Source organism: Streptomyces sp. NPDC053673, assembly GCF_055585225.1.
Genome location: NZ_JBVJKN010000019.1, coordinates 1 through 57671 on the forward strand (window position 1 = coordinate 1; position 57671 = coordinate 57671).

Below are 57671 nucleotides of genomic sequence, written 5' to 3' on the forward strand. Positions count from 1 at the left end.
GGCGGGTTTCCCCGCTCTCGGAAGGACGTCTGGGACGGTGATTCATGGCCATCGGCACCGAGTGTGTCACCGGCGAGACGGACAATGGTCCTAAGGCGTCGTGCATGGCTGCTGGTAAGTGATTGAATGCCATCGCGGCTGGCGATCCGTCCCCTGGCTCCGTCGGGGAGACCCGAGGGGCGACCGCTCGATAGCAAGGTGCTGGAGGATCCGTGGACCTGTCCCTGTCGACTCGCAATGTGTCCGGCCCTGGCGGCGACCGCACGGTCGTCGAGGTCGGTGGCGAGATTGATGTGTATACCGCGCCCAAGCTGCGCGAGCAGTTGGTCGAGTTGGTGAACGACGGCAGCTACCACCTGGTTGTCGACATGGAGGGTGTGGACTTCCTCGACTCGACCGGCCTCGGCGTGCTTGTGGGCGGTCTCAAGCGTGTGCGTGCGCACGAAGGCTCGCTGCGCCTGGTCTGCAACCAGGAGCGCATTCTCAAGATCTTCCGGATCACTGGTCTGACCAAGGTGTTCCCCATTCACACCACGGTCGACGAGGCCGTCGCGGCGACCGACTGAGTCGTCCGGCGGTTCTCCGGAGGCTCCGGGTGATTCCGGAGACCTCCGGGGGTTCCGGAGGAAGCAAGGGTTCCGGGCGAAAGCCCGGGCCCCTGAGAAGCACGCTCGCACGCTCGTACGTCCGAGGGGGACCGCATGGCCACCGTTGAACTCCGCTTCAGCGCACAGCCCGAACACGTCAGGACCGCCCGCCTGGTGGCCGCTGCCGTGGCGCGCCGTGCCGGGGTCGACGAGGCCGTCCTGGACGAGGTCCGCCTCGCCGTGGGTGAGGCGTGCAGCCGGGCCGTCGGGCTGCACCGCAGCAGTGGCATCACCGCTCCCGTCCGGGTCGTCCTGACCGAGGAGGAGAAGACCTTCTCCATCGAGGTCGGCGACGAGGTCCCCACTGAGGGAAACACCGGCGCGGCCGGTCCGGGCACCGGTGCCGCAGAGCAGGCCCGAGACACGGAGAGTGACGGCGATGACCAGATGGGCCTCGCGGTGATCAGTGGGCTCGTCGACGACGTCGAGGTGACGTCCGGGGAGCACGGCGGTGTCATCCGTATGAGCTGGCCCAAGAATCCGGCCACGATCGTGCCATGACGGTGTGACCGTCCGGCCGCGCCACGCTGACGGTGGCGTGTTCGCCTGCTCCTCCGAGAGGCCCTGCTGAGCAGGGCCTTTTTCATTTCCCTAGATCATGGATCAAGCGTCAATGCCTTTGTCCCATTACCGCTTTCGGGGGGATTCCTGAGGCGCGATAGTTTGCTGAGTAGCAACTGAAGGTCAATTCCATTTGTCGCGCCCTGTTTTGATCAGGATCCGCTCCCTACAATCCGTCCACATCTTGAGCTCTGAACGTCAAGGAGGACGAATGGCGGGGCTCTTCAACCCACACCTGCCCGACTACCCCACTTCTCTCGCAGCCGCGGTACTCACCGATGACAATCGGATGATCGTTATTGTCATCGCGGCCGTGGCGCTGGCGGCGCTGATCGTCGCCCAGCTGCTGGTACGCCAGGTACTGGCGGCCGGTGAAGGCACCGATTCCATGAAGAAGATCGCAGCAGCCGTACAGGAAGGCGCGAATGCCTATCTGACACGGCAGTTGCGCACGCTCGGCATCTTCGCCGTCGTGGTCTTCTTCCTGCTGATGTTGCTGCCGGCCGACAACTGGTCGCAGCGAGCCGGACGTTCGGTATTTTTCCTGGTGGGCGCGCTGTTCTCGGCGGCCACCGGTTACATCGGCATGCGTCTTGCCGTACGAGCCAATGTCCGTGTGGCCGCGGCCGCGCGTGAAGCGACACCGGCGGAGGGCGAGCCGGAAAAGGATCTGACGGCCGTTTCGCACAAGGCCATGAAGATCGCTTTCCGGACGGGCGGTGTGGTCGGCATGTTCACGGTGGGCCTCGGCCTGCTCGGTGCCTCCTGCGTGGTTCTCGTCTACGCCGCGGACGCCCCCAAGGTGCTCGAGGGCTTCGGACTCGGCGCTGCGCTCATCGCCATGTTCATGCGTGTCGGCGGCGGCATCTTCACGAAGGCCGCGGACGTCGGCGCCGACCTCGTCGGCAAGGTCGAGCAGGGCATCCCCGAGGACGACCCGCGCAACGCCGCCACCATCGCCGACAACGTCGGTGACAACGTCGGCGACTGCGCGGGCATGGCCGCCGACCTCTTCGAGTCGTACGCCGTGACGCTCGTCGCCGCACTCATCCTCGGCAAGGCAGCCTTCGGTGATCTGGGCCTGGCCTTTCCGCTGATCGTCCCGGCGATCGGCGTGGTCACCGCGATGATCGGTATCTTCGCGGTCGCCCCGCGGCGCGCCGACCGCAGCGGGATGACGGCCATCAACCGCGGATTCTTCATCTCCGCGGTGATCTCGCTCGTCCTGGTGGCCGCGGCCGTGTTCGTGTATCTGCCGTCGTCGTACGCGGAACTGAACGGTGTCACCGACGTGGCGATCAAGGCCCACGCCGGCGACCCGCGCATCCTCGCGCTCGTGGCCGTCGCCATCGGCATCGTGCTGGCCGCCCTGATCCAGCAGCTGACGGGGTACTTCACCGAGACGAACCGTCGTCCCGTCCGTGACATCGGCAAGTCCTCGCTCACCGGCGCGGCCACCGTCGTCCTCGCCGGTATCTCCATCGGCCTCGAATCGGCCGTCTACACCGCGCTGTTGATCGGTCTCGGCGTCTACGGGGCGTTCCTGCTCGGCGGTGCGTCGATCATGCTCGCGCTGTTCGCGGTGGCGCTGGCCGGTACCGGGCTGCTCACCACGGTCGGTGTCATCGTCGCCATGGACACCTTCGGCCCGGTCTCCGACAACGCCCAGGGCATCGCCGAGATGTCGGGCGACGTCACGGGCGCGGGCGCGCAGGTCCTGACCGACCTCGACGCCGTCGGCAACACCACCAAGGCCATCACCAAGGGCATCGCCATCGCGACCGCCGTTCTCGCCGCGGCCGCGCTCTTCGGCTCGTACCGCGACGCGATCGCCACCTCCGTCGCGGAGGTGGGTGCCAAGGCCGCGGAGATGAACCTGAGTCTGGACGTCTCGCAGCCCAACAACCTGGTGGGCCTGGTCCTCGGTGCGGCCGTCGTGTTCCTCTTCTCCGGGCTGGCGATCAACGCGGTCTCCCGGTCGGCCGGTTCGGTGGTCTACGAGGTGCGGCGGCAGTTCCGCGAGCATCCCGGGATCATGGACTACAGCGAGAAGCCGGAGTACGGACGCGTCGTCGACATCTGCACCAAGGACGCGCTGCGCGAACTGGCCACGCCCGGCCTGCTCGCCGTGCTGGCGCCGATCGCGGTCGGCTTCACCTTCGGTGTCGGCGCTCTGGGCTCGTACCTCGCGGGTGCCATCGCCACCGGCACGCTCATGGCCGTGTTCCTCGCCAACTCCGGTGGCGCGTGGGACAACGCCAAGAAGCTCGTCGAGGACGGCCGCCACGGCGGCAAGGGCAGCGAGGCGCATGCCGCGACGGTCATCGGCGACACGGTCGGCGATCCGTTCAAGGACACCGCGGGCCCCGCGATCAACCCGCTGCTCAAGGTGATGAACCTGGTGGCACTGCTGATCGCGCCCGCGGTGGTGCAGTTCAGCTACGGGGACGACTCCAACGCGGGCGTACGGGCCGCGGTCGCGGCTCTGGCGATCGCGATCATCATCGGTGCCGTGTACGTGTCCAAGCGGCGTTCCGTCGCCATGGGTGACGAAGACAACGCCGCCGAACGGTCGGCGAAGTCACCGGACCCTGCGGTCGTTTCGTAGCAAACCTCACATCGCAACAGGATCACCTGCTCAAGACGTGGGCGGGCGGCGCGGATTGACGCGCCGTCCGCCCATTTCCGTGCGCCGGGTGAGCCTTGTCTCTCTTGGTGCAAATGGGCGCAATAGTCTAAATACCGGACGTTCAGCATGCGGCTGTCGCCCACTTGGCGTGTATGTTCCGGGGCCGAGAGCCTTGGAAGGGACCGATGCGGTGAAGGTGAACAAGAAGCTTGCGACCGCGCTGTCCGGCGGCGCGGTACTGGTGCTCGCGCTGTCGGGTTGCACGAGCGACGACGGCGACGGCAAGGTGAATGCCTGGGCCAAGACGGTCTGCGACCAGGCACAGCCGCAGATCCAGAAGAGGGCCGACGCCCAGCAGACGATCATCTCGACCGCCGCGGACGGCAAGCCCGCCGACATTCAGACCGCCGACTCGAAGGCCTTCCAGGACATCGCCGAGGCGAACAAGGCTCTGGCCACGGCCGTGCAGGCGGCCGGAGTGCCGCCGGTCGACAACGGCGAGAAGCTGCAAGAGGACGCCGTCAAGGAACTCAACGCCACGTCGACGGCCTACCTCAACCTCAAGAAGCAGGTGGACGCGCTCGACCCGGAGGACCAGCAGAAGTTCGCCGACGGACTGCAGGGCATCGCGGACGGTCTCAAGAAGATCGAGAAGATGGACCAGGACGCCCTGGCCAAGCTGCAGTCCGGTGACTTGGGCAAGGCGATGGGGCAGCAGCCGGGCTGCCAGAAGGTCAAGCCCTCGGTGAAGCCGACCGGCGCGACGAGCGAGCCCACGAAGCCGGGATCCGGTTCGTCGAAGCCGGCCGCCAAGCCGTCGAACGCCGCGGGTCCGTCGAAGTCCGCCGACGCCTCGAAGTCGTCCTAGGAAGTGCCTTCGTCCTGGGAAGTGTCTTCGAAGTAGCCACCGGACCGGACCGGGAGCACGTGTACGACTGATCCCGGCCGGTCCCGGGGTTTGCACCGGGGTGGCCCTGGCCGCCCAGCCGCCTGGTCGCCCACCCGTCGCCTCGCCCACCCGTCGCCTCGCCCACCCGTCGCCTCGCCCGCCCGGCGGCCGGCCCGCCCGCCGCCCGCCCGCCGCCCGCCCGGCGGCCGGCCCGCGGCCGGATCCCGGGGCTCCGGATGCGCGCGGCTGGGGCGGGCGGCGTGGCCCGCGGGTGAGAATGGGCGCGTGAGTACGACCAGCCTTGCCTCAGGCCTCCCCGTGCCCGACCAGTCCGCCCGGCTCCGCGACGCCCTGCTCGCCGCCGACTTCACCGCCGACGGGCTGCTCGACCTGCTCGGCGCGCCCGCGTACGCGGCGCTCGCCCGCAGCGAGACCGTGCCTGCGGTCCGCGCCACCCGAGGCGACTCGCCGCTGGAAACCCTCGTACGGCTCTTCCTGCTGCAACGGACGGTGGCGCCCGAGCGGGCGCGGGCCGCGCTGCCGCTGGACGAGGCGCTCGCTGACGGCTGGGTGGTCAAGGACGGCGACGGTATCCGGGCGACGGTGGATGTGCGCCCGTACGGCGGCCCCGAAGGGCAGGACTGGTTCATCGTCTCCGACCTGGGCTGCGCGGTGGGCGGGGCCGGCGGGGCAGGCGGCCAGGGCGAGGGCGTCGTGCTCGGCGTCGGTGGGGCGTCCACCACGCTCGCCGGGATCACGGTCCGTAGGCCCGTGACCTCCGCCCTCGACGTCGGTACGGGCTCCGGCATCCAGACTCTGCACGCCACCCGGCACGCCACCCGCGTCACGGCCACCGATCTGAACCCCCGGGCGCTGGCGTTCACCCGGCTCACCCTCGCGCTGTCCGGGGCACCCGAGGCCGATCTGCGGGAGGGCTCGCTCTTCGCGCCGGTCGAGTCGGAGACGTACGACCTGATCGTGTCGAATCCGCCCTTCGTCATCTCTCCCGGCGCCCGGCTCACGTACCGGGACGGCGGGATGGGCGGGGACGATCTCTGCCGCTCGCTCGTTCAGCAGTCGGGGGAGCGGCTGAACCAAGGGGGGTTCGCGCAGTTCCTCGCCAACTGGCAGCACGTGGAAGGGGAGGACTGGCAGGAGCGGGTGCGCTCCTGGGTGCCGCGCGGGTGCGATGCCTGGATCGTGCAGCGCGAGGTGCAGGACGTGACGCAGTACGCCGAGCTGTGGCTGCGGGACAGCGGTGACCACCGCACCGCTCCCGAGGAGTACACGGCGCGGTACGACGCGTGGCTGGACGAGTTCGAGGCGCGCAGGACCAAGGCGGTCGGCTTCGGCTGGATCACGCTCCGGAAGTCCGGGGCGGAGCAGCCGTCGATCGTCGTCGAGGAGTGGCCGCACCCCGTCGAGCAGCCCCTCGGCGAGACCGTACTGGCCCACTTCGCGCGGCAGGACTATCTCCGGACGCACGACGACGCGGCGCTGCTCGCCGACCATTTCGTGCTGGCGGGCGAAGTGGTGCAGGAGCAGGTCGGGCTGCCCGGAGCCGAGGACCCCGAGCATGTCGTGCTGCGGCAGAACCGGGGCATGCGGCGTGCCACGAAGGTGGACACGGTAGGCGCGGGTTTCGCGGGCGTCTGCGACGGCACGCTGAGCGCCGGGCGGATCCTCGACGCCATCGCGCAGCTCGTCGGCGAGGACCCGGTGATGCTGCGGGACCGTACGCCGGAGGCGATCAGACTGCTGGTCCAGGAAGGCTTCCTGGAGCCCGCACGCTCCGGCGGCGAGTCTTCACGCGCCGACGACTGAGCGGGGCGCTGGCAGCCCGAGCAGTGCGTCCCGGCCGCCGCAAGGTCCTGTCCGGGCGATCTTCGAGGAACTGGCCGCGGCGTCGGATGCATGGGGTCTCCCCAGGCCCGGAGGGCCGAGGGGACGCATCGCAAGGCGGTGGGGCACCTCCCAGCGGTAGCTGGGGGAGATCGCCCTCGTACTGGGTGTACTTGGGTGACTCCGACAACGCAGCGAGGTGCAGTAGCTGGGGGTACTCCCCCTGGCTGCGCCGGGGGCACCCCCACCCAGGCGAAGCTCTGGGGGAGCGTCGCGGGCCCGACAAGATCGCCCGGACAGGGCCTGGGGCGTGTTGCGAAAGTCCCGCCTGGCCCGCGACGCCTGCCCTGGGCGGTCCCGCACTCCACCAGCCAACGTTTCCCGTACGAAATCGGCCATTGTTCGCGTGGCGGGCAACACGTGGCGGGCAATGGCTGCAGTGCTCCGGCGGGGAACCGCCATGGGACCCGACCCGGCTCCGGCCCGGTTCGGCGTCGGCGCGGAACCGGCCCGGAAGGGCGGGCTCCGGAAAACGTCCTGTCTGGGCGGGCAGTCTGCCGAAGGCGTTCTTCCGGGGTGGGCTCGGGGCGACGCCGGCCGGGTGAACCCGTACTGCGTTCACCCGGAATTCGCGTGGGCGACGCCCGGAGGTGCCAGTCTCGGCCCCGGCGTCCCGGGATCAGGCCGAGGAGTGGGAGACGCATATGGAGAGCGGTCCGGCGATCTTCGCGGGAACGGCGTTCGCGCTGTTCGGAGCCGCACTGCTGGTGTGGACCGGAGCACGCGTCCTGCACCGCGCACCGGTTGCGCACGGCGTGAATCCCGCCACGGCGGCCACCCTCGCAGCGATCTTCGGGGCCCTGTTCCTCGTCGCCGGCGTCTGGTGTTTCAGCCGAGCCTGAACGCCTTCCGGGCCGGACCCCGCCCGGCATGCCCTGACGCACACAGTGGGAGTCCGGGCGGCAGGAATGCCTGGAGTCGGGTTACCGTTCGAGTGGCCGTTGCGAGCTTTTGCCGTTTGACACGGGGGCGGGTTGTACCGTCACACTCCGCAGCGACAGCAGTGCAGTGCGGCCGTACGTCGTGCCTTGTACGCCGTACGTGACCACCGAGCGTCGACCGGAGAGAAGAGCGAAGTTGTCCCCGACCAGCGAGACCGCACAGGGCGGCCGCCGACTCGTCATCGTCGAGTCGCCTGCCAAGGCGAAGACGATCAAGGGCTACCTCGGCCCCGGCTATGTCGTCGAGGCAAGCGTCGGGCACATCCGCGACCTCCCGAACGGCGCGGCCGAGGTCCCCGAGAAGTACACCGGCGAGGTCCGCCGGCTCGGCGTGGACGTCGAGCGTGACTTCCAGCCGATCTATGTCGTCAATGCCGACAAGAAAGCACAGGTCAGGAAGCTCAAGGAGCAGCTCGCCGAGTCCGACGAGCTCTACCTCGCCACCGATGAGGACCGCGAGGGCGAGGCCATCGCCTGGCACCTCCTCGAAGTCCTCAAGCCCAAGGTCCCCGTCCACCGGATGGTCTTCCACGAGATCACCAAGGACGCGATCCGCGAGGCCGTCGCCAACCCGCGCGAGCTCAACAAGCGCATGGTCGACGCCCAGGAGACCCGCCGTATCCTCGACCGCCTCTACGGCTACGAGGTCTCGCCGGTCCTCTGGAAGAAGGTCATGCCGCGGCTGTCGGCGGGACGCGTCCAGTCCGTCGCGACCCGCCTCGTCGTCGAGCGCGAGCGCGAGCGCATCGCCTTCCGCTCCGCCGAGTACTGGGACCTGACCGGCACGTTCTCCACCGGCCGCGCCGGATGGGGGTCCCCCCGGCCGGAGGCTGGGGGAGCGTCCGACCCGTCGGCCTTCACGGCCCGTCTGAGCAGTGTCGACGGGCAGCGTGTCGCCCAGGGCCGGGACTTCGGCCCGGACGGCAAGCTCAAGTCCGGCCAGGTGCTGCACCTCGACGAGGCGAACGCGCGCGCCCTCAGGGCCGCGCTGGAGAACGCCTCGTTCTCGGTCCGCTCGGTCGAGTCGAAGCCGTACCGCCGCTCGCCGTACGCCCCGTTCCGTACGACCACCCTTCAGCAGGAGGCGTCGCGCAAGCTGGGCTTCGGGGCGAAGGCCACGATGCAGATCGCACAGAAGCTGTACGAGAACGGCTTCATCACCTATATGCGTACAGACTCGACCACGCTGTCCGACACCGCTGTCACGGCGGCCCGGGCGCAGGTCACGCAGCTGTACGGCGGCGACTACCTGCCGGAGAAGCCGCGCACGTACGCCGGAAAGGTCAAGAACGCGCAGGAGGCGCACGAGGCGATCCGTCCGTCGGGCGATCGTTTCCGCACTCCGGCCGAGACCGGACTGACCGGCGACCAGTTCCGGCTCTACGAGCTCATCTGGAAGCGGACCGTTGCCTCCCAGATGAAGGACGCGGTCGGCAACTCCGTCACCGTCAAGATCGGTGGCGTCGGCTCCGACGGCCGGGACGCCGAGTTCTCGGCCTCCGGCAAGACGATCACGTTCCACGGCTTCATGAAGGCGTACGTCGAGGGCGCGGACGACCCCAACGCCGAACTGGACGACCGCGAGCGCCGGCTGCCGCAGGTCGCCGAGGGCGACGCGCTGACCGCCGAGGAGATCACGGCGGACGGCCACGCGACCAAGCCGCCGGCCCGCTACACCGAGGCCAGCCTGGTCAAGGAGCTGGAAGAGCGCGAGATCGGCCGCCCGTCGACGTACGCGTCGATCATCGGCACGATCCTCGACCGCGGATACGTGTTCAAGAAGGGGACGGCGCTCGTGCCGTCGTTCCTCTCCTTCGCCGTGGTCAACCTGCTGGAGAAGCACTTCGGCCGACTGGTCGACTACGACTTCACCGCCAAGATGGAGGACGACCTCGACCGCATCGCGCGGGGCGAGGCCCAGGCGGTGCCGTGGCTGAAGCGGTTCTACTTCGGCGAGGGCACGGGAGGGGGCGGCGCCGCCGAGGCGGGGAACGGCGACGGCGACCACCTCGGTGGCCTCAAGGAGCTCGTCACCGACCTCGGTGCGATCGACGCACGTGAGATCTCGTCCTTCCCGGTCGGCAACGACATCGTGCTGCGCGTCGGCCGGTACGGCCCGTACGTGGAGCGCGGCGAGAAGGAGTCGGAGGGCCACCAGCGCGCCGACGTCCCCGCTGACCTCGCCCCCGACGAGCTGACCGTCGAGCTGGCGGAGGAGCTGCTGGCCAAGCCGAGCGGTGACTTCGAGCTGGGCAAGGACCCGGTCACCGGGAACGAGATCGTCGCGAAGGACGGCCGTTACGGCCCGTACGTCACGGAGATCCTGCCCGAGGGCACACCGAAGACCGGCAAGAACGCGGTGAAGCCGCGGACCGCCTCGCTCTTCAAGTCGATGTCTCTCGACACGGTGACGCTGGAGGACGCGCTCAGGCTGATGTCGCTGCCGCGCGTCGTCGGCAAGGACGCCGAAGGCGTCGAGATCACGGCCCAGAACGGCCGCTACGGCCCGTACCTGAAGAAGGGCACGGACTCGCGCTCCCTGGAGACCGAGGACCAGCTCTTCAGCATCACGCTGGACGAGGCCCTGGCGATCTACGCCCAGCCCAAGCAGCGGGGCCGGGCCGCGGCCAAGCCGCCGCTGAAGGAACTGGGCACGGACCCGGTGAGCGAGCGTCCTGTCGTGGTGAAGGACGGCCGCTTCGGTCCGTACGTCACCGACGGCGAGACCAACGCGACCCTGCGGACCGGCGACAGCGTGGACGAGATCACTCCGGAGCGCGGCTACGAGCTGCTCGCCGAGAAGCGCGCCAAGGGACCGGCGAAGAAGGCCGCCAAGAAGGCTCCCGCGAAGAAGGCGGCGGCCAAGAAGACGGCTGCGAAGAAGACGACGACGGCCAAGAAGACCGCCGCGAAGAAGACGACCGCAAAGACCACGACCGCCAAGAAGACGACGGCGAAGACGGCTGCGAAGAAGACGGCGGCCACGAACTCGTCCGCCTCGGAGGAGTAGCGGCGGGAGTCGTCCGCCTCGGGCGAGCGCGAGCAGTAGCGGAAGAGGGGGCACCCTGGGTGGCCCCTCTTCCGTTCTCTCCGTCAGATCGCCTCTTCCGTAAGATCACCGCCAGATCGCCGCCCATTTGTTCGGGCTGGGCCTCCGGGGAGCAATGTGCTCCGGATAGGCTGGGCGGATGACGCGAGCCGAGCAGCCAACGGCCCAGAGCCCCACCTCTGACCCCGGTGCACTTGCCGCAGACGCCCTAGCCGCGGATTCACGCGAGCGCGCCGTCAGGGCGCTGCTGCGCGTACCCGCGTTGCGGCGCCTGTGGGGTGCGCAGCTCGTCGGCGGCATCGGTGATGCCCTGGCGCTGCTGGTGCTGGTCCTGCTGGCGCTTCAGGCGGCGGTCTCCGAAGGCGCGTTCGGCGGTGGGTACCGGGGTGCCGCCTTCGCCGTCTCCGCCGTGTTCGGTGCCCGTATTCTCGCCACCCTGCTCTTCGGAGCGGTGCTGCTCGGTCCGCTCACGGCACTCACCGCGCCCAGCGGGCCGCTCGACCGCCGCTGGACGATGATCGGGGCCGACGGCCTCCGCATCGCTCTGCTCGTCATCGCCCCGCTGTGGATCGACTGGACCCCGGACAGCGCTCTCGCGTATCTCCTGGCGACGGTCTTCGTCGCCGGTGTCGCCGAGCGGTTCTGGACGGTGGCCCGGGAGAGCGCGGCGCCCGCCCTGCTGCCCGCGCCGCCCCTGGAGGGCGCCGCGGTACGGCCGCTTCCGGATCACCATGACGCGCTGCGCCGGCTCTCCCTCCGTACCGCCTTCGCGGTGATCCCTGCGGGGGCCGCCGTCCTGCTCGTCGCCACGCTGATGGGCAATCTGCTCGGCTCCGGCATCGAGTGGTTCTCGCTCCACCAGGCGGCCCTCGGGTCGTACGTCGCGGCGGGGCTCTTCGCCGCGTCGTTGTCCGTCCTGTCTGCCATCGAGCTTCCGGACGCGCAGACTCCGCGCCCCCGTTCCCCCCTGGAGGGCCTGCGCCGCCCGTCCACGGGCAGCGGACTCGACAAGGGCCGTACGGGCGCGGTGCCGCTGCTCGTCCTGGCCTGCGCATCGGTCGCCGGAGCCATCGCTTCCGCCGCGGCCGTCGCCGTACTGCACGCCCGTGATCTGGGCGGTGGCCCGGTTGCCTTCGCGCTGCTCGTCCTCGCGCTGACCGGCGGTACGGGCCTGGGCATCCGCGGCGCCAAGGCCGTGCTGCCCGCCCTGTCGCGCCGCCGGCTGCTGGCGCTTGCCATCGCCGTGACGGGCATCGCGCTGCTGACCCTCGGACTCGTACCGGACACGGCGACCGTGCTGTTCCTCGCCGTCCTCGCGGGCGGCGCGGCCGGAGTCGCCGCGGCCACCGGGCACGCACTCATCGACCTGGAGACCGAGGAGTACCGGCGCCCGCGGATCACCGAGCATCTGCAGCCCGTCGTCCGGGTCTCGATCGCTCTCGGCGCGATCGCCGCCCCGCTGCTCGCCGCCGCGATCGGACCGCACCGCCTCGCCAGCGGGGACTTCGTCTTCGCACACGGCGGCGCCGCCTTCACCCTGATGCTGGTCGGCGCGCTGCTGCTGCCGGTCGCCGTGATCGTCCTCGCCAAGACCGACGACCGCTCCGGCGTGCCGCTGCGCCGCGATCTGGCCGACGCGGTCCGGCGCGGCGCGGACCCGGCGCAGGCGCCCTCCGCGACCGGCTTCTTCATCGCCATCGAGGGCGGCGACGGCGCGGGCAAGTCCACGCAGGTGGAGGCGCTCGCGGAGTGGATCCGCGCCAAGGGCCACGAGGTCGTCGTCACCCGCGAACCGGGCGCGACGCCGGTCGGCAAGCGACTCCGCTCGATCCTGCTCGACGTCTCGTCGGCCGGTCTGTCGCACCGCGCGGAGGCGCTGCTGTACGCCGCCGACCGCGCCGAGCACGTCGACACGGTCGTCCGGCCGGCGCTGAAGCGCGGTGCGATCGTCATCTCCGACCGGTACATCGACTCGTCCGTCGCCTACCAGGGCGCGGGCCGCGATCTGTCCCCGACCGAGATCGCCCGGATCTCGCGCTGGGCGACGGACGGGCTCGTTCCGCATCTGACGGTGCTGCTCGACGTCTCCCCGGAGACCGCCCGAGAGCGGTTCACGGAGGCGCCGGACCGGCTCGAGTCCGAGCCCGCGGAGTTCCATCAGCGGGTACGGGCCGGATTCCTGACCCTGGCCGCGGCCGACCCGGGCCGCTACCTGGTGGTGGACGCGGGCCAGGAACCGGAGTCCGTGACCACGGTCGTACGGCACCGGCTCGACCAGATGCTGCCGCTCTCCGAAGCCGAGGTGAAGGCCCAGGAGGAGGCGCGGAAGGCCGCCGAGGAGGAGGTCCGTCGCAAGGCCGAGGAAGAGGCTGCCCGGAAGGCGGAGGAGGAGCGCCTGGAGCGCGAGCGCCAGGAGCAGCTCGCCAAGCTGCGTGCCGAGGAGGAGGAGCGCAAGCGCCGCGAGCTGGAGGAGGCGCGGCAGCGCGAGGCCGAACGGCAGGCGGAGGAGGCCAGGCAGCGCGCCGAGGAGGCGCGGCGGCTGGCCGAGGAGGAGCGGCGCCGGCGTGAGGCCGAGGAGAAGATCCGCCGGGAGGAGGCGGAGCGCCGTCGTCGGCAGGCGGAGGAAGAGGCCCGGCTGCGCGCGGAGGCGGAGGAGCGGCGCCGCGAGAAGCAGCGCAAGGCGGAGGAGGCCCTGCTGCGGGCGGAGGAGGCCCGCAGGGCCGCGGAGGCGGCGGCTGCCGCGACTGCGGCGACCGCTGCGGAGACCACTGTGCCCACGCCTGTGGTGGCGCCCGGAGCGAACGATGTGACGCAGACGGTGGAAACGCCGCTGCCGCCCGCCGCCGAGCCGCGCCCGCGCGTCGAGATGACGAAGCAGGACGAGGAGACGACGGTCCTGCCGCAGGTCCCGGATGCGGCTTCGGACGCGTCTTCGGGGGCGGTTTCGGGGGCTGAGGAGACGACGGTGCTTCCTCCGGTGCGGGACGGGGGTCCGACGGCCGCGGCCGATGAGACGGCGGTGCTTCCGCCCGTACGGGACGCCGGCACCTCCGGAGCCGGCGCCGCGGCGGACGAAACGGCGGTGCTTCCGCCCGTACGGGAGGCCGACCCGGCACATCGCGTGCCCCCGGGCATCTTCCGGGACGAGCAGCCGACGGGCGCGGCTGACCGCACCCGTGAGCTGCCGCAGGTCGACGACGAGGGACGGCCGCGCCGCCGCTCCGACTGGGCGGAGGAGACCCCGCTGGACGACCTCCCGACCCTGGCGGACGAGCTGCTGGGCCCGCACGACGACGAGAACGACCGGTACGGGCGGCGGGGCTAGGTCGTGTCTGACACATAGCGCCGTCCGCCCGCAGGGCGGGGCGCGCGGTGTCCGGTGCGTGCAATCGCAAGGCGGTGGGGGCACCTCCCAGGCGCAGCTCTGGGGGAGATCATCCGCGTACTGGACGTACGTGGATGACTCCGACAACGCAGCGTGGGGGCACCTCCCGTGCCCGAAGGGCTACGGGGGAGGGCGTGCCGGGCGTCGCGAGCCAGGCGGGATTTGTCAGACACGGCCTAGAGCCTGTCCGGTCCAGGGCCTGTCTTTCGGATCGTGCCTGCCCACGTCGAGGGCGTGCCCGGGTTGTCCACAGGCGGCGGGGGCTGTCGGACCCCTGCCCCACAATGGGAATCCGCAAGAGGAATCCGCAAGGGATCCGCAGCAACCCCTCGCACGACGTCGGAAGGCGGTGACGGCTGCATGGCCGTATGGGACGAGCTGGTCGGGCAGGAGCGTGTCCAGGCGCAGCTCGCCGCCGCTGCCCGGGACGCCGACGCGTTCGTCACGGCGCAGGCGGCGGGCGAGCAGCCGCCCGACGCGTCCAAGATGACCCATGCCTGGCTGTTCACCGGCCCGCCCGGCTCCGGCCGCTCCACCGCCGCGCGGGCGTTCGCTGCCGCTCTGCAGTGCACCAGCCCGGACCGCGCGCTGGGCGGCGCGCCAGGCTGTGGATTCTGCGACGGCTGCCACACCAGCCTGGTCGGTACGCACGCGGACGTCGAGGTGGTCCGCACCGATCTGCTGTCCATCGGTGTGAAGGAGACCCGTGACCTGGTCCGCCGGGCGCAGCTCTCGCCCGCGGTGGGCCGCTGGCAGGTCATCGTCCTGGAGGACGCCGACCGGCTCACGGAGGGCGCGGGCAATGTGCTGCTGAAAGCCGTCGAGGAGCCTGCCCCGCGCACGGTCTGGCTGCTCTGCGCGCCGTCCCTGGAGGATGTGCTGCCGACGATCCGGTCCCGCTGCCGCCACCTCACGCTCCGCACCCCGCCCGTCGCGGCCGTCGCGGACGTCCTCATGCGGCGGGACGGCATCGAACCCGAGGCGGCGACGGTCGCCGCCCGGGTGACCCAGGGCCACATCGGCCGGGCTCGCCGGCTCGCCACGGACGAGCGGGCCCGGGCCCGCCGCGCCGTCGTCCTCAAGCTCCCGCTGCGCATCGAGGACGTGGGCGGCTGTCTCAGGGCCGCGCAGGAGCTGGTCGACTCCGCCGCGGAGGACGCCAAGCAGGTCTCGGAGGAGATCGACGTCAAGGAGACCGAGGATCTCAAGGCAGCCCTGGGCGCGGCGGCGGGCGGCCGGATGCCGCGCGGCACGGCCGGGGCGATGAAGGAGCTGGAGGACAGGCAGAAGCGCCGCAAGACCCGAACCCAGCGCGACAGCCTCGACCTCGCGCTCACCGACCTGACCGGCTTCTACCGGGACGTGCTGGCACTTCAGCTGGGTTCCGCGGTCGCTCTCGCGAACGAGGACGTGCGGGACACGCTCGACCGTGTCGCCCGCGGCTCCAGCCCGGAGCGGACCCTGCGCCGGATAGAAGCGATCCTGGCCTGCCGTGAGGCCCTGGACGCGAATGTGTCGCCGCTGCTGGCGGTGGAGGCCATGACGATGGCACTCCGCGCAGGCTGACCTGTCCCCGCCGGTGCCCGTACCGGATTCCGCAGAATCACCCATATGGGAGCGAAGGGGTATGTTCCGGCATTCAGGCGGCTAGGCTCCGAGGATGAACAACAGGCAGTTCCTCCGGACCTCGGCCATCGCGCTCGCCACAGCCCTGGGGCTGCTTGTATCGGGGTGCAGCAGCGGTAGTTCCACCTCGCGAGGGTTCGAGCCGCCGGCGACAGGAGCGGCCGCGCCCTCGCCGGTGCCGACGGCCGCGCTGAAGCCGTTCTACGAGCAGCGGCTGAGCTGGCGGGACTGTGGTGTGCCCGGCTTCCAGTGCGCCACGCTCAAGGCCCCGCTGGACTACGCCGAGCCGAACGGCCCCACGATCAGGCTCGCCGTGTCCCGGGTGAAGGCCACCGGACCGGGCAAGCGCATCGGCTCTCTGCTGGTCAACCCAGGAGGGCCGGGCGGTTCGGCGATCGGCTACCTCCAGGGGTACGCGGGCATCGGCTACCCCGCCCCGGTCCGTGCCCGGTACGACATGGTGGCCATCGACCCGCGGGGCGTGGCCCGCAGTGAACCCGTCGAATGTCTCGCCGGCAAGGCGATGGACACGTACACGCAGAGCGACCAGACTCCCGACGACAAGGCCGAGATCAACAAGCTGAGCACGGCGTACAAGGGCTTCGCGGCAGGCTGCGAGTCGCGGTCCGCCACGGTCCTCCCGCATGTCTCGACGGTCGAGGCCGCCCGGGACATGGACGTCCTGCGCGCCGTGCTGGGCGACGAGAAGCTGTCGTACGTCGGGGCGTCGTACGGCACGTTCCTCGGCGCGACCTACGCCGAACTGTTCCCGGACCGGGTCGGCCGGCTCGTCCTCGACGGGGCCATGGACCCCTCCCTGCCGGCCCGCCGGATGAACCGCGACCAGACCGCGGGCTTCGAGACGGCGTTCCAGTCCTTCGCCGCCGACTGCATCCAGCGCACGGAGTGCCCGCTCGGCACCGCCTCCACAAAGGACGCGTCGGCCCGGCTGAAGGCCTTCTTCACCAAGGTCGACGCCGCCCCGCTCCGGACCGGGGAGCGCCGCGAGCTCACCGAGTCCCTTGCCACGACGGGGGTGATCGCCGCGATGTACGACGAGGCAGCCTGGTCGCAGCTCCGTGAGGGCCTCACCAAGGCCATGAACGGCGACGGCGCCGGACTGCTGGCACTGTCCGACACGTACTACGAGCGGTCGGGAGACGGCTCGTACTCGAACCTGATGTACGCCAACGCCGCCGTGAACTGTCTCGACCTGCCCCCCGCCTTCACCACCCCGGCCCAGGTCTCGTCCGCCGTCGCCGACTTCGAGAAGGCCTCCCCGGTCTTCGGCGAGGGCTTCGCCTGGGCTTCCCTGAACTGCGCCTACTGGCCCACCCCGGCCACCGGCTCCCCGCACCGCATCGAGGCGAAGGGAGCCGACCCGATCGTGGTCGTCGGCACGACCCGCGACCCGGCCACCCCGTACAAGTGGGCCCGGGCACTCGCCGACCAGCTTTCCTCCGGCACCCTGCTCACCTACGACGGCGACGGTCACACGGCGTACGGCCGCGGCAGCGACTGCGTCGACACGGCGATCAACACCTACTTGCTGGAGGGGACGCCGCCGCCGGCGGGCAAGAAGTGCTGACCGCGAAGGGTGCCCCCCTGACCGGCCCAGGGGCTGGTCAGGGGCACCCCGATTAACCCTGTAGACTTAGCGCCGCTGCTGATGCGAGCCTGCTCCTGCCGGGACGGGTATATCCGCAGCTTGCCGCCTTAGCTCAGTTGGCCAGAGCAACGCACTCGTAATGCGTAGGTCTCGGGTTCGAATCCCGAAGGCGGCTCATCGTGAAACCCCAGGTCGGAAGCGATTCCGACCTGGGGTTTCGTCTTTCAGCGGATGCGCCGACGGCGGCGGGAGCGGGCCGCGTACCTGTCAGCGGTCTCGGTTCTGGTCTCAGCCACGGATTCGGATGATCGCCGAAGCGCTTCCCGCCCTGGGGCAGCTGTGGACCAGAAGCGCATCTATCGGGCGGCGTTCCGCCGAACAGCAAGAGGAGCGCGCCTGGCCGGTGGTGCTTTTCTTGCTGGTCCGGGCGATCGCGTGGGTCGCGGGTCAGAACATCTGCTTCCGCTCGTGTGGGGGCGGGGTGGGCAGGCGAGCCGTTTCGAGGTAGCGGCCCTCGCTGGTGCGGCCCGAGTCGATGAGGACACCGCGAGCGGCGAGAGTCGGCTGGAGGCGCTTGAGACGGTCGGAGAGGACCTTGCCCGTGGTCGGCCAGCCTTGGGCAGGGGACGCAGTTCGTCGCCGCTGCAGAGGCAACTGAGGTGGTGCGGCCACTCGGTGGAGGAGGTGCCGGCGGCGAGGCGTGGTGGGCGTTCGATCACATGCTCGGGATGTCGCAAAGGATCATGCTAGCCTCCGGTGGTCGATGAGGTCTTCCTTTCAACGGGGGTTTGCAGTATGGGGATGCGGCGTATTTTCGGACGCACGGCTGCCATGGGTTCCACAGTGATCGCACTGGTTGGGATGGTGCTCGTTCCGCAGGCAAGCGCTGCGGAGACCTGCGTCAGTACCACCGGGGCCAAGATGTGCTGGCAGTCCACGGGTGATGACGTATACATCACCGACACCAAGGCCGATGGCCACCGAGCGGGCGGCTACTACGCCACGGACCGCGGAAGTTACGGATGGTGTGAGAACACCAAGGGCGCAAACACCAAGGTGAAGTGCAACCTTGAGCTGGAGGAGCCCGACATGATCAGTTTCTACGCTGCCAGGTGCGAAACCCCCTGTGGGCCCTTGGGGCATGGCGTTCTGAACAAGTCGGGCTGGAAGCGCGTAGCCGTGTGATTCGGGTGCCGTGCTGAGGTGTGGCTCTCCAGGAGCTCCTGGAGAGCCACACCTTTTGCGTGTCCGATATCGCTCGCCTCGATCTCCTCCGGTTCCTGCGCCGTGTCCAGGTGCAGCAGTTGCAGCAGACCGACCGGTGGATCGCCGCCGAGGAGCAGCGCGCCGCGGCCGCGGCCCGTGCCGAACGCCTGCTCCCGCCGAAGGATCCGGGCTACGTGGTCTCCCACGGCATCGGGCAGGGCCGCCGGCCGGTCGAGGTCCACGTCGGGGACTGCGGCATGGCGAAGCGGACGAACGCGTCACCGCGGACGAGGCGCGCCGGGCACTCGCCAACGGTGTGGAGGCGTGTCAGTTCTGCCGCCCGGACACTGTGCTCGGAGTGCTGTGACGCTGACCTGCACTGGGGCATGCGGAGCGGACCCTCGCGGATGCCCACAGACCAAGATCGGACAACTCGTCATGCGTAGGTCTCGGGTTCGAATCCCGAAGACTCTTTCGAAGTCCAGCTCAGACATCGTCTGAGCTGGGCTTTTTCGTTCAGCCGATGCCACGGCGACGCCGGGGGCCGATCCGACCCCCGTCGGCTCCGCATTGGGTCGCGGCCTGTTTGGGACACCCCGAAGTCATAGCTTCCGTATTGCGGGGCGAGCAGACTCATGGACATGCCCGGGCAAGCACGCCGGGGCGCCAATACCAGGGGGAATCCACGATGAAGCTCATCGTTCGAGTTGTCGCCGCTGCTGCTCTCGTTCTGCTCGGTGCCGTGCCGAGCGTGGCGCAGACCGCTGAGGGGGCCGCCCCCGTTGCCGAGGTGGCGAGCGACCAGGACGGGAACATCTGGGGCTGACCGGATTCCGCGCCGCATCGATCCGACGAGAGCCAGGCCGCATGTATGTCATCTCTGCACGGCTGCTGCATCCACGAGCAGAGGACGATGCCGCCGACCTGCGACGCATCGGTGAACTGCTCCGAAGCGCGACTGCGGGCCCGCAGGGCCGGCTGGAGCATCACTGGATTCAGCCGGCACCGGGCGGCTGCGCACTCGTCCTCTATCTTCTGGCACCGACGCTGGAGCAGGCGGAGCACACCGCAGGTGTGATCCTGCGCCGAGCCCTGGCCGGCGAACCCTCCCTCGACGACTGGGTGATCGACCAGTACGCCGCGGATCTTCCTGTCGAAATGCTCGACACCCTGTGGGCGCGGTACGCCACCGACGAACTCTGACAGCGCCTGTCCCGCGCTCCGTTTCTCCCTTTCTCCTGCCGATACGGCTGCTTCGGGCTGCCCTTATGCCCTTTTCCCGACCCCGAAGGCGGAACCACGTGTCATGAACGCCACCCATCGCACCCTTGTCGAGAGATTCGACGAAGTCGCCGCGGCGTACCCGGAATCGATCGCCGTCGTGTCCGGTGCGAACCGGACGACGTACGCCGAACTGGCCGCGGCCTCGCGCCGCCTGGCTGCCCGCCTCGTGGATTCCGCCGGGGTCCGCGCGGGTGACCACGTGGCCCTCTGCCTGGAGCCTTCGACCGAGGCGATCGCGTGTCTGATCGCCGTGCTGCGATGCGGGGCCTCGTACGTACCGCTCGACGCGCAGAACCCTGCCGAGCGCAACCGCCTCATCCTCGACGACTGCCGGCCTCGCGCCGTCATCGGTGACGCAGGGGTCGGGGCGCCCGGTGTGTACACGGTCACCGCCGACGACGTGAGCGGGACCGCCGGAGACGCGGACGCGCCGCAGTTCGACGCGGCGACCGGCCGGCCGGGAGACGACTGCTACGTCATCTACACCTCGGGGACCACGGGCCGGCCCAAGGGCGTTCCCATCACCCATCGCAACGTCCAGGCGCTGTTCGAGGCGGCGGACGGGCTGTTCACGTTCGGCCCGGACGACACATGGCTGCTGTACCACTCGATCGCTTTCGACTTCTCGGTGTGGGAGCTGTGGGGCCCGCTCCTGTACGGCGGCACGCTCGTGGTCCTCGACCGCTGGACCAAGCTGTCGCCCGAGGCCTGCGCGTCGATCGTGCTGGAGCAGGGCGTGACGGTGCTCAACCAGACCCCGACCGCCTTCTCCGTGATGTCCCGTGCCCTCATGGACCGGCTCCCGGAGGGCGCCGGACTCCCCCTGCGTTACGTGGTGTTCGGCGGCGAGCGGCTGTCGATGCCGGCGCTGCGCCGCTGGCGCGACCGGTTCGGCCTGGACAGCCCGCGGCTGATCAACATGTACGGGCTGACCGAGGCCACGGTGCACACCACGTACCACCCCCTGACCGAGGTGGATCTGGCCGGGGAGGAGTCCGTGATCGGCCGGCCGCTGCCCGGCTTCGTCGCCCGCGTGGTGGACGAGACGGGTCGTGCCACCGAACGCGGTCAACTCGTGGTCGCGGGACCGCAGGTGGCCGCCGGGTATCTGGACCGTCCCCGGACGACGGCGGAGCGCTTCGGGCCCGATCCGCTGGGCCTGCTCGACGACGCCCTGTTCTACCGGACCGGCGATCTGGTCGAGGACACCGGCGGCGGACGGCTGGTCTATCTCGGCCGTGCCGACCGCCAGGTGAAGATCCGCGGCCATCGCATCGAGCTGGGCGAGGTGGAGGCGGCCGTGTCCGCCGTGCCCGATGTCACCGAGGCGGCCGTGGTGGTGCTCGGCACTTCCGACCGTCCGGTACTGGCCTGCGGCTACACCACCCGCTCGGGCCGGCCCCTGGAACTGCGGACGCTGCGCACCGAACTGCGCTCCCGGGTTCCCCAGTACATGCTTCCCGGCCACTTCGAGTGGTTCGAGCAGTTGCCGCTGACGGTGAACGGAAAGACCGACACCCAGATGATCGCCAAGGAAATGGACCTGCGGACATGACCGTGACCAGTGACCCCATCACGCTCTCCGAACTGACGGAGACGATCCTGAGCCGACTGCGCGAGCAGCTGGGCGACCGGAGGATCAGCGAAGAGGACAACTTCCTCGATGTGGGCGGCCATTCGATGATGGCCATCGAGCTCAAGGCATGGCTCGCGGATCGCCACGGCGTGTCCATCGGGCTCCCCGAGCTGTTCCGGGGCACGCTCTCGGACGCCGCGGCCGCGGCCTTCAGCGCCAAGGGCCCGGTGAAGTAGCCGTGCGCAACTACCTTGAGGTTCTCCGCAACCGCGACTACCGCAAGCTGTGGATCGGCGCCGTCATCAGCCTGCTCGGCGACGGCGCGACCTGGACCGCGCTGGCCTGGATCGCCGTGTCGACCGGAGGCGCCAAGACGCTGGCCGTCCTCGGTGTCTGCTACTCGGCGCCCGTACTCTTCGGCGGAATCCTGGCCGGCAAGGTGGTGGACCGCTTCTCCCGCCGCAAGCTGCTGGTCTTCGACTCGGTGGTGCGCGCCGCCGCGATGGCCGCCGTTCCGCTGCTGTACGTCATGGACGCCCTGAGCGTCTGGCACCTGTACGCCGTCGCCGCCGTCTACGGCCTCTTCAAGATCCTGCCGATCGGCATCATCCCGGCGGTCCTTCCCGATCTGGTGCCCAAGAAGCAGCTCGACACGGCCATCGCCCTGGAGGCGGTCGCCTACGGAGCCGCCGGTCTGGCCGGGCCGGCGCTCGGCGGCCTGCTGATCCCGTTCATCGGCGGGCACTGGGTGCTCGGCCTGGACGCCGTCTCGTATCTCGTCTTCGCCGGCCTCGTGATGAGCATGAAGGCCCGGCTCGGCCGGCCGGAGCCCGAAGCGCGGGAAGCGGGCGGGAAGAGCACCGAGGCCGAGCGCAGTTCGTGGCGACCGGTACTCCGGTTCCTGGTGGGTGATCGCGTGATGCTGGTGATCACCATCGCGTTCACCGCCTTCAACATGGCGATGGGCATGCTCATCGTGACCCAGCCGTGGCTGGCCCACGAGCGGCTGCCCGGCGGCGCCACGATGCTCGGTCTGATCGTCGGTGTGCTGGCAGGTGCCGAGATGGTCGGTTCCCTGATCGCCGGGGCGGTCAAGCCTGCCGTACGCCCCATGGTCCGTATCGGGCTCCTCCAACTCGTCGCCGGTGGAGGTCTGCTGCTGCTGCTCGGTGCCAATCCGGTGCTGATCCTGATCGGCCAGGCGATCTGCGGCATTCCGGCCATGGTGATGACGGTCTCCTCGCAGAGCGTCCGCTACCAGCGCACGCCCGAGGTGCTGCGCGCCCGCACCATGACGCTGATGCGCACGCTGATGCACAGCGCGGTGCCGGTCGGTTCGTTCGTCGCGGGTCCGCTGCTCGCGGGGGGTCACTACTCCGCGCTCGTACTGACCATGGCCGTCGTCGCCGGCGCGCCAGGTCTGCTGAGCTTGGTGCTGGTGCGCAACGCGGTGGTCAACGAGCCGGACCCGATCCCTGAATCCACCGATGCCGCTGCCACCCCCATCACCTCCACGACCGAGCCCGCCCTTGCGGCCAACTCCGCAGGAGATTCCCAGTGACGCACGCGCCCTTCACCTTCCACCCGCACACCGACGCGTACCTGGCCGCCCTGCGCGACCACCGCCCCGGCACGCTCGTGCCCGTGCTCGGCGAACCGGGCCCCGTCCACCGGGCCGTCATCGAGCTCAGCAGGCCGGAGCCGCAGCGACCTGCCCCTGACCCCGGCGAGATCCTGGTGGTCTGGCCGGCCGGCTCCAAGGCCGCCGAACTCGCCGCCGCACTCGCCGACGCCGTCCAGGGCCGGGGCCGGGAACTCGCGCGGCCGGAGTCCATCGGCGAGACCAGCGGCACCGCCCGCCACGTCCTCGTGGTGTCGCTCGCCGACGAGATCGACGAGCGTTCGCTGACCCGGATGCACGACAGCCTCTGGGAGCACCGCTCCGCAGGTGAGGGCGGTCATCTCGGCATGGTCGTCGGCGCCGACCTGGAGCAGCTCAGCTGGATCGTCGCCAAGGGCCTGGCCCTGCCCCACCGCATCACCCCCACCGAGCAGCATCTGCGGGTGTGGCCCGCCGTGCAGCGGATCTCGAAGCGCTACGGGACCGGCACCTGGGTCCTCCAGGACGATGCCAAGGCCGAGATCGTACGGCCGCTGCTGCTGGACACGCACACGGCGGCGGTCTCCCTGGTGGCACATGGCCGCGACGACGTGATCCACCTCAACGACACCGTGATCTGCCCGATCGGCGCGCACACCATCGACCCCGGCTCGCCGTCGGCCTCGCACGCTCCGGTCTGTGCCTTCACCGGCCGGTGCTACCGGCCGGAGGTCGCGAACGAGAACATCATCCTGTCCGGCGGGATCGCGGCGGACGTGCTGTTCGCCAACTCCTGCATGGGCATGCGGGTCAACGAGGGGCTGTATCCCCAGGAGTACCTGATGCCGCACGGTTTCGTACGCGGCACGGCAGCCGCGTACCTGGCCACCGGGCAGGTCATCAACGGTCTGCTGAAGGTCAACGACATCTTTCACACGGCCTGCGGCACCGGGCGCACGCTGGGCGAGGCCGCCACGCTCATCAACGACCACCTCCGCTACGAGCGCGTCGACCTGCCGTACTACACATTGCTCGGCCTGCCCTGGCTGACCGTCGCCGAGGGCGGCACCGAACCCGGTGAGCAGTGGGGCGAGTTCCTGCTCGCACAGGGCGAGCCGGGGGTGGAGGGAGGCGGTGTCCGCGCCGCCGCCGTAGCCCTCGCCGCCGAGGAGTCCACCGGCAGCAGCGCCCATGTGCTGTACGTGTCCGGGCGTGGGGCGGCCGTGCTCGGCGACGAGGCGCCCCAGGGGCTGGACCTCACCGCCGTGCCGCATCTGAAGCAGACGCTGCAGGCGATGGGCCGCGCCATGACCAACCTGGAGGACGTCGCCTTCACCGGCCTGAAGTACTCCCGCCAGGGAAACATGCTGGTCAACGTCCGCGATCAGGTCGCCTCTCTGTCGCAGGCGCTGCACGGCGCCGCGCTGATGGGGGACATCAAGCGGATCAGGCGGCGCATCGGAGCCATCACCACCGGAGTGGAGCGGGCCGAACTCACCCTGGCCGAGGCGCTGTTCGAGCGCGGTGTCCAGAGCTTTCAGCACTACAACGACGTATGGGGCGAGACGCTGGAGCTGCACTCTCCGGAGCTCGCCGACGAGGAGTGCCCGTACTGCGCGCGGTTGCTCGTGCGGCAGGGCGCGACCCACCCGATCATCGGCCGCATCGGCCGCGATGCCCAGGTGTGCCCGCGCTGCGGCATGATCCGCGACGCCGACGCACGTACCCCTGTCACCGGCATGGTCGTCGACACTCCGGAGATCTGGCGCTGCGGTGAGACCCAGGACATCGCCCTGCGGTTCCGGCTGGCGCCCGCCGCGGGGAAGGGGGCCGGTCCGGACAAGGCGGCGGTCGGCATCTTCATGGCCAACGCGGCCAGGAACGGCATGGACTTCCCCTCGCCGCGCTTTGTCGAACTCGGAGCCGACGGCACGGGAGAGCTCCGGGTGAGCGTCGAGGTGCCCGAGGGCGCACGGATGCACCAGGAGTACGTCCGGGGCCTCGTCGTCGCCGAGGGCACCATCTCGTTCGTCACCCGCCCGGTGTGGGTGCGCCCGGCCGTCACCGGTCCCGTGCCGATCACGCTCTCCGCCCGGAGCTGATCAGCCCGTCGCTCCGCGCGATCACCGATCCGCCGACCCACCGATCCACCGTTCTGCATCCGCACGGAAGGTCACACGCATGTCCGAGACAACCGTCACCACGGCGGCGGTTCCGGCCTCCTACACCCAGGAAGGTCTCTGGCTGCTGGAGCAGCTCGGAGCCGGCCCGGTGGCCAACAACCTGCCCATGGCCTGGCGGATCGCCGGCCCCGTCGACCCCGGCGCATTCCGCGCGGCGCTCCGTCTGGTCGCCGTCCGCAACCCGGTCCTGCTCTCCCGCTGTGACTGGGACGAGGCGGGAGACACCCTCCTGCTGACCCGCAGCCACGAGCCACAGGACATACCTGTGGACATCTCGTACGGCACCGGCGACGAGCAGGCGTACGCCGAGGCGTACGAGGAGTCGCTGCGGCCGTTCGCGCCCGGGCAGCCGCTCGTCCGCGCCCGCATCTGGGCGCCGGCCGGCGACGAGGGCGCGGCCGGCGACACGCTGCTGCTCCTCGTCATCAGCCATCTGGTCTTCGACGGCGGCTCCGAGGAGTCGTTCTTCGCGGAGCTGCTCGCCGCGTACCGGCACGTCACCGAGGGCACGGAGCTCCCCGGCGCCCCGGAGCCCTACCAGCGCTTCGCCCAGGAGCAGCGCGAGCTGTTCGCCCGGCCCGGTCAGGCCGAGCGTGTGGCGCGGCTGGCCGCCCGGCTGCCCGTGCCGCAGCCCGTCCCGCTGCCCCGCTCGGCCACCCGCCGCGAGCAGGGCGATCCGTCCGAGGCGCTGCGCCACTACGTGCTGCTGGACGCGGAACAGCTGGCGGGGATACGGAGGTTCGGCCGCACGCGGGGGGCGTCCGAAGTCATCGTGATCCTTGCCGCGCTGGTGGCCACCGCCGCCCGCCTCGGCGACCAGGAGAACTGCGGCGTACTGCTTCCGTACGCCAACCGGGCATCGGCGTGGGCGCGTGACGTGATCGGTCCCTGCCTCAACAGCCTCTACCTCACGGCCGACGTGCCCGCGGGCCGCACCTTCGCCGAACTCGTCGACCAGGTGCGGGACCTGGCGTTCGAGGCGTATGACGACGCCGACATCCCCGCCGAGGCGCTGCGCGCCCGCTGGGCGGAGAGCGGCGCCGAGGCACGCAGCAATCTGATGCTCAACCTGTTCCCCCGCGAGCGCGCCGAGCTCCAACTGCCCGGTTGCACCACTCGCCGCCTGAGCTGGGAGGAGACCCCGGTACGGGCCCGCGCCGACCTGTGCGTCTACGGCTGGCCGCAGGACGGTGGGCTGCGTCTGGAGTTCCTGTACCGCACCGCAGCGCTGACCGACGCCGACGCGGCGTCGTTCGCCGCTTCCCTGACCGGACTGCTGGTGCAGGGCATCGCCGCTCCGGAGCTGCCGGTCACCGGATTCGCCCTGGACGGGGCCGGGGAGAGCCTGCGTGAGCTGTCCGCGCCGCTCGTCTCGTCGCCGCATGCCTCGGTGGTCGAGCAGGTGTGGGCGGCCGCCGCCCGCGACCCGCACGGCCTCGCCGTCAGCGCCCCCGGGGAAGAGCTGACGTACCGCGAGTTGACCGGCCGCGCCGACCGGGCGGCTGCCCGGCTCCGCGAGCGGGGTGTACGGGCCGGGGACACGGTCGCGCTGGAGGCCCCCCACTCCCTGCGGACCGTGCTGGGTGCGCTCGCCGTCCTGCGGGCCGGTGGTGTGCTCCTGCTCGTACAGCCCGATCTGCCGCAGGCCCGCCGCGAGGCGGTACTCGGCCTCGCCGGCCCCGCCCTGCACCTCGGCGACGGCGATCTCGACGCGCTCCTCGAAGCGTCGGGCACCGCGCCCGGGACGGCGGCTGAACTGCCGCTGCCGGCCCCCGACGACCCCGCGTACATCTTCTTCACCTCCGGCTCGACCGGTGTCCCCAAGGGCGTACTCGGCCGGCACGGCGGTCTGGGCCACTTCCTCGCCTGGGAGCGGGACGCGCTCGCCACCGCCGCCGGCGACCGCGTGGCCTGGCGCACCAACCCGGGCTTCGACGTCGTGCTGCGCGATCTGTTCCTGCCGCTGGTCTCCGGCGCGACACTCGTCGTGCCCGACCCGGCCGACCTGGACGACCCGGCAGCCACCCTGCGCTGGCTCGCCGCGTCCGGTGCCACCACGCTGCACATCACGCCCAGCCTGGCCGACCTGCTGGTCGCCGAGCACGCGGACGATCCCGATGCGGCGCCCCGTCCGCAGGCGCTGAGGGCCGTGCTGTTCGCCGGTGAGCCGCTCACCGGGCGGGCCGTGACCCGGTGGCGACGGCACTTCGGTGAGACGGCTCGCGTGGTGAATCTGTACGGTCCCACCGAGACGACCCTCGCCAAGTGCTGGTACGAGGTCCCCGCCGACCCGGTCGACGGTGTGCAGCCGATCGGCCACCCGTTGCCCGAGACGCAGGTCGTCGTGCTGGGCCGGGACGGCCGCCCGGCGGGCATCGGCGAGACCGGCGAACTCACCATCCGCACCCCGCACCGCTCGCTCGGCTACCTAGGGCCTCTCGCCGGCGACCGGTTCGCGGTGAACCCCTTCCGCGACGACCCGGCCGACGTGCTGTACCGCACCGGCGACCTGGGGCGCCTACGCGCCGACGGGCTCATCGACATCCTCGGCCGCGCCGACGACGAGGTGAAGGTGCACGGAGTCCGCGTCCAGCCCGCCGAGGTCTCGGCCGCGCTCCGCGCCCACCCGGGCGTCGAACAGGCGACGGTCGTCAGGAGCGACGACGGCCACGGGCTGATCGGCTACGTCGTGCCCGCCCCCGGGACGCTGCTGGACGAGGGCGGGGCGCTGCGCCATGTCGCCGCGCTGCTGCCCCCCGCGTTCGTGCCCGCCCGGCTGGTCACCCTCGACCGGATGCCGCTTCTGCCGAACGGCAAGGTGGACAGGCGGTCCCTTCCGCAGCCCTCCGACAGCTGCCCCGAGGTGGAGATCGTCGCACCGCGCACGGCGGACGAAGCCGCGGTCCTGGAGATCTTCCAGCAGGTGCTCGGCGTGGCACGGATGAGCGTGCACGACGAGTTCCTCGCGCTCGGCGGCCACTCACTGCTGGCGATGCGGGTCGCCGCCCGGCTGCGCAAGCGCTTCGGCGTCCGGGTGCCCGCCCAGGTCGTGCTCGACCGAGCCACCCCCGCCGTGCTCGCCGACTGGATCGGACGGCAGTCCCCGGACGCCGGCCGGCCTTCGCCGCCTATCACCGGTGACCGCCCCTACCCGGCCGGACTCGGCCAGGAGCGGATGTTCTTCCTGGAGGAGATGACCGGCACCGAACCGGGCGTCTACAACATCCCATGGTGCTTCCGGCTGCGCGGCCGGCTCGACACGGACGCCTTGCGCGCCGCGCTGCTGCGGCTGACCGAACGCCACGCGCCGCTGCGCACCGGCTTCGAGGTGACGCCGGAGGGTCTGCTGGCCCACCCCCGCCTGGCGGCGGACGTCTTCGACTTCCGCACGGTGAACCTGGAAGGCCCGGACGACCTCGACGCCTTCGTACGGGCGGAGCTGACACGGCCGCTCGATCTGCGTGCGGGCGGCGCGGTCCGTTTCGCGCTGGCCGAACTCGGCCCCGAGGACCTGGCACTGGTGTGCACCGTCCACCACATCGCCGCCGACGGCTGGTCGCTGTCGGTGCTCCAGAGCGAACTCTCCGCCCTGTACGCGGTGTTCGCCGGGCATCCCGGAGCGGCCGAGCCGCCGCTCCCGGAGGGCGGTTACGCCGACTTCGCGCTCTGGCAGCGCGAGCGCACCGCCGAACTGGAGGCGGACGGACGGCTCGCCTCGGCGGCCGCGCGGCTGCGAGGTGCCCCCGAACGCTACGGCATGCCGACCGACCGGCCGCGCGGCCGCCGCCAGACCTACCGGGGCGACCGCGAGGCGCGCGCACTGCCCGACGGGTTCGCCGAGCGGCTGCGGACCGAGGCGGCCCGCCGTTCCGTCACCCCCTTCACACTGGTCGCCGCGGCCTACGCGGCGGCGGTCGCGGCCCGCGGCGGCGACCGGGAGCTGGTGCTCGGCGCGGCCGTGGCCAATCGGCCCGAGGCCTTCCATCAGGAGCTCATCGGCTGCTTCATCAACACCGTGCCGCTGCGCCTGGCCATCCCGGCCGGCGGACTGCTCGACGAGCTGATCGACACGGTGGCGGCCGAGACGGCCGGTGCGCTGGCCGACGCGGACATCCCCTTCGAACGGCTGCTATCCGAGCTCGATGTGGAGCGCACCGCCAACCACCCGCCGGTCTTCCAGGCCATGCTGGTGATGCAGCAGGCCGAGCCCGCCGGGCTCGAACTGCCCGGCGTGCGGGTCACGGAGGTTCCCGACGCCCGGCCGACCGCCAAGACCGACCTGAGCCTGATCGTCCACCTCGACGGCGCCCACCCCACGCTCACCATCGAGTACAACGCCGACCTGTTCGAACCGGCCACCGTCCGCGCTCTGCTGGACCACATCGGCCATCTGCTGGAGGTGACGGGACAGCCGGGCGCGCGGCACGACGCTCTGCCGCCCGCCGAACTGGCCGCCGAACTGGCCCGGGCCGCGGGCCCGGACCGGCCGTTCACCCCGGGTGAGCCGCTCGACCTGCTCACCGGCATCCGGCGCACGGCCGCCCGTACCCCCGACGCCCCGGCGGTCAGCTACGCCGGCCGCACCCTGAGCTACGCCGAACTGATCGGTCTGGCGGACGCGCACGCGCACCGGCTGCGCTCCTGCGGGATCACCACCGGCGACGTGGTCGCCGTGCATCTGGAGCGGTCCGCCGAGATGGTGGTGGCCCTGCTCTCCGTGCTGGCCGCCGGCGCCGCCTATCTGCCGCTGGACACCGGCGCCCCGGCCGAGCGGCTGCGGGTGATGATGGACACCGCGAACGTCCGGGCGCTGCTGACCACCGAGGGCGGTGTGCCGGACGAACTGCGCCGCACCTACACTCTCTGCGTCGATCTGGACGCCCCGCCCCGGCCGCCGCTGGACCTGGCGGTACCGCCCCAGGCACCCGCGTACTGCATCTTCACCTCCGGTTCGACGGGCACCCCCAAGGGGGTGCTGGTACCGCACATCGCGATCACCAACCGGCTGCGCTGGATGCAGAGTGCCTACCGGCTCGATGCCCGCGACACCGTGCTCCAGAAGACTCCGTACACCTTCGACGTGTCGGTGTGGGAGTTCTTCTGGCCGCTGCTGGCGGGCGCCAGGATCGTCATGGCCCGCCCCGGCGGACACCGCGATCCCGGCTATCTGATCGAGGAGATCCGCCGCGAGCGGGTCACGACACTGCACTTCGTGCCGCCGATGCTGGCCGCGCTCCTCGAACACCCGGAGGCCGGTTCGATCGCCGACTCGGTACGGCTCGTGGTGTGCAGCGGCGAGGCCCTGGAGGGCAGCCTGCGCGACCGGTTCCACGCGGTGACCTCGGGCGCGTCCGGGACCCCGCGGCTGGAGAACCTGTACGGCCCGACCGAAGCGGCCGTCGACGTCTCCTGGTACAGCGCCGCACCGGACGACTCCGGGGCCGCGGTCCCGATCGGCCGGCCCATCGACAACATCCGGCTGTACGTCCTGGACCGCGACACCATGCGGGTCACGCCGCCCGGCGGCGTCGGCGAGCTCCACATCGGCGGCACCGGGCTGGCGACCGGCTACAGCGGTCGCCCGGATCTGACGGCGGACCGGTTCGTCCCGGACCCGTTCGCCGGGCCCGACAGCCCCGGCTCCCGGCTCTACCGCACAGGTGACCTGGTGCGACGGCAGGCCGGCGGCGAGCTTGAGTACTTCGGCCGCACCGACTTCCAGGTGAAGATCAGGGGCGTACGCATCGAACTCGGCGAGATCGAGGAGCGGCTCGTCGCCCAGCCCGAGGTCAGCGACGCGGTCGTCCTGGTCCACGAGAACCCGGGCGGTGGGAAGGAGCTGATCGGGTACGCCACCCTGCGTCCCGGCACCCGGATCGACGGCCCCGCATTGGTCGAGCGGCTGCGCACCTTCCTGCCCGACTACATGTGCCCGTCACTGGTCGTGCTGCTGGACGAGTTCCCGCTCGGCGCCACCGGCAAGGTGGACCGGCGCGCCCTGCCCGATCCGCAGCTGTGGCGGCCCGAGGCCGCCGCGTACGAGGCACCCGCGACCGACGAGGAGCGGGCACTCGCCGCCATCTGGACCGATGTCGTCAAACCGGCCGGACCGGTCGGCGCGGGAGACAACTTCTTCGCCCTCGGCGGCGATTCGCTCAGCGCCGTACGCGTCGTGGGCGCCGCGGCCGACCGGGGATGGCGGCTCACCCTCGACGAGGTGTTCACCGCGCGCGACCTGCGGGAGCTCGCCGCCGCCCTGACGCCGACGGACACCGCCGAGGGACCCGCCGCGGCCGTCACCGACTTCACCATGCTCAGCGCCGCCGACCGTGCGCTGCTCGGACTCTGAGAACTCTGGAGAACAGATGACCACCGCTACACCACAGCGCCGGGCAGCCGCCAGCGCCGTCACGGACGCCTACCCGCTCTCCCGCCTCCAGGCCGGCATGATCTACCACGCCGAGCTGGAAGGGGACGCCTCCTACTATCACGACATCTACTCGCTGCGCGTCCACGGACCGTGGCAGGAGGAGGCGTTCCGGGCAGCCGCCGAAGGTCTCGTCGCGGCCCACGACACGCTGCGCACCTCCTTCGAGCTCGCCAAGTTCAGCGAGCCCCTGCAGCTGGTGCACTCCACGGCCGAGGTCCCGCTGGAGGTCGTCGACCTGCGCGGCCTGCCCGAGGCGGATGTCGAGCACACCCTGGAGGAGTGGCGGCGCGCGGAGACCCAGCGCCCCTTCGACTTCGCGAAGGCGCCACTCTTCCGCATGGTCGTCCACCTCCTGGACGACGGGCAGTTCCACTTCTGGTGGTCCTTCCACCACGCGATGATGGACGGCTGGAGCCTGCACTCCGCGGTCACCGACCTGTTCGCCGGATACACCGCGATACGCAGGGGCGAGGCGCCGCGGTTCACCGCCCCGCGCACCCGCTACCGCGACTACATCGCCCTCGAACTGGACGCCCTCGACGATCCCCGGCAGCGCGACTTCTGGCGCGGCCGGCTCGCCGGGGCCGAGCCCGCCGCCCTTCCCGTACCGCCCCGGCGCACCAGCGACGAACTGGAGTCGGTCGTCGAGGTCGAGTGGCACGACATTCCCTCCTCCGTCCTGTCCAGGCTGAACGACCTCGCGGCGACTCTGCGCGTCCCCGTCCGTACGGTGCTGCTCACGGCGCATCTGCGGGTGCTGTCCGCGCTGCTGGGCCGCTCCGTCGTCATCACGGGCGTCGTCGGCAACGGCCGCCCGGAGACCACCGACGCCGAGCAGGTCAAGGGCCTCTTCCTGAGCACTTATCCGCTGCGCACCGAGATCCCGGCGGGCAGCTGGGCGGAGTTCGTGACCGCGGTGTTCGCCGAGGAGACCGCGATCCTGCCGCACCGGCGCTACCCGCTGGCCGCGATGGTCGAGGAGACGGGCTGGAGTCCCTTCGACGTCGTCTTCGACTTCCGGCGGTTCCGCAGCTACGAGGGACTCACCGAGCAGGACGACCTGAGCTTCGACATCGGCGCCTACTACGAGCACACCAACTTCCCGCTCACGTCCGGGTTCGTCATGAACCCGGACGGCACCGAACTGCGCCTCCAGTTCCGCTACGACGCCCGGCGTTTCGACCACGACGACACCGCCCGCATCGCGCGCTCCTATCTCTCCGTGCTCGCCCGGATCGCCGCCGACCCCGATGCGCCGGTCCTCGCGGAACCGGCCCTCGCGACCGAGGACATCGCCGTCCTCACCCGGCACGCATCCGGACCCCGGCAGGACCCGGACGGTCCGCGTGGCGTCCATCAGCGCATCGAGCGGGCGGCCAGGCCGGGCCGTACGGCCGTACGGGCGATCGACGGCGAGCTCGACTACGACGATCTGCTGCGGACCGCGGGCCGGATCGCCGGCCATCTCCAGGACGCCGGGGTACGCCGCGGCGACCCGGTCGGCGTCTGCATGAACCGCACCGTGCTGCTCGTCCCCACCCTGCTCGCAATCTGGCGGATCGGCGCCAACTATGTGTCCCTGGACCCCGCTTACCCGATCGAACGGCTTCGCTACATCGCCTCCCACAGCGGCGCCGGCTTCGTGCTCCACGACGCCGCGTCCGCGCCGGTCGCCGCCGAGCTGGAGCCGGCCCCGCTGGCCGTCGAGACGGCCGCCGCGCACCCGCGCAGCGCCGATGCGGTCGAGGTGTCGGGCGACGAACTCGCCTACACCATCTACACCTCCGGCTCCACGGGGCTGCCCAAGGGTGTCCAGGTGCCGCACGGCGCGGTCGTGAACTTCCTCGACGCGCTCATCGAGGAGCTGGAGCCGGCCGACGAGCACACCTACCTCGCCACCACGTCGATCAGCTTCGACATCCATGTGAACGAGATGTTCGTGCCGCTCGTGCTCGGTGCCCAGATGGTCCTCGCGGCCCGCAGCCAGGTCTCGGACGGCACCGCGCTGCGCGACCTCATCGAGGCCGAGCCCGACCTGATCGGCCAGGGCCCGCCCGCCATGTGGCGGATGCTGCTGGACACCGGCTGGCGGCCGTACGGCATGGCGGCCGTGCTCTGCGGCGGCGAGGCGTTCCCGCGCGACCTGGCGGAGAAGCTGACCCGCGACGGTGTGCCGGTGTGGAACATGTACGGCCCCACCGAGACCACCGTCTGGTCGGCCGTGCACCGCGTGGCGGACGGCGACGGCACCGTCCCCATCGGCCGCCCGATCCGCAACACCACCCTGTGGGTGCTCGACCAGAACATGGACCCGGTCTTCCCCGGGGTGCCCGGCGAGCTCTACATCGGAGGCGAGGGCGTGGCGCGCGCGTACCACGACAGGCCCGACCTGACCGGCGACCGGTTCGTCCCGGACCCGTTCGCCGGCCCCGGCCGGCCGGGTGCTCGCCTCTACCGCACCGGTGACCTGGTGCGTATCGCCGAGAACGGCACCTTCGAGTACCTGGAGCGCGTCGACCTCCAGGTGAAGGTGCGCGGCTACCGCATCGAGCTGGAGGAGGTCGAGGCCCGGCTCGGGGCCCACCCGGACGTCTCCGCCGCCGTCGTCGCGGCCCCGCTCGGCTCCGACGGGGAGCGCGTGCTGGCCGGCTACGCGGTCGCCGCGCGCGGCGTCGACGGGACGGAGCTGCGCTCCTGGTGCGCCGAGACCCTGCCGGACTACATGGTCCCGCAGGCCTGGGTGCTCCTCGACGAGTTGCCGCTGACCCCGAACGGCAAGGTCGACCGCAAGGCACTGCCCGGCATCGGCGACGCCGCGGCGCTCGTCCCGGCCGACAGCACTGCCCCGGGCAGCGACACCGAGAGGGCGATCGCCGCGATCTGGAGCGAGGTCCTCGGCATCACGGGCATCGGCGTCAACGCCAACTTCTTCGACCTGGGCGGTCATTCGCTGCGCGCCCTGCGCGTCGTACTGAAGATCCGCGACGAGCTCGGTGTGGAGGTGCCCGTGGCCTCGCTGCTCCGGGCGTCCACGATCCGCCGGCTCGCCGCACTCATCGACCGGGAGGCCGGCGGGGACGCGAACTCCGCCCGCCCGCTCGTCGTACCGCTGAACGCGCAGGGCGCCGCCCCGCTCTTCCTCTTCCACCCGCTCGGCGGCCACATCTTCGGCTACGGGCCGCTCGGCCGGGCCCTGGAGGGCGAGGTCACCGTCCACGGCGTACGGGCCAGCGGTATGGAGCCCGGGGAGGAGCCGCTCGACTCCATGGCGGAGCTGGTCGACCGCTACCTCGGTGAACTGCGTGCCGTGCAGCCGGAGGGCCCGTACCGGCTGGCTGGCTGGTGCATGGGTGCCACCGTTGCCGTGGAGATCGCCCGGCAGCTGCGCGCCGGCGGTGAGGAGGTCGGGTTCCTCGGTCTGATCGTTGCCAACCCCTTCGACCAGGCGCCACGGATCCTCCTGGAGGACCTGACCGCCCTGGTGCATCACATGCTCGGGCAGGGCACCGATGTGACGTACGAGGAGCTGGCGGCCCTCGACTCGCTCGACGAGAAGATCGAACGCGTCTTCAGCCGCAGCCGCGAGGCCGGTCTGCTGCGCGACGACGTCAGCAGCATGGACGACGCCCACCGGCTGCTGCGGGTCTACCAGGCCAACGCCAGGGCGATCAGCTCGCAGGAGCTGCCTCCGTACGACGGCCCGGCACATGTCTTCGTCCTGCCCGAGGACGGCTTCCAGCCCGCAGACATGGGCTGGTCGAAGGTGATCACCGGATCCGTCGTGCAGCACGACCTGCCCGGGCTGCCCACCACCTTCCTCGATCCGGAGGAGATCGGCCGGCTGTCCGAGATCCTCGCCGGCGAACTGGCCGGCCATGCCGATGCCTGAGCCCCGTCCGTCCCACCACCGCGCAAGGAGTACTTCCATGGCCGTCGAGACCACCACCACAGCCGTCACCGCCGGGGCCACCGCCGACGCCCCGTTCACCGTCGTGCACAACATCGAGGAGCAGTACTCGGTCTGGTTCACCGGGCGTCCCCTCCCGGCCGGCTGGCAGGTCACCGGCTTCACCGGCACCCGCGCCGCCTGCCTGGCCCACATAGCGGAGATCTGGACCGACCTGCGTCCGCTCAGCCTGCGTACGGCGCTCGCCGCCACGACCGGAAAGGCGGCCTGAACCGTGCTGACCGTGTACACCACCGCTCCGTCGTCCCACTCCGTCACCGGAGCGGAGTTCCGGCAGCGGGCCGTCGACGTGGCCCGCTGGACGGAGGCCGCGGGCCACCGCGGACTCCTCGTCTACACCGACAACACGCTCGTCGACCCGTGGTCCGTCGCCCAGTTGCTGATCGAGCGGACCGAGTCGCTGGTGCCGCTGGTGGCGGTGCAGCCGCTGTTTCGCCACCCGTTCGACGTGGCCAGGGCCATCAGCTCCCTCGGTTTCCTGTACGGGCGCCAGGTCGACCTCAACCTGGTGACCGGCGGCTTCGCCGGCCACATGCGTGAGCTCGGGGACGTACTCGACCACGACGAGCGCTACAGCCGGCTCGTCGAGTACGGAAGGATCATCAACAAGCTGCTCGCCGGAGTCCGGCCGGTCACCCACCTCGGGAACCACTACGGCCTCAACAGTGCGCAGCTCACGATCCCGCTGCCGCCCGAACTCACTCCGCGCGTCTACCTCTCGGGATCCTCGGACGCCTGCGTCGACGCCCAGCAGAGCCTCGGCGCCGTCCGCCTGTCCTACCCGCGGGCGTTCGCGGACTACGCGGGGACGCCGGACGCGCTGCGCGGAAACGGCATCCGGCTCGGCATCATCGCCCGCGACAGCGCGGAGGAGGCCTGGCAGATCGCCCAGGAGCGCTTCCCCTCCGACGAACTGGGCGAGGGACTGCACGATGTGGCGGCCGGCCAGGTCGAGTCCCGCTGGCACCAGAACCTCTCCGCCGACGCGCAGCGCTCGCATGCCCCCAGGGACGGCTACTGGCTCTACCCGTTCCGCGCGTACAAGACCTTCTGCCCCTATATCGTGGGCAGTTACGAAGAGGTCGGCCGGCTGCTCGGCCAGTACGTCGACCTGGGCATCACCGCGCTGATCCTGGACGTGCCACGGGAGGAGGACGACCTCCACCACGCCGGGATCGCCCTGCGCCTCGCGCAGCGGCAGCCCGTCGCGTCCTGACCGTCCCCACCGCACGACTCACTGCCGCCGGGCGCCCTGCGCGCCCGGCGGCCCTTCCCAGGAGAGCGACCATGACCAGTACGGACGTCTGGATACGGCACCTCGGCCCGCCCGCCGCCACCACGGGCACGCACACCGAACTGGTCTGCTTCCCGCACGCCGGCGGGTCGGCAGGAGCCCACCGTCCGCTCGCGGCCGCGCTCGCCGGGCAGGCGGAGGTGATCGGTGTCCAGTACCCGGGCCGTCAGGACCGGCTCGCCGAACCGGTGATCACCGATCTGCACCTGCTGGCCGACGCGGTTGCCGACCGGCTCGCCGCGCGCGGCGCGGGCCGGGGCGCGGAGCGGCGGCGAGTGTTCTTCGGCCACAGCATGGGCGCGATCGTCGCGTACGAGGTCGCGCGGCGGCTGGGGCAGGACGGGCCGCGTGCGCTCTTCGTCTCCGGCCGTCCGGCGCCCTCCCGGATCCGGCCCACCACCGCCCATCAGCTCGACGATGACGCGCTGCTGAGGCAGGTGGCCTCACTGGGCGGGTCGGACAAGGAACTGCTGAGCCACCCGGAGCTGCGGGCACTGGTCCTGCCCGTCGTCCGTGGTGACTACCGCGCCAGCGAGACGTACCGCCACCGGGGCGGGTCCCCGCTGGCCTGCCCCGTCACCGTCTTCACCGGCGACGCCGACCCCTTGACGCCGATCGCCGATGCCCGCGCCTGGGCCGCCCACACGACCGGGCCATTCCGCCTGCGAATCCTCGAAGGGGGCCACTTCTTCGTCGACGCACATTGGCCCGCCGTCGCACGGACCGTCCAGCACACCCTGAAATCCGTGCTCGTATGAATCCATGTCCATGAGAATCCACGACGTGGAATTGTCCGGACGCCATATGCGGGACTTCCGTCAATTCCCTTCCGTCACTGGAATGCCGTGGCGGCCTCGGGAAGCTCCGCGAGAAACCCGGTGCCCGTCAGAGCCAGCCTCGTTGCGAGGCCCGCAGCCCTGCCTCGAACCGGCTGCGCGCACCGAGCCGTTCCATCAGCCCGGCCATCACCCGTCGCACCGACCGCGCGGACATCCCGAGCTGACTCCCGGCCCGCTCGTCGGTCATGCCCGTGGACAGCAGCCTGAGCAGCTCACGTTCCTGCGGGGACAGTCCGAGCTCGTCCGTCGAGGGGGCCACCTGGTCGACGGGGCACGCGGCCGACCAGATCTGTTCGAACAGCGCCAGCACTGCCGCGACGGTTCCGGCGTCCTGCACCTGCACGGCCCCCAGAGCCGTATTGCCCGGATCCACCGGGACCAGTGCCACGCGGCGGTCGTAGACCAGCATCCGTATGGGGAGTGCGGGCAGGGTGCGCACTTCGGCCCCCATCTCCGTCAGCCAGCGGGCGTAGGCCAGAGTCGGCGGATCCTTGCGGATGCTGTCCACGCCGACGGTCCGGATCGCGATGCCGCGCTCCCGCACCTGCCGGTCGAGGGACATCGCCGCCTCGATGCGCGCGGGATCCTGCGGCCCGCCGGGCATCAGGCTGGCGACCTCGGCGGTCGCCTGCAGGGCCAGCTGTTCGATGCGGGCCTGGATCGCGTCCATACCCATGAGCCGTTCCGCATGGCTGTCGGACACACCGGGCCGAAGGCTCGCATATTCCTGCATGAGCTGGGCCACGGCGACCTGGCTCTCGGCGAACTGCTGCTGCTGGCGCAGCAGTTCTGCTTCCCGGCGCTGCAGGAGGAGTTGCATTCCGTATTCCGGGCTGACCGGGCGCATGCCGCCGGGCGAGTCCCAGGAGGGGCGGAGCAGGGTGAGCTCCGCCAGCCGGTCGAGCGCCTGGCGCACCTCCTCAGGCTTTACTCCGAGTTCGCCTGCGATTCCATTGACGCCCAGCTCGCTGTGTGTCAGCAGTAGTCGATAAACCCGTTCCGCAAGTGAATCGACACCCAAGAAGTCGAGCATTGCATCTCCCCCCAAGAGACCGCCCTCGGCGGGAGGTTACAGAGCTCCTGGGTGTGGCGCAAGCAATTCATGTACGTGTCGGGAATGGGGAATTCAGCGGAAAGGCGATCAAGGTTCTCTTCGCCCAACAGGGCATTGGGACCGGAACCCGGCGCCGTGTCAGGTGAGCGCCAGCTTGGCCCCGAGCGCAGCGAACGCGGCTGCGAAGACCCGGCGCATCCACATCAGCACCGGCGGGTGCGAGATGACGCGGTGCCGGATCGCCGCGGCGAATCTCCCGTACGCGGCGAACACGAGCAGCGTCAGCAGCATGAAGACGGCGCTCAGCTCGATCATGTGGAGCAGGGCGCGGGGCTCGCCGGGGCTGACGAATTGCGGCAGGAACGCGAAGAAGAAGATCGTGAGCTTCGGATTGAGGATATTGATCAGGACGGCGTTGACGATCACCTTCGCCGCGGACTGCGGAGCGGCGTCCTCCGCGGCCGTGAGCGTGTCCTTGTCCCGCAGGGTGTTCCACGCCATGTAGAGGAGATAGGCGACGCCCAGGTACTTGAGGATCTGGAAGGCCAGGGCGCTGGTGTGCAGCAGCGCGGCCAGACCGGTGATCGCCGCGATCATGTGCGGGACGATGCCGAGGGTGCAGCCGATCGCGGCGACGTAGCTTGCGCGGGCGCCGCGCGAGAGGCCGGCCGAGATGGTGTACAGGGCGCCGGTACCGGGTGTGATGACGACGACGAGCGACGTCAGGATGAACTCGACGCTCACCGCAGCCCGCCTTCGTCCGTCGGGTCCGGGTGCTGCTTCGGTGGGTTCCGGTACGAGGAGCCCGGGTGCTGGTCTGTGGTCATACGTCGATCCTGCGGGCCGCAATGGTCTGTTCGACAGGTCCAAATGCGGCCTGCCCGAGTGGTCCATAAGGTGCCTGACCGACTGGTCCGTCCGGCCCTGGTGCCCCTCCCGGCAAGCTTTGCCCTGTCGCGCCGCCCGGCATGCACCCTCGCTGCGTTGACCAAAAGCCCTGGTAGCTCCGCTACAAGGACTTCCGGCCGCCTTGCGATGCTTCCCCTCGGCCCTGTGGGCCTGGGGAGACCCCATGCACCGGACGACGCTCCTCGACGGGCAAACATTGCCGGTCGCGGCACTAGATCATCCGACCGGAAGACGAAAGCCCCGGTCACTCCCACGCGACCGGGGCTTTCTCTGTCTCCGGATCCGGCGACGCGGCGTCACTCCCCCGAGTGTGGCCATCCACGCCGAGCACCGTCTCACCGGATCCGACGAGGAGATCCAAACAGCCTTCACCAACGGATCGCTAACATGTGGCCAACGGTCAGGGCAGGAGGCAAAGGCAATGCGGTTCGGCCTGCTCGGTCCGCTGACCGTGCACGACGACGACGGTGACGTCCGCGCGGTGAGCAGTGCGAAGCTCCGCACATTGCTCGGCACGCTGCTGCTCCGTGCCAATCGCGTCGTACCCGTCGAGGACCTGAAGGATGCGCTCTGGGGCGACGAACTTCCCGCGTCCGCGCACGCGTCCCTGCACAACCATGTGGCCCGGCTGCGGCGGCTGCTCGCCGAGGAGGACCGGCTGCGGGCCGTGGCCCCCGGATATCTGCTGCGGGTGGCGCCGGGGGAGCTGGACACCGAGTCGTTCGAGCAGCACATCGCCACGGCGCGTGCCGCCCACGCCCGTGCCACGGGCGCCGACCGGACGTCCGTACGCGACGATCCGGACGCCGACCGCGACGACTGGGAGACCGTCCTCGACTCCTCACGCGCCGCGCTGGACCTGTGGCGAGGGGACCCCCTGACCGGGCTGTACGACCCCGAAGGCGGCACACCCGCCCTCGTACAGCGGCTGCGTGAATCGTGGCTGCTGCTCCTGGAATGGCGGTACGACGCGTTCCTGCAGCTCGACCGGCCGGACGGGCTCGGGCCCGAACTCTCCGCGCTCACCGCCCAGTACCCGCTGCGTGAAGCCTTCCACCGGCAGCTGATGCTCGTGCTGCACCGCACCGGACGGCAGCCCGAGGCACTGGCCGCGTACCAGTCGCTGCGCCGTACCCTCGTCGAGGAGCTCGGCATCGACCCGGGTCCCGCGGTCCAACAGGCCTATCAGGAGGTTCTCCAGGACCCCCGGCCGGCCGGCGGCGGCGCGCCCCGCGGCTCCTCGCCGCTGCCCGCGCAGCTCCCGCCCGCGCCCGCCCACTTCACCGGCCGCGACTCGCTCGCGGCCGAACTGCGCGCCGCGCTCACCTGCCCGGCGGGCTCCGCGGTCGCCGTGGTCAGCGGTATGGCGGGGGTCGGCAAGAGCGCCCTCGCCCTCCATGTCGCGCACACCCTCCGGGACGAATTCCCGGACGGACAGCTCCATCTCCACCTGCACGGCGCCACTCCCGGCATGACCCCCCTCGCGCCCCGCCAGTCCCTCACCGCCCTGCTGCGTGACCTCGGGGTACCGGCGCGAGCCATCCCCGAACACGCCGACGCGGCCGCCGCACTGCTGCGCTCCACCCTCGCGCCCACCCGCACCCTGCTGGTGCTCGACGACGCCGCGTCGGCCGCGCAGGTACGGCCGCTGCTGCCCGGGGGTACGGGCTGCGCGGTCGTCGTCACCAGCCGCTCCCCGCTGACCGCGCTCGACGGAGCCGCCCGGTTCGCGCTGGCCCCGCTGACCGCCCGCGACAGTGCCGCGCTGCTGCGTGCCGTCTCCGGCCGCGGCGGGGCCGAGGCGAACGATACGGCCGAGACGGGCAGAACAGGCAGGACGGACGGCACGGATGACGTGGACGACATGGGCCGTCTCGCCGAACTGTGCGGCCGTCTCCCCCTCGCCCTGCGCATCGTCGCCGCCCGTCTCGCCGCCCGCCGCGCCCTCACCCCCACTGCCCTCGCCGGGCTGCTCACCGCCGAGGCCGGCCGGCTCGACCACCTCGAGTACGACGACCTCAGCGTCCGCCGCTCCTTGTCCGTCGCCCACGACGCCCTCGACCCCGACGCGGCCCTCGCGCTGCGCCGGCTGGGCGCGGTCGACCTTCCGGAGTACGACGCGGCGGTGGTCGCGCAGTTGATGTCACCGGCCGTCGACGAGCGCCGCGCCGTCGCCGCGCTCGAACGGCTCGTCGATGTCGCGCTGCTCGACGAGATCGCCTACGGCCGCTTCGCGCCGCACGACCTGGTGCGGGACTTCGCGCGGGAACTCGCCGTACGGCTGGACAGCGAGGACGAGCGCTCGGCCGCGGCCGAGCGCGCCCTGCGGTGGTACGGGGAGTGCGCCCGGCAGGCGGGCCTTGCGCTCGTACCCGCGCATCTGGCCGGGAACCGGGTGCCGCCGCCGATCGGCGAGGCCGCTCCCTTCGCGGGGGAGGCGGAGGCGCTCGCCTGGGGGGACCGCGAGCTGTCGAATCTCGTCGCGCTCATCCAGGCGTACGCGCCGAGGTCGCGCACCGCCCTGCGGGTCGTACGCGCCGCCTTCCCCTATCTCCAGCGCCGCGGGCGCCTCCAGGAGCTCGAAGTCCTCAACCAGATCGCGCTGGACGCCGCCCGTGCGGCCGGCGACCCGGAGGCGGAGGCGCACGCACGCACCGATCTCGCCGGTGTGTACTTCATGCTCGGCCGCAGTGAGCGCTCACTCGTGCTCAACGACGAGGCCGTCGACCTGTGGCGCGGACTCGACGAGGACAGCTGGGTCCAGCGCGGTCTCGCCAACCGCGGAATGCTGCTGGAACGCCGCGAACGGTACGAGGAGGCCGACCAGGCCCTGGAGGAGTCGCTCGGCCTGGCCCGCAAGCTCGGCGACGCCTACGGGGAGGGGATCGTCCTCAGCCACCTGGGAAATCTGCGCGAACACACCGACGCCCGGCTCGCCATCACCTACCACGAGCGCAGCCTCGCGGTCGGCGTACGGCTCGGCAGCGCGCAGCTTCGGCACACCGCGCACTGCAACATCGGCTACGCCCGCCTCACCCTCGGCGAACCGGACCACGCCCTGCGCCACTTCGAGGAGTGCCTGGCCATCATCGGAGACGGCGACGAGGGCGACTGGCACAGCCAGTCCCAGTCCCGGGTCGGCATCGTCCGTGCCCTGCGGGCACTCGACCGCCGCGCCGCCGCCTTCCGTGAGTGCACCGTCGTCCTGGACCGTGCGGTCTCCCGCGCCGACGGCTTCACCGAAGGGCTGGCCCGCTACGAGCACGGTCTGCTGCTGCGCGCGGACGGCCGTCACGACGACGCGCTCGCCGAGTGGCGTCGCGCCTACGCGTCCCTCGACGGCACGGACAGCAAGGTGCTGGCGGAACTCCGCACACTCCTCGGCGAATCCGTCTGAAACATCTGCCTCGACGAGAGGACCGGGGACCGGACCTACATCGAGGCAGTGCGCATCGCCGGCGACAAGGAGGTCTGGAACGAGACCCTTGCCGACGTCACGAAGGTGGGCACGCGGCAACTGCTCGGCAGGCAGCCGGGTGTCGTGCGGTTGCGGGCCGACGCGCTCCGGGTGAACGGACTGTGGATGTCCGTCTCCGCGTACAACGCTCCGACCCCCACGTCCCGCAAGAGCGGCGCCAAGCCCGTGATCACGCTCGCTGAACTGAAGGCCATTGCCACCAGCCGGACATGGCTCACGGCCAGGTAGCCGGGGGAGCGCGCGTCACTTGGCGTCGGAGTACCGCTCCACCACCGCCGTCGTGAACGGAAACCGCACCGGCGTCGCACCGAACGCGATCCGCCCGGCCAGATCCCCGGCCGCGCGGATCGCTTCGGCGACCGCCGCCGCCTCGTCGGCCGGACAGTGCACGATCACCTCGTCGTGCTGGAAGAAGACCAGCTCCGCCCGCATCCCGGCCGTCGCCCTGCGCAGGGCGGCGAGCATCAGCAGCGCCCAGTCCGCGGCGCTGCCCTGGACGACGAAGTTACGGGTGAACCGCCCGCGGGCCCGCGCGTCGGTCGAGGCGTAGCCGGGGACGAACTCGCCCTGGGCGGAGTCCTCTTCCGCGCCGCCCTGAGGGATGCCCGCCTCGTCGTCGTCGCCCGCCCCGGCCGCGGGCGGGCTGGTGCGGCCCAGCCAGGTGCGCACCAGCCGACCCTCCTCACCGGCGCGGGCCGCGTCGTCCACATACGCCACGGCGAGGGGGAATCTGCGGCGCAGCGCCGCGAGGTTCTTCAGGCCGTCGCCGCTGGTCTGGCCGTAGATCGCGCCGAGCAGGGCGATCTTCGCGTGGTCGCGGTCGCCGGAGAAGGCCCGGTCGGACAGTCGCGTGTACAGATCGCCCTCGTGGCCCGCGACCTCCATCAGGCCCGGGTCACGGGAGATCGCGGCCAGGACGCGCGGCTCCATCTGGTCGGCGTCGGCGACGACGAGCCGCCAGCCGTCGTCCGCGACGACCGCGCGCCGGATCACCTTGGGGATCTGCAGCGCCCCGCCGCCGTTGGTGGTCCAGCGGCCGGAGACGGTGCCGCCGGGCACGTACTCCGGCCGGAAGCGGCCGTCCCTGACCCAGTCCTGGAGCCAGCTCCAGCCGTGGGCCGTCCAGATCCGGTACAGCTTCTTGTACCGGATCAACGGCTCCACCGCCGGATGGCCGATCTCCTCCAGCTCCCAGCGGCGCGTGGATCTCACCTTGATCCCGGCCCGGGCGAACGCCTTCACCACATCCGCCGGCAGATCGGGCCGCACACGGTGCCCGAACGCCGCCGACACCTCGTCCGTCAGCTCGGCGAGGCGGCGCGGCTCGCCACCACCCGCGTACCGCTCGCCCAGCAGCTCGTGCAGCACCTCGCGGTGCACATCCGCGCGCCACGGCAGCCCCGACCGGTTCATCTCCGCGGCCACCAGCATCCCCGCCGACTCGGCCGCGGTCAGCAGCCGCATCCGCCCCGGGTGCTCGGCGGCCTCATGTCTTCGCTGCTGGTCCGCGTACACCTCCAGCAGCCCCTCGAACGGTACGGACACGGGCTCCGGTTCGAACAGCGAGGACTGCGAGCCGGGCTCCGCCGCACGCAGCGGTGGATCGGGCGGTACGGGAGCCTGCCGCAGCCGCGCCCAGGCAGCCGCCGCGGACCGGGGCTCTCCGAGCCGCCCCTCGTGACCGAGCAGCAGCAGCTCGGCGTCCTCGATGTCGTAACACCGCTCGACCCGCACTCCGGCCGCGAGCAGCCGCGGATAGATCTCGCCGGTTGACCGCCACACCCACCGCCCCACCTCGGGCCGCGACCGCACGGCCTCGACGAGATCGGCCTCCCGGCGCACCTCTCCGGCGGGCAGCCCGTCCGGGCCGAGGGGTACGAGCAGCGCTCCGCCCCCCTCGACCGGGGCCAGGGCCCACCGTTCGCTCATGGATGCGAGTGTGGCACCCACCACTGACAACGGCCGGGCACCGGCCGGGCACCGGACAGGCACGCCGTTCTCACCCGCGCATGCCCTCCTCACCTGGGCATGTGCGTCACGACCCCGGGGATGCCCGTCATGCCGCCGGGCAGGCCCGTCACGACCCGGGGCAGGCCCGTCACGCCGCCGCGTGGAACAGCGCCGCCGCCTCCCCACGAGAGCCGACGCCCAGCTTCGTCAGAATGTTCGCCACGTGGAACTTCACCGTGGACTCGCTGATGTGGAGCTCCTGCGCGATCGTCCGGTTGCGGTGCCCGAGGGCCAGCCGGGTCAGCACCTCGACCTCCCGTGCGCCCAGGGCGGTGAGCGGGTCGGCGGCCGGGTCGTCGGAAGCCTCCAGGGGGATCGTCGCCGTGACCGTCGTGCCCCAGCCAGGGACCGCGTCCATGTCCAGGCGGCCGCCCAGGACGTCCAGGCGTTCGACGATCCGGGCGGGGGCCAGTGCCTGCGGGGTGAGATCGCCGGGGCCGTCGTCCCGTACGGTGGCGCGGAGTTCCTGGTCGGTGATCTGCCAGCCGACGTGCACCCGGGTGAGCCCGTCCTGCTCCAGCGCCGCCAGGAGCACCGCGCGGACGACAGCTCGCGCGGTGTGGGCCACATCGGCCGCCAGGGTCCGTGTGGTGCCGGGCGCCGCGAGCTCCAGCCGCACCGGGGTGTAGCGCACGAGCGGACGCAGCGATTCGGCGAGCCGGGCGAACGCCTGCGCGGCCGGTTCCTCCGCGATCTCCTGGTCGCGGTCGGCCTCGGCCCGCAGTTCGACCAGCGCGGACACGGCCAGGTCGGTCGCCGAGGCGCGGGCGGCCGCGTCGTCCAGGCCGCGGCTGCGCAGGAGGCCCAGCAGCCCGGTCAGCGCCGCCGCGTGTGCCTCGCCCAGCTCCGCGATCACCCGGGCGCGGGTCTGTGCCGCGGTCCGTGAGCGGGCCAGCGCCCCCGGCACGGCCTCCGCCGCGAGCCGGTCGAAGTGGCTGGTCACCAGGTCCCACAGGGCCTGTACGACGGCGACCGCGGCCTCGTCGACCGGCGTGTGTGCGGATGCGTCCGGCCGTACCAGCACCAGCACCGCGCCCCTGGGCGTCGCGTCGCTCCTGACGGCGAGCACCGGCCGCTCCGCCCCGGCCAGGGTGACGGTGCCCTGCCACGGCCGGCCCGCGATGCCCGAGGCGAGCAGCGGAGTCAGATCGGCCGTGGTCAGCCGGTCCGTCACCGCCGGGGCGCCGTACGCCTTGAACGGCGAGTGCGCGCAGTGCGTGGACAGCTCCGCCGCCGCCTCGTGCGGGACGAGCTCGGCCAGCACCGCGGACAGCCGGGGCAGGATCTCGCCCAGCGGCTGCCGGATCACGTCGTAGGCGGCGGTCAGGGCGGGCACGGATCCGGTCAGTTCCATATGTCCCAGCGTAGACAGTCGAGTTGAGGGGACGGCTGGCCTTTCGGCCAGGACGGACTGTTCCGAAGACGGGCCGGGCGGGCCCCTTCGCTGATCAACGCTGGACTCATCAGCGATTCCGGGTTCGCAGCAGTCGCGAAGCCGCAGGAGTTGCGAGGCCGCAGAGTTGAGAGTTCTGAGGAGTCGCGGGTTCGGAGCGGTTCCGAGTCCGCAGGAGGGGAAACCGGCATGGAAACCATGAACGCGATCGTGTACGAGGAGTTCGGCGGCCCCGAGGTGCTCCGCCACACGGAGGCCGAGAAGCCCCGCCCCGCCCCGGGCGAGGTCCGCGTCGAAGTGGTGGCGGTCGGCGTCAACCCACTCGACTACAAGCGTCGCTACGGCCGGGTTGAGCAGTTCTACCCGACGACGTTCCCCGCGATCCCCGGACTGGAGTTCGCCGGCGTCGTGGACGCGCTGGGCGAGGGCGTGACCGGTGTCGCCGTCGGCGACGAGGTCTTCGGCTGGACGAGGACGGGCGCGTACGCCGAGTACGCCATAGCCGGCGATATCGCGCCGAAGCCCGCGGGTCTCTCCTGGGAGTCGGCCGCGGCCCTTCCCGTCGCCGGTGAGACCGCCCAGCGCGTCCTCGACGGACTCGGTCTGAAGGAGGGGGAGACGCTGCTCCTGCACGGGGCCGCGGGTGCCGTCGGCCAGGTCGCCGTGCAGCTCGCGGTGGCGCTCGGCGCGACGGTCGTGGGTACGGCGTCCCCGGGCAACCACGAGTATCTGCGGACGCTCGGGGCGATCCCGGTGGCGTACGGGGACGGGCTGGTGGACCGGGTCCGTGCCGCCGCTCCGCAGGGTGTGGACGCGGTGTTCGACGCGGCGGGACAGGGCGCGCTGCCCGCCTCGATCGAGCTGCGTGGCGGCACGACCGACCGGATCATCACCATCGCCGACCCGGACGCCGCAGCTTTCGGAGTGCCGTTCTCGCCGGGCGGTACTCCGTCGGACGTGGTCCGTGCGGGCCTGGCGGAGCACGCCCGCCTCGCCACCGAAGGCCGGCTGAGCGTCCCGGTCGTGGAGACGTTCGCGCTCGCGGACGCCGCGAAGGCCCAGGAGCTGAGCGAGGCGGGCCATGTACGGGGCAAGCTGATCATCAAGCCCTGACCATCAAGCCCTGATTGTCAGGCCCTGATCGTCAGGTCCTGACCATCAAACGCCGATCACGAGAGCGACCGTACGACCCGGGCCGGGTTGCCCACCGCCAGTACGCCCGCCGGCAGATCCTTGGTGACCACGGCGCCCGCCCCCACCACCGTGTTCTCGCCGATCGTCACTCCGGGGCAGACGATGACGCCGCCGCCGAGCCAGACGTTGTCGCCGATCGTGATCGGCTCGGCCTTCTCCCAGCCCTCTCGGCGGCGCTCCGCGTCCAGCTCATGGGTGGGGGTGAGCAGTTGGACATTCGGCCCGATCTGGACATGCGCGCCGATGGTGATGGGTGCGGCGTCGAGGAGGACCGCGCCGAAGTTGATGAACGTACCCGTACCGATGCTGATGTAGCGCCCGTAGTCGCATTGGAACGGCGGGCGGATGCGGACGTCCGCGCCCACCCGGCCGAGGAGTTCGGCCAGGATCCCGGCCCGCTCGGCGGGCGCGGCGCCGCCGTTCGCGTTGTACGCCGCGCAGAGCGCGAAGCGCCGCTCGATGTCGGCGGCCAGCTCGGGGTCGTCGGGGAGGTACCACTCCCCGGCCAGCATGCGCTGCTTGTTCTCACCCATGGGCGCCACCGTACGTTTCCCGTCGAGGAGACGGGGCCTCGTCCGGAGATTCGATATCCACAGGCTGTGGAAGGCGGCCGGGGCAGCCCGGTCGCAGGGCCCGGTTGAGCCGGCCGAAGCGGGCCGGGTCGGCCGAAGCCGGTCGGGTCGGCCGAAGAGCGCATGACGGCGGCGCTCACGTAGGCTCCATCGGCGTGGATGTGGTGGAGCGGGCGCTGGGCGGGGCGCTGTACGCGGATGACGACGACGCGCTCGACACGGGGGCGTCGCTGCTCGCCGCGGATCCCGGGGCGGACGCGGAGCTGGTCCGGCGCGGCGAGGACTTCGTGCGCCGGGCCTGGGAGCGCGGCTGGCAGCCCGCCGATGTCGTACGGATCGTCCGCCGCGACCTCGACGACGCGCACGTCCGTCTCGTCGCCGGGCTGATCGCCGGCGAGACCCGGCGGTACCGGAAGGATCTGCCGCCGAGGTGGGCCGCGCAGCTGGCCGACCTCCCCGCCGGGTACGAGAAGCGGTCCGCGGACCGGTTCTCGTACGCGACAGCGGTGCTGGAACTGTTCCGGCTGCTCGTACGGCTGCCCGCGATCGAGCCGGTGGGACCGGTGCCGGGCGCCCCGGCGCACCTGCCGCCCGCCGCACCGCACGACGAGCCGCGCATGCTGACCCGGATCCGTGGCCTCCTCGCCAAGGCGGAGGCCACGGGCTTCCCGGAGGAGGCGGAGGCGCTCACCGCGAAGGCGCAGGAGCTGATGGCGCGGTACAGCATCGACGAGGCGGTACTCGCGGCCCGCACCCACCGCGCGGACGTGCCCGGAGCCTGCCGCATCGGTGTGGACGCGCCCTACGAGACGGCCAAGGCGATCCTGCTCGACGCCGTCGCCTCGGCGAACCGCTGCCGCGCGGTCTGGAACAGCGGCCTCGGCTTCTCCACGGTGGTCGGTTTCGAACCCGACCTGGACGCGGTCGAGTTGCTGTACACGTCGCTCCTGGTGCAGGGCACGGCGGCGATGACCCGCGCGGAGGCGTCCCAGCGGGCGGGCGGCCGCAAACGGACCAAGACCTTCCGCCAGTCCTTCCTCCTGGCGTACGCCCACCGCATCGGTGACCGCCTCGCCGCGGCGACCTCCCACGCTGCGCAGGAGGCGGCCGGCGGTGGCGACCTCCTCCCGGTGCTTGCCGCCCGGGACGTCGCCGTCACGGACCACGCGGACCGGCTCTTCCCGGAAACGGTCAGGACACGCGTGCGTGGCGCCACGGACGCGGCGGGCTGGCACGACGGCACGAACGCGGCCGAGGCGGCCCGTATGCCCCCGCGCGGTCGGCGCGGCGAACTCCCGGAGTAGCCCACCGCCGCGCTGCGACGTGCGCCGCGCCCTTGCCGGAGGTTGTGAACCGCCCCGCTGCCGTCCCGTCGACCGGGGTGTCCGTCCTCGACCTCCTCCTCCGGAGCTTCGCCTCGGGGTGTGCTCCCAACGGGCTCAAGGGGCGTCCCGCGCGGTCGCCGGGGAGTGGCTGATCGTGTTGCCGAAGCCGGGGACACGGACCTGCTCCGGAAGTTCATCTCCGACCGCGGCAAGATCCGCAGCCGCAGGGTCACGCGCGTGACGGCCCAGCAGCAGCGTCACCTGTCCCGCGCGATCAAGAACGCGCGGGAGATGGCGTTGCTGCCGTACGGGTCGTCGTCACGCTGACGCGACGGCCAAACAGGTAGGGATTTCCCTACGCTTGACGCGTAGGGAAATCCCTACCTACCGTTGGGGGCATGAACATCACCCACGCCTCTTTCGTCACACTCCCCGTCTCCGACCAGGACCGGGCGCTCGCCTTCTACACCGACGTCCTCGGTTTCGAGGTCACCGCCGACCTCCGGATGCCGCCCGGGCGGTGGCTGCAGGTCGCACCCAAGGGTGCCCAGACCGTCTTCACGCTCTCCGGGCCCGGCATGGGCGGTTTCGTGCCCGGTTCCGCGCGGGGGATCATGTTGGTCACGACCGATGTCGACGCCGATTGCGCAAAGCTCGCCGCGGCCGGGGTCGCGGTGGACGGGCCCGACGACCTCCCCTGGGGGCGGATGGCCGGCTTCGCCGACCCCGACGGCAATGGTCTGATGCTGCTGACGGAGAACGGTGAGGCGGAGGGAGCCTGAACCGATGACTGCGACCGGTGTCCGCGAGGACCGGCTCTTCGCCGCACTCGCGAACACCACCCGGCGCGAAGTGCTGCGACTGCTGCGCGAGGACGGGCCCCAGCCCGTCCAGGCCCTGGCCGACCACTTCGACATGCGCCGACCGAGCCTCTCGGAGCACCTCAAGGTGCTCCGGGAGGCTGGACTCGTGTCCGAGGAGCGCTCCGGCAGACAGCGTATCTATCGCCTCGAAGCCGCCCCGCTCGCCGACGTACACGACTGGCTCCATCCGTACGAGCGGTTCTGGCGCGACCGGCTCAAGGGGCTCGGTGATCTGCTGGACCGTATGTCTGACGATGAGTCATGAGCTCCGACCGTGACGAAGACCTCACCACCATCCGGGTCGATCAGTATCTGCCGCATCCGCCCGCCAAGGTCTGGCGTGCGCTGACGGAACCCGAGCTCATCGCGCAGTGGCTGATGCCAGGGGACTTCCGGCTCGAGGTGGGCCACCGCTACACGATGCGGACGCTGCCGCGGCCCGGCACCAGGTTCTCCGGCCTGGTCGAGGCCGAAGTGCTGGCGTTCGAGAGGGAGCGGATGCTCCGCATCCGATGGGTCGACCAGCAGGGCGGGCGTGACGCAGGGGGTGAAAGCGGACAGACCACCGGACAGGCTGCCGGGCGGGCCACTGGACCGAGCACCGGACCGAGCACCGGGCCGAGCACCGGACAGAACACTGCGGACTGGACAATCACCTGGACCTTGGAGCCGGAAGGACGTGGAACGCGTCTCTTCCTCGTACACGAGGGATTCGACCCGGACGACCCTGCACAGATGAGGGCACGGCAGATCATGGGCGGCGGCTGGCGTGGCCCTGTGATGGCGGCGCTCGAGGAGGTCCTGAAGAAGGTCCAGACCGGGCTGTAACCGAGGGACCACCCCGCGTGCACGTGCATCTGCTCATGCATCTGCATATGAACAGAGCTATGATCCGAGACAGTTGACACCTGCACCTTGTAACTCGGGGAGCGTCCTGTGCACGACGTGTACAACGGCATGGCGGCCACAGAGCTTCACGGAGTCGTCTGGCAGAAGAGCAGGCACAGCAACTCCCAGGGGTCCTGCGTGGAGTTCGCGAAACTGCCCGGCGGGAACGTCGCGGTACGCAACTCGAACTTCCCGGAAGGGCCGGCGCTCGTTTATACGCCGGCCGAGATAGAGGCCCTGTTGCTGGGAGTGAAGGACGGGGAGTTCGACCACCTCGTCGGCTAGGTCCTGTCCGCCCGGACAGGGCCTAGGCGGCCGGCCCCTCAGGGGGCGGGCCGCTCACTCCGCGGACAGGCGGAACAGTGCCCAGACGACCTTTCCGGTCAGTGGCCCGGCCAGCGGGTGCCAGCCCCAGCTGTCACTGAAGGAATCGACCAGAAAAAGTCCCCGGCCGCATTCGGCGGAGTCCTCCGCCTCGCCCGCGACGGGGCTTTCCCCGCTGGGGTCGCGCACCGCGCACACCAGCCGACTCGTCCAGCGCATCAAATGCAGCCGCACGGGCGGCTCCTGATCGCGCGGAGCATCCGAGGGCAGGGCGTGCCGCAGTGCGTTGGTGACGAGTTCGGAGACGACGAGAGCGACATCGTCGAAGCGTTCGTTCAGCTCCCACTGGGTGAGTGTTCTGCTCGTGAACTTCCGGGCGCCGCGCACGGCTTCGTACCGGGCGGGAAGGGCACAGGAGGCGGAGCTGGAGACGGTCGCGGGATCGATCGGCGGAAGCCCCTGCCGTAACGGCTCGAGCATGGTCGATCCATTCGTTCCCATGCGAGGCACTCCCGGGAATCGCGGCTGTGACGCTACAACACGAACGAGCACGAACGAGTACGCAGGTGCGCGGGGTCCATGGTTCCGAATGCGTACATCAGATGCAAGGGCAGATGCACGTGCACGCGCCGGACCTGTCCGAACCCGTGCCGGTTCACGCTCATATCTTCCCTGCGCTTCTTTCGCCCCCTTCCCAAGGGCGTCTCATTTCCGTAATCGAATGAGTACGGGCTGAAGCGTTTTGGTGGCAGAATCCGGGGCTCGGGGTTCGGGGGTGCCCCGAGACAGCGATGGCGAAGGGGAGGGTTGGAGACGTGACTGCAGTGGAGTCGTGGGGCTACCCCCGGGCCGATGGTCCTGGCGGAGGGTCTGTGGTGCGCCGCATCCTGCTTGGTTCACAGCTGAGGCGGCTTCGCGAGTCGCGCGGCATCACCCGCGAGGCCGCGGGCTACTCGATCCGCGCATCCGAATCCAAGATCAGCCGCATGGAGTTGGGAAGGGTGAGCTTCAAGGCCAGGGACGTCGAGGACCTCCTCACGCTCTACGGCGTCACCGACGAGGCGGAGCGCGCCTCACTGCTCGGCCTGGCCAAGGAGGCCAATGTGGCGGGCTGGTGGCACAGCTACGGCGATGTGCTGCCCGGCTGGTTCCAGACGTACATCGGCCTGGAGGGCGCCGCCTCGCTCATCCGGATCTACGAGGTCCAGTTCGTCCACGGCCTGCTGCAGACCGAGGCGTACGCCCATGCGGTCGTCTCGCGCGGTATGCCCGGCGCACCGAGCGCCGAGATCGACCGCCGGGTCGCGCTGCGGCTGGAGCGTCAGAAGGCACTCGTCTCCGAGCGCGCACCCCGCTTCCATGCCGTCCTGGACGAGGCCGCCCTGCGCCGTCCCTACGGCGACCGGGCCGTGATGCAGGGCCAGCTGAGGCATCTGATCGAGGTCTCCGAGCAGTCGAACATCACCCTTCAGGTCATGCCCTTCAGCTTCGGCGGCCACGCGGGTGAATCCGGGGCCTTCACGATGCTGCGCTTCCCGGAGTCGGACCTCTCCGACATCGTCTATCTGGAGCAGCTGACCAGCGCGCTGTACCTCGACAAGCGCGAGGAGGTCGCACAGTACGAACGGGTGATGGAGCGCCTCCGGCAGGACAGCCCGGGTCCGGCCGAGAGCCGGGACCTTCTCCGAGGTCTCCTCCAACTCACCTGACTGGCCAGTACGATGACGTGGCATCAGGCGAACTGGTAACTGCATCTCCATCTGCACCTGCATCTTCATCTGCTACCGCGGCGGTAAGGGATCTCATGTCCTCCTTCTTCAGCGATCTGGCACTCCAGTACATCGATGGTGAATGGCGCCCGGGCAGCGGCTCCTGGGACATCATCGACTTCAACCCGTACAACGAGGAGAAGCTGGCCTCCATCACCGTCGCCACGGCGCACGAGGTGGATCAGGCCTACCGGGCCGCGGAGCGCGCGCAGAAGGAATGGGCGGCCACCAACCCGTACTCCCGCCGTGGGGTCTTCGAGCGCGCCCTGAGGGTCATAGAGGACCGCGAGGAGGAGATCTCCGAGGCGATCGTCGCCGAGCTGGGCGGGACCCGGCTGAAGGCGGGGTTCGAACTGCACCTCGCCAAGGAGTTCCTGCGCGAGGCGATCCAGCTGTCGCTGCGCCCCGAGGGCCGCATCCTGCCCTCGCCGGTCGACGGCAAGGAGAACCGCGTCTACCGGCTCCCCGTCGGCGTCGTCGGCGTCATCAGCCCGTTCAACTTCCCCTTCCTCCTGTCGATCAAGTCGGTCGCGCCGGCGCTGGCTCTCGGCAACGCCGTGGTCCTCAAGCCGCACCAGAACACGCCGATCTGCGGCGGATCCCTGGTGGCCAAGGTGTTCGAGGACGCGGGCCTGCCCGCCGGACTGCTGAATGTCGTGATCACGGACATAGCCGAGATCGGCGACGCGCTGATAGAGCACCCCGTCCCGAAGGTCATCTCCTTCACAGGCTCCGACCGGGTGGGCCGCCACGTGGCGACCGTCTGCGCGGCGAACTTCAAGCACGCCGTACTCGAACTCGGCGGCAACAGCGCCTTCATCGTGCTCGACGACGCCGACATCGACTACGCCGTCGACGCGGCCGTCTTCAGCCGTTACGTGCACCAGGGCCAGGTCTGCATGGCGGCCAACCGCATCCTGGTCGACCGCAAGGTGGAGCAGGAGTTCACCGAGAAGCTGGTCGCCAAGGTCAAGACGCTCAAGGTCGGCGATCCCGCCGACCCGCAGACCCACATCGGCCCCCTCATCAACTCCCTGCAGGCCGAGGCGGTGTCGAACCTGGTCGAGCAGTCCGTCGAGGCGGGCGCGACGGCCCTGCTGCGCGGCCGGACCGAGGGCAATGTGGTCTCCCCGTCCGTGCTGACCGGCCTGGCGGCCGACTCGCCCGTCCTGTCGCAGGAGATCTTCGGCCCGGTGGTGCTCCTCGTACCGTTCGACGGCGAGGAGGAGGCGATCCGGATCGCCAACGACACTCCGTACGGGCTCAGCGGGGCCGTGCACACCGGGGACATCGAGCGCGGGGTGGCCCTCGCCCAGCGGATCCACACCGGAATGATCCACATCAACGACTCGACCGTCCACGACGAGCCGATTGTCCCCTTCGGCGGCGAAAAGGCCTCCGGCCTGGGGCGGCTGAACGGTGAGGCGATGGTCGAGGTGTTCACCACCCAGAAGTGGATCTCGGTGCAGCGGGGACGTTCCGTCTTCCCGTTCTGAGATTCGCGCCCCGCGGAGACTTGCGGACAGAAGCTGACCGCAAGGGTCCGTAACTTGGGAGTTGTCAGGGCGGCCGCGGCAGCGGCCGCATCAGCTCCCACGCGAAGGCGGACATCATGGTCACTCACGTTCCCGCAGAGGCCCAGGGCGACGAGCGCGGCGCGCTGCTCAGCTTTGTGGAGGCGCAGCGCGGCGCGATCCGCCGGTCCGTGTTCGGTCTGACCGAGGAGCAGGCGGCGAGCCGCCCCAGCGCCAGCGAGCTGTCGCTCTCCGGTCTGCTCAAGCATGTCGCCGAGACCGAGCTGAACTGGCTGCGGATGGCGCAGCAGCGGCCGAACGAGAGGCAGCGGACCGAGGAGACCTGGGGGGACAGCTTCCGGCTCGTCGACGGAGAGACGATCCCGGACACGCTGGCCTTCTGGGACGGTGTGGCCAAGGAGACCGAGGAGTTCATCCGCTCCGTGCCGAGCCTGGACGACACCTTCCCGCTGCCCGAGGCGCCGTGGTTCCCGAAGGAGGGCCGGGTGTCCATGCGCTGGCTGATGCTGCATCTGGTCGAGGAGATCGGCCGGCACGCGGGCCACGCGGACATCGTCCGCGAGTCGCTGGACGGGAAGAACTCGTTCGCGCTGGTGGCGCTGGAGAGCGGCCAGAGCTGGGGCTAGGGCCTGATCCAAACGACAGGCCCTGGTGCCCCTCCCGGCAAGCTTTGCCCTGTCGCGCAGCCCGGCACGCACCCTCGCTGCGTTGGCCAAAAGCCCTGGTAGCTCCGCTACAAGGACTTCCGGCCGCCTTGCGATGGCACGCACCGGACGATGCTCCTTGACGGGCAAACATTGCCGGTCGCGGCACTAGCTCCGGCACAACGGCATGGTCCCGGGGCGTCGACCCCGGGCCGTGGCGCGGGCCCGGACACGGCGCTCGCCGTACCCCTCCCTCATGCGTGCGCCCTGGCCCTGCCCCACGCTTGAAGCATGAGCGAAGAAGGAGCAGTGGCCCCGGTGGTCGTCCTCCGTGTCATCCCGGGTGATCCGCCGTTCCGTATGGTGGAGATCCACGGGGTCGCGGCGGGGACGGCGCGCGACATGCTGGACGTGATCAGGCTGGCGCACGACGCGGGACTGGAGCACGTCGATCTGGACGATCCCGCGTACGTGAGATGGGTCGGCGGTGGCAAGTACAAGTGGGTTCCCTAGCGCGCGTACCCTAGTCAAAGTTGAATAGAAGGGGTGCGCGCACATGTCAGCGATCCGGCTTCTGGTCCTCGGGGCCGTGCGACAGCACGGGCGGGCGCACGGCTATCAGGTCCGCAACGACCTGGAGTACTGGGGCGCGCACGAATGGTCGAACGCCAAGCCCGGCTCGATCTATCACGCGCTCAAGCAGATGGCGAAGCAGGGACTGCTGCACGCCCATGAGATCGCGCCGTCCACGGTCGGCGGCCCACCGCGCACCGAGTACGAGATCACCGAGAGCGGTACCAAGGAGTTCTTCGCGCTCCTGCGCGAGGCGCTGACCTCGTACGACCAGAAGATGGACGTGCTCTCGGCGGGGGTCGGCTTCATCGTTGACCTGGAGCGGCACGAGGCCGTGGAACTGCTCCAGGAGCGGGTGCGCGGGATCGAGGAGTGGCGCGCGGCGGTCACCGAGTACTACACCCCCGAGGGCGGGCCCGGGCAGCTCGGCCACATCGGCGAGATCATGAACATGTGGGTCCACTCGGCGGACGCGGGGGCGGCATGGACGCGCGGTCTGATCGAGCGGATCGAGGGTGGGGCGTACACCTTCGCGGGCGAGGGTGAGCCGTTTGTGGGGGTGCTCGCGGAGGGGCAGGTGAACCCCTATGCGACGGGCGTCCCGCACGAGGGCGATCAGGAGTAATCAAGTTCGACCAGCGGGCTGGACAGGATTGCGTTTGCCGCCGCTGACTTCTCCGGGGCCGGGGGCCCCGGCCCCGCCCCGCTCAGTGGTGGAAGCTCGTCGCCGCCGACTTGTCCCTGCTGAGGGGAGCGCTCTGGGCGCGAAGGTCGGGGAGGATCCGGGTCAGGTCCTCCATCAGCAGCGCCGACAGGTCCGCCGAGAAGCCGTTGCGGCACACGAAGCGCAGCACCGACAGGTCCTCGCGGTTCGGCGGGAAGGTGTAGGCGGGCACCAGCCACCCGCTCTCCCGGAGCCGGCGCGAGACGTCGAAGACGTCGAAGTTCTTGATGTCCGGGGCCGTGGTGACGGCGAAGACCGGCAACTCGTCGCCACGGGTGAGCAGTTGGAATTCCTCGATCGTCCCGATGTGATCCGCGAGGCGTTGAGCGACGTCCCGGGCCGTCTGCTGCACGGCCCGGTACCCCTCGCGGCCGAGCCGCAGGAACGTGTAGTACTGCGCCACGACCTGGGCTCCCGGCCGCGAGAAGTTGAGCGCGAACGTCGGCATGTCGCCGCCCAGGTAGTTGACCCGGAAGACCAGTTCCTCGGGAAGGTCCTCCGGCGAGCGCCACAGCGCCCATCCCACACCCGGGTAGACCAGCCCGTATTTGTGCCCGGAGGTGTTGATCGACGAGACCCGCGGCAGCCGGAAGTCCCAGACCAGGTCCTCGTCCACGAAGGGCGCCACCATCGCCCCCGACGCCCCGTCCACATGGACCGGGATGTCCAGTCCCGTGCGTTCCTGCAGTGCGTCCAGTGCCGCGCAGACCTCCCCGACGGGCTCGTACGACCCGTCGAAGGTGGAGCCCAGGATCGCGACCACGCCGATCGTGTTCTCGTCGCACAGATCGGCCGCCGC

General features: G+C 70.8%; 44 protein-coding genes, 1 tRNA gene and 1 pseudogene (1 of these 46 running past the window's edge). 38 read left to right on the forward strand and 8 right to left on the reverse strand.

All coding sequences use genetic code 11. The features are described 5' to 3' along the window. Positions 1–212: 212 nt before the first annotated feature. The 11 genes from ACZ6ZQ_RS24810 (at position 213) to ACZ6ZQ_RS24860 (ending at position 17413) form a co-directional block, all read left to right on the forward strand. Positions 213–566: an STAS domain-containing protein gene (locus ACZ6ZQ_RS24810; RefSeq protein ID WP_003967428.1), complete on the forward strand. Its 354-nt coding sequence runs from the start codon at positions 213–215 to the stop codon at positions 564–566. A gap of 135 nt (positions 567–701) precedes the next feature. After that, positions 702–1148 carry an ATP-binding protein gene (locus ACZ6ZQ_RS24815; RefSeq protein ID WP_469770702.1) on the forward strand — a complete coding sequence of 149 codons (447 nt, stop codon included), beginning with the start codon at positions 702–704 and terminating at the stop codon, positions 1146–1148. Between the two features lie 271 nt (positions 1149–1419). After that, positions 1420–3816 carry a sodium-translocating pyrophosphatase gene (locus ACZ6ZQ_RS24820; RefSeq protein ID WP_469770703.1) on the forward strand — a complete coding sequence of 799 codons (2397 nt, stop codon included), beginning with the start codon at positions 1420–1422 and terminating at the stop codon, positions 3814–3816. A 217-nt stretch (positions 3817–4033) separates the two neighbouring features. Continuing rightward, complete coding sequence (locus ACZ6ZQ_RS24825) at positions 4034–4705, forward strand: small secreted protein (protein WP_469770807.1); 672 nt, start codon at positions 4034–4036, stop codon at positions 4703–4705. A 306-nt stretch (positions 4706–5011) separates the two neighbouring features. Next, positions 5012–6550 carry a DUF7059 domain-containing protein gene (locus tag ACZ6ZQ_RS24830; protein ID WP_469770704.1) on the forward strand — a complete coding sequence of 513 codons (1539 nt, stop codon included), beginning with the start codon at positions 5012–5014 and terminating at the stop codon, positions 6548–6550. Between the two features lie 722 nt (positions 6551–7272). After that, positions 7273–7470, forward strand: a complete 198-nt coding sequence (locus tag ACZ6ZQ_RS24835; RefSeq protein ID WP_453662250.1) for a hypothetical protein — start codon at positions 7273–7275, stop codon at positions 7468–7470. Positions 7471–7705: 235 nt separating this feature from the next. Beyond that, on the forward strand, positions 7706–10579 hold the full coding sequence (topA, locus tag ACZ6ZQ_RS24840) for a type I DNA topoisomerase (RefSeq protein ID WP_469770705.1): 2874 nt from the start codon (positions 7706–7708) through the stop codon (positions 10577–10579). A gap of 178 nt (positions 10580–10757) precedes the next feature. Continuing rightward, positions 10758–13943, forward strand: coding sequence for a dTMP kinase (tmk, locus tag ACZ6ZQ_RS24845; RefSeq protein ID WP_469770706.1), 3186 nt, complete (start codon positions 10758–10760; stop codon positions 13941–13943). Between the two features lie 420 nt (positions 13944–14363). Beyond that, positions 14364–15569: a DNA polymerase III subunit delta' gene (locus ACZ6ZQ_RS24850; RefSeq protein WP_469770707.1), complete on the forward strand. Its 1206-nt coding sequence runs from the start codon at positions 14364–14366 to the stop codon at positions 15567–15569. A 94-nt stretch (positions 15570–15663) separates the two neighbouring features. Further along, the gene (locus tag ACZ6ZQ_RS24855) at positions 15664–17217 is read left to right on the forward strand and encodes an alpha/beta hydrolase (protein ID WP_469770708.1); all 1554 of its coding nucleotides are present in this window, start codon (positions 15664–15666) and stop codon (positions 17215–17217) included. A 122-nt stretch (positions 17218–17339) separates the two neighbouring features. Beyond that, positions 17340–17413 (forward strand) — tRNA-Thr (locus tag ACZ6ZQ_RS24860). Between the two features lie 272 nt (positions 17414–17685). Here the strand turns inward: ACZ6ZQ_RS24860 and ACZ6ZQ_RS24865 are convergent. Next, a pseudogene (locus ACZ6ZQ_RS24865) lies at positions 17686–17924 on the reverse strand (ATP-binding protein); the annotation flags it as partial. Between the two features lie 70 nt (positions 17925–17994). On the opposite strand from ACZ6ZQ_RS24865, the gene ACZ6ZQ_RS24870 reads away from it, so the two are divergent. The 13 genes from ACZ6ZQ_RS24870 to ACZ6ZQ_RS24930 all read left to right on the forward strand — a co-directional run bounded on the left by ACZ6ZQ_RS24870 (position 17995) and on the right by ACZ6ZQ_RS24930 (position 37536). Further along, positions 17995–18423: a hypothetical protein gene (locus ACZ6ZQ_RS24870; RefSeq protein ID WP_469770709.1), complete on the forward strand. Its 429-nt coding sequence runs from the start codon at positions 17995–17997 to the stop codon at positions 18421–18423. Between the two features lie 136 nt (positions 18424–18559). Further along, positions 18560–18811, forward strand: coding sequence for a DUF6233 domain-containing protein (locus tag ACZ6ZQ_RS24875; RefSeq protein WP_469770710.1), 252 nt, complete (start codon positions 18560–18562; stop codon positions 18809–18811). A gap of 321 nt (positions 18812–19132) precedes the next feature. Continuing rightward, positions 19133–19270 carry a hypothetical protein gene (locus ACZ6ZQ_RS24880; protein ID WP_469770711.1) on the forward strand — a complete coding sequence of 46 codons (138 nt, stop codon included), beginning with the start codon at positions 19133–19135 and terminating at the stop codon, positions 19268–19270. 41 nt (positions 19271–19311) lie between these two features. Then, positions 19312–19647, forward strand: a complete 336-nt coding sequence (locus ACZ6ZQ_RS24885; RefSeq protein WP_469770712.1) for a hypothetical protein — start codon at positions 19312–19314, stop codon at positions 19645–19647. 103 nt (positions 19648–19750) lie between these two features. Further along, positions 19751–21283 carry an amino acid adenylation domain-containing protein gene (locus ACZ6ZQ_RS24890; RefSeq protein WP_469770713.1) on the forward strand — a complete coding sequence of 511 codons (1533 nt, stop codon included), beginning with the start codon at positions 19751–19753 and terminating at the stop codon, positions 21281–21283. Next, positions 21280–21540: an acyl carrier protein gene (locus ACZ6ZQ_RS24895; protein ID WP_469770714.1), complete on the forward strand. Its 261-nt coding sequence runs from the start codon at positions 21280–21282 to the stop codon at positions 21538–21540. Before ACZ6ZQ_RS24890 ends, ACZ6ZQ_RS24895 begins: the two co-directional genes overlap by 4 nt. Before the next feature lie 2 nt (positions 21541–21542). Continuing rightward, a complete protein-coding gene (locus tag ACZ6ZQ_RS24900; RefSeq protein WP_469770715.1) occupies positions 21543–22865 on the forward strand; it encodes an MFS transporter in 1323 nt (440 codons plus the stop codon). Further along, a complete protein-coding gene (locus ACZ6ZQ_RS24905; protein WP_469770716.1) occupies positions 22862–25006 on the forward strand; it encodes a hypothetical protein in 2145 nt (714 codons plus the stop codon). Before ACZ6ZQ_RS24900 ends, ACZ6ZQ_RS24905 begins: the two co-directional genes overlap by 4 nt. Positions 25007–25085: 79 nt before the next feature. Then, positions 25086–31436: an amino acid adenylation domain-containing protein gene (locus ACZ6ZQ_RS24910; protein ID WP_469770717.1), complete on the forward strand. Its 6351-nt coding sequence runs from the start codon at positions 25086–25088 to the stop codon at positions 31434–31436. 16 nt (positions 31437–31452) lie between these two features. Next, positions 31453–35406, forward strand: a complete 3954-nt coding sequence (locus ACZ6ZQ_RS24915; protein ID WP_469770718.1) for an amino acid adenylation domain-containing protein — start codon at positions 31453–31455, stop codon at positions 35404–35406. Between the two features lie 37 nt (positions 35407–35443). Then, positions 35444–35695 (forward strand): MbtH family protein, encoded by a 252-nt coding sequence (locus ACZ6ZQ_RS24920; protein WP_469770719.1) that lies wholly within the window; start codon positions 35444–35446, stop codon positions 35693–35695. Between the two features lie 3 nt (positions 35696–35698). Further along, positions 35699–36700 (forward strand): LLM class flavin-dependent oxidoreductase, encoded by a 1002-nt coding sequence (locus tag ACZ6ZQ_RS24925; protein ID WP_469770720.1) that lies wholly within the window; start codon positions 35699–35701, stop codon positions 36698–36700. 71 nt (positions 36701–36771) lie between these two features. After that, positions 36772–37536, forward strand: a complete 765-nt coding sequence (locus ACZ6ZQ_RS24930; RefSeq protein WP_469770721.1) for a thioesterase II family protein — start codon at positions 36772–36774, stop codon at positions 37534–37536. A gap of 127 nt (positions 37537–37663) precedes the next feature. Here the strand turns inward: ACZ6ZQ_RS24930 and ACZ6ZQ_RS24935 are convergent, their stop codons facing one another. Together ACZ6ZQ_RS24935 and ACZ6ZQ_RS24940 are read right to left on the reverse strand one after the other, a co-directional pair. After that, positions 37664–38650, reverse strand: coding sequence for a LuxR C-terminal-related transcriptional regulator (locus ACZ6ZQ_RS24935; RefSeq protein ID WP_469770722.1), 987 nt, complete (start codon positions 38648–38650; stop codon positions 37664–37666). A 159-nt stretch (positions 38651–38809) separates the two neighbouring features. Beyond that, a complete protein-coding gene (locus ACZ6ZQ_RS24940) occupies positions 38810–39415 on the reverse strand; it encodes a LysE family translocator (protein ID WP_469770723.1) in 606 nt (201 codons plus the stop codon). A gap of 586 nt (positions 39416–40001) precedes the next feature. On the opposite strand from ACZ6ZQ_RS24940, the gene ACZ6ZQ_RS24945 reads away from it, so the two are divergent. Both ACZ6ZQ_RS24945 and ACZ6ZQ_RS24950 read left to right on the forward strand, forming a co-directional pair. Further along, entirely contained in the window at positions 40002–42977 is a 2976-nt protein-coding gene (locus tag ACZ6ZQ_RS24945; RefSeq protein WP_469770724.1) for an AfsR/SARP family transcriptional regulator, read from the forward strand. A gap of 48 nt (positions 42978–43025) precedes the next feature. Beyond that, entirely contained in the window at positions 43026–43286 is a 261-nt protein-coding gene (locus ACZ6ZQ_RS24950; RefSeq protein WP_469770725.1) for a hypothetical protein, read from the forward strand. A 15-nt stretch (positions 43287–43301) separates the two neighbouring features. Here ACZ6ZQ_RS24950 and ACZ6ZQ_RS24955 read toward each other — a convergent pair whose 3' ends face one another. Both ACZ6ZQ_RS24955 and ACZ6ZQ_RS24960 read right to left on the reverse strand, forming a co-directional pair. Then, positions 43302–44987: a bifunctional 3'-5' exonuclease/DNA polymerase gene (locus ACZ6ZQ_RS24955; RefSeq protein WP_469770726.1), complete on the reverse strand. Its 1686-nt coding sequence runs from the start codon at positions 44985–44987 to the stop codon at positions 43302–43304. Positions 44988–45156: 169 nt separating this feature from the next. Then, positions 45157–46422 (reverse strand): LuxR C-terminal-related transcriptional regulator, encoded by a 1266-nt coding sequence (locus ACZ6ZQ_RS24960; protein WP_469770727.1) that lies wholly within the window; start codon positions 46420–46422, stop codon positions 45157–45159. A 237-nt stretch (positions 46423–46659) separates the two neighbouring features. On the opposite strand from ACZ6ZQ_RS24960, the gene ACZ6ZQ_RS24965 reads away from it, so the two are divergent. Continuing rightward, positions 46660–47574: an NADP-dependent oxidoreductase gene (locus ACZ6ZQ_RS24965; protein WP_469770808.1), complete on the forward strand. Its 915-nt coding sequence runs from the start codon at positions 46660–46662 to the stop codon at positions 47572–47574. Positions 47575–47630: 56 nt separating this feature from the next. On the opposite strand, the gene ACZ6ZQ_RS24970 is transcribed toward ACZ6ZQ_RS24965, so the two are convergent. Next, positions 47631–48188 carry a sugar O-acetyltransferase gene (locus ACZ6ZQ_RS24970; protein WP_469770728.1) on the reverse strand — a complete coding sequence of 186 codons (558 nt, stop codon included), beginning with the start codon at positions 48186–48188 and terminating at the stop codon, positions 47631–47633. Positions 48189–48391: 203 nt separating this feature from the next. On the opposite strand from ACZ6ZQ_RS24970, the gene ACZ6ZQ_RS24975 reads away from it, so the two are divergent. The 6 genes from ACZ6ZQ_RS24975 (at position 48392) to ACZ6ZQ_RS25000 (ending at position 51588) form a co-directional block, all read left to right on the forward strand. Next, on the forward strand, positions 48392–49531 hold the full coding sequence (locus ACZ6ZQ_RS24975) for a DUF2786 domain-containing protein (RefSeq protein WP_469770809.1): 1140 nt from the start codon (positions 48392–48394) through the stop codon (positions 49529–49531). A gap of 165 nt (positions 49532–49696) precedes the next feature. Beyond that, positions 49697–49879, forward strand: coding sequence for a 30S ribosomal protein S18 (rpsR, locus tag ACZ6ZQ_RS24980; RefSeq protein ID WP_469770729.1), 183 nt, complete (start codon positions 49697–49699; stop codon positions 49877–49879). A gap of 71 nt (positions 49880–49950) precedes the next feature. Then, the gene (locus ACZ6ZQ_RS24985; protein ID WP_469770730.1) at positions 49951–50334 is read left to right on the forward strand and encodes a VOC family protein; all 384 of its coding nucleotides are present in this window, start codon (positions 49951–49953) and stop codon (positions 50332–50334) included. 4 nt (positions 50335–50338) lie between these two features. Then, a complete protein-coding gene (locus tag ACZ6ZQ_RS24990) occupies positions 50339–50680 on the forward strand; it encodes an ArsR/SmtB family transcription factor (RefSeq protein WP_469770731.1) in 342 nt (113 codons plus the stop codon). Beyond that, positions 50677–51243 (forward strand): SRPBCC family protein, encoded by a 567-nt coding sequence (locus ACZ6ZQ_RS24995; protein ID WP_469770732.1) that lies wholly within the window; start codon positions 50677–50679, stop codon positions 51241–51243. The genes ACZ6ZQ_RS24990 and ACZ6ZQ_RS24995 overlap by 4 nt, the downstream gene beginning before the upstream one ends. 108 nt (positions 51244–51351) lie before the next feature. After that, positions 51352–51588 carry a DUF397 domain-containing protein gene (locus ACZ6ZQ_RS25000; RefSeq protein WP_453657425.1) on the forward strand — a complete coding sequence of 79 codons (237 nt, stop codon included), beginning with the start codon at positions 51352–51354 and terminating at the stop codon, positions 51586–51588. A 54-nt stretch (positions 51589–51642) separates the two neighbouring features. Here the strand turns inward: ACZ6ZQ_RS25000 and ACZ6ZQ_RS25005 are convergent, their stop codons facing one another. Then, positions 51643–52128, reverse strand: a complete 486-nt coding sequence (locus ACZ6ZQ_RS25005; protein WP_469770733.1) for an ATP-binding protein — start codon at positions 52126–52128, stop codon at positions 51643–51645. Positions 52129–52502: 374 nt separating this feature from the next. On the opposite strand from ACZ6ZQ_RS25005, the gene ACZ6ZQ_RS25010 reads away from it, so the two are divergent. From ACZ6ZQ_RS25010 to ACZ6ZQ_RS25030, 5 genes are all read left to right on the forward strand, one after another. After that, the gene (locus tag ACZ6ZQ_RS25010; RefSeq protein ID WP_469770810.1) at positions 52503–53336 is read left to right on the forward strand and encodes a helix-turn-helix domain-containing protein; all 834 of its coding nucleotides are present in this window, start codon (positions 52503–52505) and stop codon (positions 53334–53336) included. A 95-nt stretch (positions 53337–53431) separates the two neighbouring features. After that, positions 53432–54892 (forward strand): aldehyde dehydrogenase family protein, encoded by a 1461-nt coding sequence (locus ACZ6ZQ_RS25015; protein ID WP_469770734.1) that lies wholly within the window; start codon positions 53432–53434, stop codon positions 54890–54892. 116 nt (positions 54893–55008) lie between these two features. Then, positions 55009–55557, forward strand: coding sequence for a DinB family protein (locus ACZ6ZQ_RS25020; RefSeq protein ID WP_469770735.1), 549 nt, complete (start codon positions 55009–55011; stop codon positions 55555–55557). A 309-nt stretch (positions 55558–55866) separates the two neighbouring features. Continuing rightward, on the forward strand, positions 55867–56088 hold the full coding sequence (locus ACZ6ZQ_RS25025; RefSeq protein ID WP_469770736.1) for a hypothetical protein: 222 nt from the start codon (positions 55867–55869) through the stop codon (positions 56086–56088). Positions 56089–56131: 43 nt separating this feature from the next. Continuing rightward, the gene (locus ACZ6ZQ_RS25030) at positions 56132–56773 is read left to right on the forward strand and encodes a PadR family transcriptional regulator (protein ID WP_469770737.1); all 642 of its coding nucleotides are present in this window, start codon (positions 56132–56134) and stop codon (positions 56771–56773) included. An 82-nt stretch (positions 56774–56855) separates the two neighbouring features. Here the strand turns inward: ACZ6ZQ_RS25030 and ACZ6ZQ_RS25035 are convergent, their stop codons facing one another. Next, positions 56856–57671: the 3' portion of a glutamate decarboxylase gene (locus tag ACZ6ZQ_RS25035; RefSeq protein ID WP_469770738.1), read on the reverse strand. 603 nt of this gene lie beyond the right edge of the window; the window shows 816 of its 1419 coding nt (coding positions 604–1419); its start codon lies off the right edge, out of view — the gene reads right to left on this strand; the stop codon is at positions 56856–56858.

Coding starts and splice junctions, on each gene's coding strand:
- ACZ6ZQ_RS24815 (WP_469770702.1), top strand. CDS start 702: ATGGCCACCGTTGAACTCCGCTTCAGCGCACAGCCCGAACACGTCAGG.
- ACZ6ZQ_RS24820 (WP_469770703.1), top strand. CDS start 1,420: ATGGCGGGGCTCTTCAACCCACACCTGCCCGACTACCCCACTTCTCTC.
- ACZ6ZQ_RS24835 (WP_453662250.1), top strand. CDS start 7,273: ATGGAGAGCGGTCCGGCGATCTTCGCGGGAACGGCGTTCGCGCTGTTC.
- tmk (WP_469770706.1), top strand. CDS start 10,758: ATGACGCGAGCCGAGCAGCCAACGGCCCAGAGCCCCACCTCTGACCCC.
- ACZ6ZQ_RS24850 (WP_469770707.1), top strand. CDS start 14,364: ATGGCCGTATGGGACGAGCTGGTCGGGCAGGAGCGTGTCCAGGCGCAG.
- ACZ6ZQ_RS24855 (WP_469770708.1), top strand. CDS start 15,664: ATGAACAACAGGCAGTTCCTCCGGACCTCGGCCATCGCGCTCGCCACA.
- ACZ6ZQ_RS24880 (WP_469770711.1), top strand. CDS start 19,133: ATGAAGCTCATCGTTCGAGTTGTCGCCGCTGCTGCTCTCGTTCTGCTC.
- ACZ6ZQ_RS24885 (WP_469770712.1), top strand. CDS start 19,312: ATGTATGTCATCTCTGCACGGCTGCTGCATCCACGAGCAGAGGACGAT.
- ACZ6ZQ_RS24890 (WP_469770713.1), top strand. CDS start 19,751: ATGAACGCCACCCATCGCACCCTTGTCGAGAGATTCGACGAAGTCGCC.
- ACZ6ZQ_RS24895 (WP_469770714.1), top strand. CDS start 21,280: ATGACCGTGACCAGTGACCCCATCACGCTCTCCGAACTGACGGAGACG.
- ACZ6ZQ_RS24910 (WP_469770717.1), top strand. CDS start 25,086: ATGTCCGAGACAACCGTCACCACGGCGGCGGTTCCGGCCTCCTACACC.
- ACZ6ZQ_RS24915 (WP_469770718.1), top strand. CDS start 31,453: ATGACCACCGCTACACCACAGCGCCGGGCAGCCGCCAGCGCCGTCACG.
- ACZ6ZQ_RS24920 (WP_469770719.1), top strand. CDS start 35,444: ATGGCCGTCGAGACCACCACCACAGCCGTCACCGCCGGGGCCACCGCC.
- ACZ6ZQ_RS24930 (WP_469770721.1), top strand. CDS start 36,772: ATGACCAGTACGGACGTCTGGATACGGCACCTCGGCCCGCCCGCCGCC.
- ACZ6ZQ_RS24935 (WP_469770722.1), bottom strand. CDS start 38,650: ATGCTCGACTTCTTGGGTGTCGATTCACTTGCGGAACGGGTTTATCGA.
- ACZ6ZQ_RS24945 (WP_469770724.1), top strand. CDS start 40,002: ATGCGGTTCGGCCTGCTCGGTCCGCTGACCGTGCACGACGACGACGGT.
- ACZ6ZQ_RS24955 (WP_469770726.1), bottom strand. CDS start 44,987: ATGAGCGAACGGTGGGCCCTGGCCCCGGTCGAGGGGGGCGGAGCGCTG.
- ACZ6ZQ_RS24960 (WP_469770727.1), bottom strand. CDS start 46,422: ATGGAACTGACCGGATCCGTGCCCGCCCTGACCGCCGCCTACGACGTG.
- ACZ6ZQ_RS24965 (WP_469770808.1), top strand. CDS start 46,660: ATGAACGCGATCGTGTACGAGGAGTTCGGCGGCCCCGAGGTGCTCCGC.
- ACZ6ZQ_RS24970 (WP_469770728.1), bottom strand. CDS start 48,188: ATGGGTGAGAACAAGCAGCGCATGCTGGCCGGGGAGTGGTACCTCCCC.
- ACZ6ZQ_RS24985 (WP_469770730.1), top strand. CDS start 49,951: ATGAACATCACCCACGCCTCTTTCGTCACACTCCCCGTCTCCGACCAG.
- ACZ6ZQ_RS24990 (WP_469770731.1), top strand. CDS start 50,339: ATGACTGCGACCGGTGTCCGCGAGGACCGGCTCTTCGCCGCACTCGCG.
- ACZ6ZQ_RS24995 (WP_469770732.1), top strand. CDS start 50,677: ATGAGCTCCGACCGTGACGAAGACCTCACCACCATCCGGGTCGATCAG.
- ACZ6ZQ_RS25005 (WP_469770733.1), bottom strand. CDS start 52,128: ATGGGAACGAATGGATCGACCATGCTCGAGCCGTTACGGCAGGGGCTT.
- ACZ6ZQ_RS25015 (WP_469770734.1), top strand. CDS start 53,432: ATGTCCTCCTTCTTCAGCGATCTGGCACTCCAGTACATCGATGGTGAA.
- ACZ6ZQ_RS25020 (WP_469770735.1), top strand. CDS start 55,009: ATGGTCACTCACGTTCCCGCAGAGGCCCAGGGCGACGAGCGCGGCGCG.
- ACZ6ZQ_RS25025 (WP_469770736.1), top strand. CDS start 55,867: ATGAGCGAAGAAGGAGCAGTGGCCCCGGTGGTCGTCCTCCGTGTCATC.
- ACZ6ZQ_RS25030 (WP_469770737.1), top strand. CDS start 56,132: ATGTCAGCGATCCGGCTTCTGGTCCTCGGGGCCGTGCGACAGCACGGG.